Below are 55,777 nucleotides of genomic sequence, written 5' to 3' on the forward strand. Positions count from 1 at the left end.
TCATGATCGGCACCATCCAGTTGCCGAAGCCGCCGATAACCGCGGGCATCACCATGAAGAACACCATGATGAGGCCGTGAGCGGTCACGAACACGTTGAAGAGTTCCTTGCCCGCATCCACGGACATGTCGGCATCGTAGCCATAGACCATCTGGGCCAGGCCCTGGAAGATCTGGATGCCCGGCTCCTGCAGCTCCATGCGCATCAGGATGGAGAGAATGCCACCGATGATGCCGGCCACGATCGAGAAGATCAGATACAGCGTACCGATGTCTTTATGATTTGTTGAGTAGACCCAGCGCACCCACCCCTTTGGAGTGTGGTGGTCGTCATGGGCGTGTGTAGCAGCGCCTGCCATATCCTAACGCTCCATTCGATAATTCTATCCGGGTCGGGCCTTAGTTCAGGCCAGCGACCTTTTCCTCGCCCTTGGCGCTTTGGATAGCAGCCGCAAGAGCACGGTTTGCGTCTTCGAGGTTCTCCGCGGCGGCCGAATACCACTGATCGAACTGGTCCTGCGAAACGACGCGGACGGCAATCGGCATGAAGGCATGATCCTTGCCGCACAGTTCAGAGCACTGGCCGTAGTATAGACCTTCACGCTCGGCGCGGAACCACGTTTCGTTGAGGCGGCCCGGAACGGCGTCGACCTTCACGCCAAAGGCGGGCATCGCCCAGGAGTGGATCACGTCACCGGCCGTAACGAGAAGGCGAACCGTGGTATTGACCGGAACGACAACTTCGTTGTCGACGGCGAGAAGGCGCGGGTACTGGGAAAGGTCTTCCTTGCCCAGCTCGACGCGGTCAGCATCCTGGAGCAGAAGCGAGCTGAACGACACCGGGGAATCGGCATTCTCGTCCTGGTACTCATATTCCCAGTACCACTGCATGCCGGTCGCCTTGACCGTCATCGCCGGCTCTTCATCCGGCGTATACTGATAGGTCAGCAGCTGGAAGGAAGGAACCGCCAGCAGAAGCAGCACGATCACCGGACCGAGCGTCCAGATGATCTCGATAACCGTGTTGTGGCTGGTCTTAGAAGGAACAGGGTTGGCGCTTGCGCGGTAGCGCACGGCAACCCACGCCAGAAGCAGCGTCACGAGCAGCGTGATCGGCACGATGAACCACAGTGTATACTGCTCGAACCAGCGAATGCCCTCCATGATTGGAGTGGCGGCCGGTTGCATGCCCATCTGCCACGGCTGCGGTTGAGCCGCAAAGGCTCCACTGGCCCCCAATAGCGTGAGAAGCCCTAGGCTTGCTGCAATTTTCTTTTTCACCCTCGTCGTCTCCCGATCAATGCACCACCCGGTTTTCTGGGTTCTGGCGGGTGTGCACGAAAGCACCGCCCTGCATACAGGTCGGCGCCGGTAAAACATTAGCTCCAAGTTGAGTTCAAACACACTCTTCCATCAAACTCAAGAAAGGCGTCGAGCCTGCCCCATTTTTTGGCATGCGGCATTTTGCGCCAATCCCGGAATAATCCGTAACTGATTGGGAAACCTGGCGGTCTTCCTGTTCGGACCGGGGTGCGATTGCCTTCAGTTTGCCAACAGCTTGTGCAAATGCGGCCGGAATACGAATCAAAACAGGCAGAAGGCCTTGGCGCTCCGCGCTCTTTTGCCATAAAGCTCCGATTCTGGGATTATGCGGGCAGATCGGCCGTTCCGTTGTACATTTATATGGAAACGGAATAATTTCCCGATTCGGCTGTCGAAAGAGGTAGATGATGCGCTCTGTTTTCAGAACCATTGCTGCGGGTTTGCTCGCCCTGGCGGCGCAGGCGCCGGCGCTTGCGCAGCAACAGCCTGAAGGAAATGTCCGTTCCACGCACGGCGCCTGGTCGATCGTCTGCGACAAGCCCGGCGGCGCCCTGAAGGAACAGTGCATCATGATGCAGAGCGTGGTCGCCGAGGACCGTCCCGAAATGGGCCTCTTCGTCGCCATCCTGCGAACCGCCGACGGCAAGGCCGAGCTGATGCGCGTCATGGCGCCTCTTGGTGTCCTGCTCCCCAACGGTCTTGGACTATTCGTGGATGGCGAGGACAAGGGTCGCGCCTATTTCATGCGCTGCCTGCACGACGGCTGCTGGTCCGAGGTCATCCTCGACGAGACCCTCCGTAACACCCTGAGTTCCGGCAAGGAGGCCACCTTCGTCGTCTTCCAGACCCCGGAGGAAGGCATCGGCATTCCGGTGGACCTGACCGGTTTCCAGGAAGCTTTCGACGCCCTGCCCAAGAACTGAGGTCTTTCGCGCAAGGCGGCCGTCGTCTTTCATCCTTCCGCGCCGTTTGTACAGGACCGCCGCGAGCGGACACTGGCCGCGGGCCTCCGCCACGCGAACGCCATGTTTTCCGGCACGAGGCTCCCGCGCAAGTCCGGACGGTTGCGGTGATTCACGGCCTCTCGCCTTCGCCGTTTGCTCTCCGGCCCACAGGCTCTTATATGTGACGGTGGATCCTGCATTCATAAAGGCGCGACATGGACAGCCTCATCGAGCATTTCGACATCTCCGCTGACGAGGTCCGCCGCATCGTATCAGATACGATCTCCGGAGCCGACGATGGCGAGCTTTACCTGGAGCGCAGCCAGGCCGAATCACTCGTATTCGACAACGGCCGGCTGAAGACCGCCAGCTACAATACTGACCAGGGCTTTGGCCTGCGCGCCGTTGCCGGCGAGGCCACGGGCTATGCCCATGCCAATCAGTTTTCCGCATCCGCGCTGCGCCGCGCCGCCGATGCGGTGGCCGCAGTGAAGAAGGGCTACGCCGGCAAGCTCGACGCGGCTCCCGCCCGCACCAACCGGAAACTCTACGCCGACGACAATCCGCTGGTCGCGCCCGCCTTCGACGCGAAGGTCCGGCTGCTCCAGCAGATCGACGCCTGGCTGCGCGCACGGGATCCGCGCGTCCGTCAGGTCTCCGCCTCGCTCGCCGCTTCCTGGCAGCACGTTCAGATCGTCCGTCCCGATGGCTACACGGCCGAGGACATCCGTCCCATGGTGCGCATGAACATCTCCGTCGTCGTCGGCGAGGGCGACCGTCAGGAGACGGGCAGCTTCGGCTGCGGCGGCCGCAAGAATTTTGACGAGTTCGTCACCGAGGAAGCCTGGCAGCACGCAGCCTCGGAGGCGCTCCGCCAGGCGTTGGTCAATTTGGAAGCCTCCCCCTCCCCCGCCGGCACCTTCGATGTCGTGCTCGCGAGCGGCTGGCCGGGCGTCATGCTGCACGAGGCCGTCGGCCACGGTCTGGAGGGCGACTTCAACCGCAAGAAGACCTCCGCCTTCTCCGAGCTTCTCGGCTCCCAGGTCGCGGCCAGGGGCGTGACGGTGGTCGATGATGGCTCCATTGCCGAGCGCCGCGGCTCGATCACCATTGATGACGAAGGCACGCCGTCGAACCGCACCGTGCTGATCGACGACGGCAAGCTCGTCGGCTACATTCAGGACCGGCTCAATGCCCGCCTCATGGGCATGAAGCCCACAGGCAACGGCCGCCGCCAGTCCTATGCGCACGAGCCGATGCCGCGTATGACCAACACCTTCATGCTGGGTGGCGATTGCACGCCGGAGGAGATCATCGCTTCCGTGAAGAAGGGCATCTACGCCGTCTCCTTCGGCGGCGGCCAGGTGGACATCACCTCAGGCAAGTTCGTCTTCGACTGCACCGAGGCCTACCTGATCGAGGACGGCAAGGTGACCCGTCCCGTCAAGGGCGCGACGCTGATCGGCAACGGCCCCGATGCAATGCACCGCATCACCATGATTGGCAATGACACGAAGCTCGATTCGGGCATCGGCAATTGCGGCAAGGGCGGGCAGTGGGTGCCCGTGGGCGTCGGCCAGCCCCATCTCCGCATGGACCGCATGACCGTTGGCGGAACGCAGGCCTGATGTCTCTGATCGTCATTCTCACAGGTGCCGGGATCTCGGCCGAATCCGGCGTGGACACATTCCGGGATTCCGGAGGCATCTGGTCCCGCTACGATTTTCGCAAGGTGGCAACGCCGGAAGGCTTCGCCGCCAACCCCACGCTCGTGCACCAGTTCTACAACGATCGCCGCGAGCAGCTGAGCCTGGTGGAGCCGAACGCGGCCCATCATGCGCTCGCCCGGCTCGAACGCGAGTACCGGGGCAGCGTCGTCGTGATCACCCAGAACATCGACAACCTGCACGAACGCGCCGGCACGAAGAACCTCATCCACATGCACGGTGAGCTCTGCAAGGCTCTCTGCGTCCGCTGCAAGAAGCGCTTCGAGTGGGAAGGACCGCTCTCGGCCTTCGACAACTGCCCGAACTGCGGCCACAGCGGCTGCCTGCGCCCGGACGTCGTGTGGTTCGGCGAAATGCCCTACCACATGGACATTATCGAGGAGATGCTTATCCGCGCCGACATGTTCGTGTCCATCGGCACGAGCGGCAGCGTCTACCCGGCCGCCATGTTCGTTGAGGTGGCGTCCGGCAACGGCGCTCGCACGGTGGAACTGAACCTCGAATGCTCGGAAGTCTCCGAACTTTTCGACGAGCGTATCAAGGGCCGTGCCACGGAGATCGTGCCCCCGTTCGTTGACGCCCTGCTGGCGGGTGAGCTTAACGGCTGAGCCGAAACACCGGGCCGTTTAGTCCAGTAAACAACTCTGCCGTTCCAGCCATTTCCGGTTCCCTCACCGCTGTTTCCACCCTGCGACGCACACGCTTGGGCGCCTGCCCCAAAAAGACTTGCTTAGATATTTATAGATCTTTAGCAACAGCGGGGGAGGAGTTGAGCATGATCCCCCTACTCGTGAATCCATCGCTGCTGGTGATCATGGGCCTCACCGTCGGCCTCCTCTGGATCGCCATACGCCAGCATCGTCCGCATCTGGCACTGATCGCGGCGGGCTTCATGCTTTTCTCGGTTGGCGTCGCTGCCCAGATCCTGCGCTACCCCGCCGAACTGCGCCTGAACGCTGTCGTATCGGCGGTGTTCTATTCCACGGGCGCTTCCGCCTTTGCGCTCGGGGTGGTGCGGCGTTCCAGCGCGAAGGGTGGCGGCCCAGCCCTCCTCGGCCTGACCGCGCTCATCATCGCCGGCATCGCCTGGTACGCCTATGTCGATCGGAATCTGATCAGCCGCGTCTACGTCCTCAATTTTGGCCTTGCTCTGATTTTCCTCTACGCGGCATGGCGTATCCGTCACAACATGCGCGGCAGCTTCGCCGACAGGCTGCTGTTCTGGGCGGTCCTCTGCACGGGGCTGCACTTCTTTCCGCGCACGCTCTACACCTTGGGGTCCATCAGCCGCGAAATGACGCCGGACGAGTTCGGCAGCACGGCCTTCTGGCAGCTGTCGCTCTACGTAATGGGCGTCCTGTCGGCCATCATGGGCGTGGCGACCATCATCGTGACCGGCCTCGACGTGGTCGCCTCGATCCGTGACGAACGGGACACCGATCCGCTCACCGGCGTCTACAACCGCCGCGCCCTCGACCGCATCCTGAAGAAGGTTCGGTCGCTCGACATGCCGGTGAGCATCCTGGTCTGCGACATCGATCACTTCAAACGCGTCAACGACACCTACGGACACCACGGTGGCGACATCGTGCTCCAGCATTTCGTCCGTCAGCTGACCGCGCTTCTGCGGCCCCGCACTTTCCTCGCGCGTCTGGGCGGCGAGGAATTCGTGATCGTCATGCCGGGAATATCGCTCCCCGAAGCCGTACGCGAAGCGGAACGGATCCGGGCCTCGCACCTCGTGATGGGCGACGAAACGCCCGTCCCCGGCATCACCGTCCGGTGCAGCATCGGCGTGGCCCTGCTTCGCCCGGGAGAGGATCCGTGGCAGGCCGTTCGCCGCGCCGACGACATGCTCTATCAGGCGAAGCAAAACGGCCGGAACTGCGTTGTCAGCGAGCGGCCCGTCCGGAACAGCGGCAGCTCGCAGGTTTCCGAGCCCGCTTGAGAAACATTCTCAGCCGCGCCGGCGCGGCTTTTCCAGCAATGCGACGGCCTCCACGTGGGCGCTCCACAGAAACTGGTCGACGGGCACGACGCGCACGATCCGATACCCGCCCTTCGCAAGAATCGCGAGGTCCCGCGCCAGCGTTCCCGGATTGCACGACACTGCCGCCACCTTCCGCACCTCGGACTTTGCGATCTGCTCGCTCTGTGCCTCGGCTCCGGCGCGTGGCGGATCGAACACAAGCCCGTCAAACGCCGCGAGCTCCTTTGGCAGGAGCGGTCTGCGAAACAGATCGCGCTTCTCCACGCTGACAGGCTTCAGTCCCGGAGCATGCCGCGCCGCCTCATCAAGCGCCGTCAGCGCCCTCGCCTCGCTTTCTGCCGCATGAACACGTGACTGCCTTGCAAGACGAAGCGCGAACGTGCCGCTGCCCGCGAAGAGATCCGCAACGAACTTCGCACCGGCCAGGTGCTCGGTCACCAGCGCCGCCATCACCGCCTCCGCCTGCTCGGTCGCCTGCAGGAAGCCGCCCGGCGGTATTACCACCGGCACATCGCCGAACATCACCACCGGCTTTTTCCGCTCGATGATGATCTCGCCATCGACCGAAAGTCGCGCAAATCGCCTGCCGAGGCACAGCTCGACCAACCCGCGCCGCCGTCCTTCGTCGACACGGCCGACGCCATCCGCCGCGATATCGAGCCCGGTCCTCGTCGCCGTGACGGTCAGCCGGATGGGCTTGGGGCCGGTCGCGAGCACGCCCGCAAGCTCCCGCAGATCTCCGAGCGCTGCGACGATTTCAGGCACGGCGACCGCGCAGTCCCGGATCTCCACAATGTCGTGGGACATGGCCGCGTTGAAGCCGAGCAGCACCGTCCCGACCGCTTTCCGGGCGCTGAGCGCCACGCGCCGGCGCGTTGCCGGCGGGCAGGTGACGAGTTCGCCCACCTCTGCCTCGACCCCGGAAAGCTCCAGCGCCCGCACGACCTTCTCGCGTTTCCACGCCGCGTAGGCCTCTACGGCGAGGTGCTGAATCGAGCAGCCACCGCACTGTCCGAAATGCGCGCAGACGGGTTGCACGCGCAGCGGCGATGCCTCTTCCACCTGCACCATCTGCGCCCGCTGTCCCCTGATCTCCGCGGAAACAGTCTCTCCGGCCAGCGCGAAAGGCACGTAGACGGGCCCCTGCGCCGTTTCGGCGATGCCGTCACCCTGCGCCCCAAGCCTGTCGATCCGCAGGCGCTCGATCATGTCAGACATTCCCGTTGCTGAAGCGGTTCCGGGAAACGTGGAGACTGCCCCCGTCCCGAACCGCGAGAAAACAGACTTTTTAAGCACTCAGGAGCCTTCACGGACGCCCGGACCACGCGAGGCCGGCGGCCGTGGCCGCCCAAGATGCTCGCATTGATGCGGCGCGCCCGCCTTACGCGCGTGCTGCGCGTTCTGCCTGCCCCAGCGCCTCGAAAACGGCTCGCACGATGCCGGCCGCATCAAGCCCCGCCTTGGCATACATGCGCTCCGGTTTGGCCTGGTCCATGAAAACGTCGGGCATCACCAGCGGCCGCACCTTGAGCCCGTGATCGAGCACGCCCCTATGCGCCAGAAGATGCAGCACGTGCGAGCCGAAGCCGCCTATGGCGCCCTCCTCGACCGTGATCAGCACCTCGTGGTTGCGCGCCAGCGACAGGATGAGCTCCTCGTCCAGCGGCTTGGCGAAACGCGCGTCGGCCACCGTCGTCGAGAGCCCTGCAGCATCCAGTTCCTCCGCCGCCTTGAGGCAGTCGGAGAGCCGCGTACCCAGCGACAGGAGCGCAATCTTCGTACCTTCGCGGATGATGCGGCCCTTGCCGATTGGCAGGATTTCGCCCCGCTCAGGCATGTTGACGCCCACGCCCTCGCCGCGCGGATAACGGAAAGCGATGGGACCGAAGTCATAGGCCACAGCCGTGCGCACCATATGCTTGAGCTCGGCCTCGTCCGCCGCCGCCATGACCACCATGTTCGGAAGCATGGAGAGATAGCCGATGTCGAACGCGCCGCAGTGGGTCGCGCCGTCGGCCCCCACGAAGCCCGCCCGGTCGATAGGAAAGCGCACCGGTAGGTTCTGGATCGCCACGTCGTGGACCACCTGGTCGAAAGCGCGCTGCAGGAAGGTCGAATAGATCGCCGCGAACGGCTTGTAGCCTTCCGCCGCCAGCCCCGCCGCGAAGGTCACCGCGTGCTGCTCGGCGATGCCAACGTCGAAGGTGCGGTTCGGAAACTCCTTGGCGAAGATGTCGAGGCCCGTGCCATCCGGCATGGCCGCCGTGATGGCGATGATCTTGTCGTCTTCGCGCGCCTCCTGCACCAGCGCATTGGCGAACACCTTGGTGTAGGTGGGTGCGTTGCTGGGCGTCTTGTCCTGCGCGCCGGTGATGACGTCGAACCGGCCGACGCCGTGATACTTGTCGGCCGCCTGTTCTGCCGGCGGATAGCCCTTGCCCTTCTGCGTGACGACATGGATCAGCACCGGGCCGGTGCCGTGGTCGCGCACGTTCCGGAGCACGGGGATCAGGTGCTCGAGATTGTGCCCGTCGATCGGCCCCACGTGGAAGAAGCCGAGTTCCTCGAAGAGCGTCCCACCCGTCACGTAGCCGCGCGCGTGTTCGACCGCGCGTGTGATCGCCCGGTCCACGCTCTTGCCGAGATAGGTGGTGAGCTTCTTGCCGATTTCGCGGATGCCCTGATAGGTGCGGCCCGAGGCGAGCCGCGCAAGATACGCGCTCAGTGCCCCGGTCGGCGGTGCGATCGACATGTCGTTGTCGTTGAGAATGACGATCAGCCGCGCGTTGAGCGCGCCGGCATTGTTCATCGCCTCGAAGGCCATGCCCGCCGACATTGCCCCGTCGCCGATGACGGCGATCACATGCCGCTTTTCGCCGGCAAGGTCCCGCGCCACGGCCATGCCGAGCCCCGCGGATATGGAGGTCGAGGAATGCGCCGCGCCGAACGGATCGTAGATGCTCTCCTCACGCTTTGTGAATCCGGAGAGGCCCCCTTCCTGCCGCAGCGTGCGGATGCGGTCGCGCCGTCCCGTCAGGATCTTGTGCGGATAGGCCTGGTGGCCGACGTCCCATATGATCCTGTCTTCCGGCGTGTCGAACACGTAGTGCAGGGCAACGGTGAGCTCCACCACGCCCAGACCTGCTCCAAGATGCCCGCCCGTCTGTGACACGGCGTCAATCATCTCTGCCCGGAGTTCGGCGGCGAGCTGCGGCAGATCCTTTTCGTCGATTTGCTTCAGATCGACCGGAAACTTGACCTGATCCAGAAGCGGCGTTTTCGGGGGCGTAGTCACACGAGCCATGCCTGAGTTAATCTAAGCCCAAGATAGGGCGACAATTCCGTGATGCAATCCAAGCGTCTGGACGCGGCTATTGCGGATCGAGCGGTTCGACGCCGGCCGCCGTACCTTCGCGCGACAGGCGAATCTTTTCGACCTTGTCTTCTGCCGCGCGCAGCAGCCGGTCGCAATGGACCTTCAGCGCCTCTCCGCGTTCATAGATCCGGATCGACTCCTCGAGCGGCACATCGCCCCGCTCCAGGTCGTTGACGATGTTTTCCAGTGCCTCCAGCGCCTGCTCGAAGCTCATCGACTTGATGTCATCATTGGCCGAATTGCCATTGTTTCCAGCAGTCATGCTTCATCCTTTCATCAGGCGGCGGAGATGGGCGGACACGGACGATGCCAGGCCCTGCAGGTCGTATCCGCCTTCCAGCAGGCTGACAACCCGGTAGTCGCACCACCGCCCGGCAATGTCCATAAGTTTGCCGGTCGCCCAACTGAAGTCGTCTTCCTGCAGTCTCAGCTCGGCGAGCGGATCCCTGTAGTGAGCGTCAAAGCCTGCCGAAATGATGATCAGATCCGGGCGGAACTCTTCTACTCTCGGAAGCAGCGCATTGTCCATCGCTTCGCGAAAGACGCGACCATCCGCACCCGGCGAAAGCGGCGCGTTGACGATGTTGCCCTTCGCCCCCGTCTCGTTGACCGTTCCTGTTCCCGGATAGAGCGGCAGCTGGTGCGTGGAGCAGTAGAGCACGCTCGCATCATCCCAGAAGATCTCTTGCGTCCCGTTGCCGTGGTGCACGTCCCAATCGATGATCGCCACCCGTTCGACGCCATGCGCGCGCTGCGCGTGCCGCGCCGCGATCGCCGCGTTGTTGAACAGGCAGAAGCCCATCGCCTTGCGGCTTTCGGCGTGGTGCCCGGGCGGACGGCAGGCCACGAACGCGTTGTGTGCCTTGCCCGTGAAGACGGAATCAACCGCGTCGGCTGACGCGGCAACTCCCCGCAGCGCGGCTTCCCAGCTGCGCGGGCTCATCCATGTGTCCGGATCGACCTGCGCGAGCCCCTCTTCCGGAATGGCCCTTCTGATCGCGGCCACATGGGCTGGACTGTGCGCCAATTCAAGCATGGCCTCGTCGCCCTCGGGCGCCTTGACCCGCTCAAGGTCCCCAAATTCATCACCTTCCAGAGCCTCGGCGATGGCTTTTAGCCGGTCCGGGCGCTCGGGATGCCCCGGCGCCGTCATGTGTTCCAGGAAAACATCGTGATGATACAGCCGCGTAACCATCGTTTCCCTTCCACATTGGCAGAAGCGCTCCCGCCCGCGGGAGCGCACGTGATTGCACGGATCCTGCGCGCGTCGGGCAGGAGTCCGTCAGATGATCTCTGTATCGACGATCTCGATGCCGAAACCTTCCAGTCCCACGAAATGACGCTCGCGCTGGGCCAGCAGGCGGATTGAGGAGATGCCCAGATCCTTGAGGATCTGCGCGCCGAGCCCGATTTCACGCCACTCCTTCTCGCGCTCCAGCGCCTGCTCGTGGGACTCGTGGTCGGACGGCCGGTTGCGCTGGCTGGTATACGTGCCGCTGATGGGACCGCTGCGCAGGTACACGAGCACGCCTCGGCCCTCGCGGCCCATGCGTTCCGCCACCTGGCGCACCTGCTGCTGCACGCCGAACACGTCGTTGACGACGTTTTCGCGGTGCAGGCGCACCAGCACATCATGGCCGTCGCGAATGTCACCGTAGACGATCGCCACATGCTGCATGTTTTCCCATGGTAGCGAATAGGTATGGGCGATGGCCGGACCGCCGGGCGTCTCGATCGGGAACGAGCCGTGGGCTTCGATCAGCTTCTCCTGGCGCTGGCGGTAGGCGATCAGATCGGCCACCGACACCTGCTTCAGGCCATGCTTTTCCGCGAAAGCCTTCACCTGCGGCCCGCGCATCACGGTGCCGTCATCGTTCACCAGCTCGCAGATCACGCCGACCGGCGGCAGGCCGGCGAGCTTGCACAGGTCCACCGCTGCCTCGGTATGGCCCGAGCGCATCAGCACGCCGCCCTCGCGGGCGATCAGCGGGAAGATGTGACCGGGACGCACGAAATCGCGGGGTCCGACGTTCGGATTGGCCAGGTTGCGCACCGTCAGCGTGCGGTCTTCGGCGGAAATGCCGGTCGTCGTGCCGTGCTTGAAGTCCACCGAAACCGTGAACGCCGTGCTGTGCGGCGCGTCGTTCTCGGCCACCATCGGCGCGAGGTTGAGCCGGCGGGCCTCCTCGCGGGGCATCGGCGCGCACACGATGCCGGAGGTATGGCGCACGATGAACGCCATCTTCTCAGGCGTGCAGTGGACGGCCGCGACGATCAGATCGCCTTCGTTCTCGCGATCATCATCGTCCGTCACAACGACGATCTCGCCACGCTCGAAGGCGCGCAGAGCCTCCACCACCTTTTTCTGATCGTAAGCCATTGTACCTCACCTGGATGGCTGAATAACAAAGCTGCGGACTATTATCGCCTGCAGCATTCCTCCGCCATCGTAATATTGCGCAGCATCCGTTTGCGCCAGTGCCCCTGTTGCGAAGCGCACACCTGAAAGGCTTGCTGCATTCCGTCCACGGCAGAACGTCCTGGACCGCACCCGATGCAGTTCGCGGATTCAAGGAAACGCACTGCTTGAGGGCCTCAAATCCGTCCCGTCTGGCCCCTGTGGCGCAGATAATGGTCGGCGATGGCGCAGGCAACCATCGCCTCGCCGATCGGCACGGCGCGGATACCCACGCAGGGGTCGTGCCGCCCCTTGGTCACCACCTCCACCTCATTGCCCTGGCGGTCGATGGACTTGCGCGGCGTCAGGATCGATGAGGTTGGCTTGACCGCGAACCGCGCCACGATGGGCTGTCCCGTCGAGATGCCCCCCAGGATGCCGCCTGCATGGTTCGACAGGAACACCGGCTCTCCGTCCGGGCCGATCCGCATCTCGTCGGCGTTTTCCTCGCCGCGCAGCCGCGCCGCGTTGAACCCCTCGCCGATCTCCACGCCCTTCACCGCATTGATGGACATGAGGTTGCCGGCGATGTCCTGGTCCAGCTTGCCATAGAGCGGCGCGCCCAGCCCCGCCGGAACGCCCTCCGCGACGATCTCGATGACCGCCCCGACGGAAGACCCGGCCTTGCGGATCCAGTCGAGATATTCGGCGAACAGTTCCACGGACTCCCGGTCCGGCGTGAAGAACGGATTGTCCGGATCGTTGACGAAATCCCAATCCCAGTTGTCGCGATTGATTTCCTTCTCGCCGATGGCGACAAGCGCGCCGCGCACTACCAGACCGGGAACCACCTTGCGAGCCAGCGCCCCGGCGGCCACGCGGATCGCCGTTTCGCGCGCCGACGACCGTCCGCCGCCCCGGTAGTCGCGGATGCCGTACTTCCGGTCATACGCGAAGTCCGCATGGCCTGGACGGTAACGCTCGGCGATCTCACCGTAATCCTTGGACCGCTGATCGACGTTCTCGATGATGAGGGAGATCGGCGTGCCCGTGGTGATCAGCGTCTCGCCGTCCTCGTCGGTCATCACGCCCGACAGAACCTTCACCTGATCCGGCTCCCGCCGCTGCGTCACGAAGCGCGAAGTCCCCGGCCGCCTGCGGTCAAGCTCCGCCTGGATTTCGCTGAGCTTGAAGCGGATTCCGGGCGGGCAGCCGTCGACAACGCCGCCAATCGCGGGGCCATGGCTTTCCCCCCAGGTAGTGACGCGGAACAGATGACCAAACGTGTTGTGCGACATTGCCGGTTCCCCTTACGTTGGGAACCCGCTTGTATTGTGGTTTGGCCGTCCGGTCAAACCCGTGGCCTGGTGTGCTGCGGCCGTTGTACTTTTGACATAATCGCCGCCTAGATGAACATCTTCCATTCAATGATCCTTAAGAATGAGGCCTGACATGCGACTACCTGCATTGATCCTTGGTACGGCGTTGATCGGGTTTTCCTTTGCCGCGTCTGCAGCCGACACCGAAGGTCGAATCACGGCGGTCGATCCGGAAAACATGACCATCACCCTGAGCGATGGTTCGACGTACAAGCTTCCCCCGGAGATGGACATGTCCGGCCTGTCGCAGGGCGACCAGGTGGTCATCGCCTACCAGGTGGACAAGTCCGGCGTTCGGCAGATCACCGACCTTTTCATCCCTGAATAGGCGCGTCTTTTCGCGCTTTGATGAACTTACCCTGTTTTCCCTTCCAGGGGAGAACGCAAGATCGATATCCTGGCAACGCGGGATATCCGGTCTTGCAAGCCGGGTGACATGGACAGCGTCTCTCAGGCTTTTCCAGAACGCTCAACCGGCCTCAAAGCCACTCGAACCGGCTGCCCTGGACTCTGAGCACCCGGTCCTGCGGCACATGCATCATGACAGCCTCGCTGGTTGGCACGCCGCCGGTCAGATGCAGCAGCGTTCGTATCACCCCGCCATGCGTCGTGCAAATGGTGGGCCGCTCGACCTCCTTGAGCCATTCCGCCACCCTGTCGGCCAGCATCGCATAGCTTTCGGCATTCTCGCCCGGCGGCACGAATGTCCATTTCTGCTCATGCCGTTCACGTGTCGAGAGAGGGCGCAATTGCTCGAGTTCCGCGTAGGTGTGTCCCTGCCAGTCGCCGAAATGCAGCTCGATCAGCCGTCGGTCGATGCGGTAGCCCTCCCGCGGCAGGCCGAGCACCTCGCGGATGCGTTCCATCGTGTCCCGCGTGCGCCTGAGCGGACTTGAGACGAAATCGAAGGCCCGGGGGTTGGTGACCAGCGACGCGAGCAGGCGCGCGTTCCGCTCGACCTGCTTGAGACCGACCTCATTCAGATCGACCTCCGCCTGCCCTTGCAGGCGCTGTTCCACGTTCCAGTCCGTCTGGCCGTGCCTGACGATGTAAAGAAGCGGTGTCACGACTGCTTCCCGTTTACGCGCAATGCCAAGAAGCCGCTTCGCTGGCCCAATGCGGCAGGAGCAGGGCTTTCGCCCTGCTCCTGCCGGTCACGTCAGTCCTCAATAACCGAAATGTCGGGTGCGTCGACGGCCTTCATGCCGACCACATGGTAACCTGAATCCACATGCAGCACCTCGCCCGTCACGCCGCGCGACAGGTGCGAGAGCAGATAGAGCGCCGAGTCGCCCACCTCCTCGATGGTCACGGTGCGCCTCAGCGGAGCGTTGTACTCGTTCCACCGCAGGATATAGCGGAAGTCGCCGATGCCGGAAGCCGCCAGCGTCTTGATCGGTCCCGCGGAGATCGCGTTGACGCGGATATTCGCCGAACCGAGGTCCACAGCCAGATACCGGACGCTCGCTTCCAGTGCTGCCTTGGCAACGCCCATCACGTTGTAGTGTGGCATGACCTTTTCGGCGCCATAGTAGGTCAGCGTCAGGATCGATGATCCGGGATTGAGCAGGGGCTCCGCGCGCCTGGCGATAGCCGTCAGCGAGAAGACCGAGATGTCCATCGTGCGCAGGAAGTTCTCGCGTGTCGTATTGACATAGCGGCCCGTCAGTTCGTCCTTGTCGGAAAAGGCTATGGCGTGCACGACGAAATCGATCTTGCCCCAGAGCTTCTCGACTTCCCCGAACACATTGTCGATCGTCGCGAGATCGGTAACGTCGCAATGTCCGATGACGGTAGCACCGAGTTCGGCTGCAAGAGGTTCCACACGCTTCTTGAGAGCGTCCCCCTGATAGGTCAACGCAATTTCCGCGCCTTCAGCGACGAGCGCCTTTGCGATACCCCAGGCAATGGAGCGATTGTTGGCAACACCAAGGATCACTCCGCGCTTGCCGGCCATGAGGCCATTGCCACTTGCCATAGTCGATTCTCCGAAGATATTTGCGGCGATTGCCTATCGCACAGCAGCACGAATGCTTCAAGCTTGGCAAGCATACAGCCCCGTTGAAGCTGCCGAATTGCGAAAATGCGGCACCCGGGAACGGAAAGCGGGCAGCAGTGCCGCCCGCTTGAGAATCCCAACCGTGGTACGGTCTGGACCGTCGCGTGAAGATGGAGGCTCCTCTCCTCTTGTGCGCACATTCAATCGCCGGAGGGTTGCCCGCGATGGACTGGGCGCCCCCTCAGGCTGCAGTCTTCGAAAACAGGGCCTCGAGCGCCGGGTCGCCCCCCTCGGGCAGCATGATCCGGACGTGGGCATAGAGATCGCCGTGCCCCTCGTTCTTGAGCGGCAGCCCCTTGCCCTTCAGCCGAAGCGTCCGGTCGGAGCTGGACCACGCCGGAACGTTCACCGCCACCTTGCCCGTGGGCGTGTCGACGGCGACCTTGGCGCCCAGCACCGCGTCCCGCAGCGACACGGGCAGGTCCACGTGCAGATCGCGGCCCTCGACGCGGTAACGCGAGTGCGGCTTGATGTTGAGCTTCACCAGCACGTCGCCGGTGCCGAAGGGCGTGCGGTTACCCTGTCCCTTGAGCCGGATCGTCTGCCCGTCCTCGACGTAGCGCGGCAGCTTGATCGCGATCCTGCGCCCGTCCGGAAGGACGGCGGTCACCTTCGCTGCCGTTGCGACCTCCTCGATGGTCACACCGAGCGCAACATGCACGTCGCCCATTCCGTCGGCGTCCGCATGCTGGCTGCGCGCTCTTGCGCCCGCTGTTCCGCTGGCGCGCGCGAACATGTCGCCGAACAGGTCGCCGAAGATGTCGCCCGGATCGAAGCCGCTGGGGCGAAACTCGAAATGAGTGTTGCCGCCCCCTGCCCGGCCCTGCCGGAACGCGGAGAACGGATCGCCATGCGCGCCGCCGCTGAAGCCCTGGAAGCGCGGCCGCCCTGCCTCGTCGATCTCGCCATTGTCGTACTGCTTGCGCTTTGCGGGATCCCCGATGATCTCGTAAGCCTGGCTGATTTCGGCGAAACGTTCCTTGGCCTTCGGATCGTCGGGATTCTGGTCAGGGTGATATTTCTTCGCGAGCCGGCGGAACGCCGACTTGATCTCCTTCTCGGACGCGCTTCTCGGCACCCCCAGAACGTCATATGGGCTTTTCATATTGCTTCTATCCGCACAAGACTGACCGCCCCCGCAGGACTCGGATGGCACTGTTAAACAAACTCGTACCATATATGCGCACGGGCGGGCGCTAATTCCAGATGGCCGGACAAATCAATATCTTGGACGTTCGCGGCGCAATGCGCGGCATCAAAGCCGCGCCCAGGGGGGCATCAAAGCCGCGTCAGTGACCGGAGCGCCATCACGCCGCGCGGCGTCTGGCAGGCAGTTCCCTCGTAGAGATGCACACCGTCGAAGCTCTCCCGCGTCGAGCGGAAGGCCAGGCACGGAACGCCGTCTTCCTCCTTGCGGTCAACGGAGGAGATGATCCCGCGCGCCCCTTCCTCGGCATTTTCCCAGACCGCGCCAGGCTGCGGATTCTGCGTGAGCGCCATCAGGATGGCGGGAGCGTTCGGATCGTTCACGGCCGTATTGCCCGTGGAACCGGTCGTCAGCACCGAGTCGATCCCCTTGCCCAGAACACCTTGCATTCCCGACCCGCAGCCATATAGGCATGTCATGAGCACGGTCATGACGGCCATCTTGCCCAGGAGGCTCAGGCTCGAGCGTGAGTCGCGGCGGATATTCTGCGGCAAACGCTTCAAATGAAAGCTCCTCTCGAGATCAGAAACAGTGAGCAGGACAAATGTCTAACAACCCCTTAACGAACGACTTCACCGAAAGCACGGAGCCATTTGAACTATTCCGTCAATGGCTCGCCGATGCAAGCCAGTCCGAGCCCAATGATCCCAACGCATTCGCGCTTTCCACCGTTGATTCGGACGGCATGCCCAACGTGCGAATGGTACTGCTGAAGGGGTATGATACCAGCGGTTTTGTGTTCTACACGAATTTTGAAAGCACGAAAGGTCGCGAAATCCTGGGCTCCATGAAGGCCGCCATGTGCTTTCACTGGAAATCGCTACGCCGGCAGGTGCGCATCCGCGGCACCGTTGAAACGGCAAGTAACGAGGAGGCGGACGAATACTATGCTTCGCGCCCGCGCGGCAGCCGTATCGGCGCCTGGGCCTCGAAACAGTCCCGCCCCCTCGAAAGCCGTTTCGCGCTGGAAAAGGCCGTCGCCGAATATACCGCGAAATACGCGATAGGAGACATTCCGCGCCCGCCATACTGGTCCGGTTTCCGTATCGTTCCGGTAAGCATCGAGTTCTGGCACGACCGTCCGTTCCGGCTACATGACCGGGTGATCTTCACCCGTGCCGAAGGCGGCTGGAACAAGACCCGTCTCTATCCCTGACAATCCCGTCCACCGGGCCCGGACTGGCGGTCCTGCCCTGTCCGGGCCTGCGGGCTTTGCCACTCTCCGCCAGTGCCCGCGGCGCGCCCTGCGCTCACATCGCCGCAAGAAGCCCCGCCGCCCTGAGCAGGCTGTCGCCGCCCTCCAGCACGACGCGGCGCAGAGCCCCGGTGTCGCCCAGATGGTTCTCCGCGAAGTAGCGTGCAAGCTGTGCCCTGGCGGCATCACCCGACCTGGTCGCGCCGCGAACCAGCAGCGCCCCGCCCACCGCCAGGGCCATGAGCCGCAGGAACGGCGTCGCTCCGGCCAGAGCAACCTCCTGCCTGCCGTCGGTCAGCTGACCCAGCAGATACTCTCCGGCCTCCGCCGCGTCGTGCAGCGCCTCCCGGGCCCGGATGCCGGCGATCGCCAGATCGTCGTCTCCCGTGTTGCGCGCCTGCTCGGCATCCGCCTGCAGCTCCGCCAGGAACCGGCGCACGTGGTCCCCGCCCGACAGGCCGAGCTTCCGGATGACGAGATCAATCGCCTGGATGCCATTCGTCCCTTCGTAGATCGGCGCGATCCGCGCATCCCTGAGGAGCACCGCGGCTCCGGTCTCCTCGATGAAACCCATGCCGCCGTGCACCTGTATGCCGAGCGAGGCGACCTCCACCCCCATGTCCGTAGGGAAGGCCTTGGCAAGCGGCGTGAGCAGGTTGACCCGCTCCTGCCAGTGGTTGGAACGCTCGCGATCCCACCGCGCTAGGTCCGCCGCCTGCGCGCAGGCATAGGCGATGGCCCGCGAGGCCTGTGTCAGGACTGTCATGGAGAGCAGCATGCGCTGCACATCCGGATGCTCGATGATGGGCGACATGTCCCTTGTCGGAGCGCCCGGCGCCCGCCCCTGCCGCCGCTCCTTGGCATAGGCAATCGCCTTCTGCCGCGCAGCCTCCGCCACGCCCACGCCCTGAATGCCGACGGCAAGCCGCGCCGCGTTCATCATCGTGAACATGCAGTTGAGCCCGCGGTTCGGCTCCCCGACCAGCCAGCCGATCGCGCCCGGCTCGTCACCGAACTTGCCGTCCCCGTAGATCATCGTGCAGGTGGGTGAACCGTGAATGCCCATCTTCTTTTCGAGCGAGGCGCAGAACACGTCGTTGCGTGCGCCGAGCGATCCGTCGTCGTTCACCAGGAACTTCGGTACCAGGAACAGCGAGATACCCTTGGTTCCGGGCGGCGCATCGGGCAGCCGTGCCAGCACCAGATGGATGATGTTGTCCGTGAAATCGTGCTCGCCATAGGTGATGAAGATCTTCTGCCCGAAGATACGGTAAGTTCCGTCACCCCTCGGCTCCGCCCGCGTCCTGAGCGCCCCCAGGTCGGAACCCGCCTGCGGCTCGGTCAGGTTCATCGTGCCCATCCACTCGCCTGAGACCATCCGGGCAATGTACTTGCGCTTGAGCTCCTCGCTCGCGTGCCGCTCCAGCGCCTCGACCGCTCCGCTGGTAAGCGTCGGGCCGATGGCGAAGGCCATTGAGGCCGAGTTCCACATCTCCAGCACCGCCATGGCAAGCGAGGCCGGCAAGCCCTGGCCGCCGTATTTCTCGGGCGATGAGATGGAGTTCCAACCGCCCTCGCGCCACTTGGCGTAGAGTTCTTTCCAGCCCGGCGGCGTGGTGACGGCCCCGTTCTCGACCTTCGATCCGGTCTCGTCTCCGGCGCGTGCGAGCGGCGCGATCTCCTCGCCGGCGAACCGTCCCGCCTCGGCGAGGATCGCCTCCACCAGGTCGTCCGTCAGCATGCCTTCCGGCAGATGCGCCATCACCTCCCGGAGCCCTGCGATGTCGAAAAGCGCGTGTTTGATGTCGTCAATCGGAGCACGGTACATGGGCAACAGTCCTCGCAATGTCATGCCGAGGTTAGCCCCGGAAGAGGCCCGGGGCTAGTCGGACGGTGGTCGTCGTCCAACAACGATCAAACAAACCATTACCTGCATTGCTGATGTTGTTGTATATCAAGAGTTGTGTTGTCTCTGTAAGTTCGGGATGGGGTACCATGGGGGAGCTAATTCTCGGAGACGATGGTTTGCCCGCTCAGGAAGTGGGCGTTTGGGCGAAAGAAAAGCATCGCCTGCTTCGTCGTTATGTCGATATCTGTCGCGCAACCCGAAAGAAGTACATTGGTAAAAGCAAGGGAGGAGCTAGCTACATTGATCTTTTTTGATCTTTTTTGCGGACCCGGTCGTGCGAAGATTCGCGACACCGGCGAATGGATCGAGGGGAGTGCAGTTACCGCGTGGAATATGAGCGTTCAAGGTGGGGCGCCCTTCACAAAAGTTATTATTGGTGATGCGGACGAAGAATGCTTGGAAGCTGCCGCCGCGAGGTTAAGACAGGTCGGTGCCCCGGTCATAGCTCTTCATGGAACGCTAAGGAAACCGCCAGCCGCGCAATGAAAGAGTCGGAGCCGTACGGCTTGAATTTCGCGTTCCTTGATCCATTCAATCTCGGCGCGCTCGACTTTAAGACCTTTCGCACGCTCTCGCAGATAAGACGGATCGATATTTTGGTCCACGTCAGCAAGATGGATCTGCAACGAAACGCTGCAAACTACACACGCGAGGAGGAGGAGACTGCATTCGATGCGTTTACACCAGGCTGGCGCGATCATGTGGACACAAGACAGTCCCTGCAGAACATCCGCATGGGCGTTTTCCAGTTCTGGCGCGAACTAATTGCTTCTACCGGCGTATGGCCTTCCGATGACGTTCGATTGGTGTGCGGGTCAAGAAATCAACCATTGTACTGGCTTCTGCTTGCTGCAAAGCACGACCTCGCCCACAAGTTCTGGAAAGAAATATCAGACGACGGCCAGGGAAAACTCGATCTCTAGAGGGAAACAGCGGGCATCTCGTCGTAAGTCCGTCCGTTGAGCGTTCGGCCCGCGGCCTTCTTGTTCGTGCCGCCCCATTGTTTGAAGAAGAAGGCCGTGCCGGCTGCACGGCACATGCGCTGGATCTCTTCCACCCACGCAGGCTCCATCGGGCGCGATTTCGGCCCACTTTCGCCGCCGACGATCGCCCAGTGAATGTTCCGCAGGTCTGCACCGGCAACGGAGCCGATCAGCGGTTCGAATGAAATAAACCGCACAACCGCTGGCACCTGTCGCAGCTCATCGATCCGATGCAGCACCCTCCCGTCTTCCACGCTGGTTCCTAGCCAGACATTCGGCAGCTTCCGCAGTGCCGGTACAATCTCGGCCATGCGGTCTGGACGCTTGGTAAGGATCTGGTAGGTGTGCTGGGGCGTGTCCGCCATCACCTGCCAGACATCGTGGATGAACGCCGCCGGCACACTCTCATGAAACAGATCCGACATCGTGTTGACGAACACGCGGCGCGGCTTCTTCCACGTGTAGGGGATTTCGAGAGACTTTCGGTCCAGATGGATCCTACCGGTCCATTTGGCCCGCCCGCCCGACTTTCGGGTCAGACCGGCGTACTTCTCGACGCCCATCGCTTCCAGGCGCGCCGCCATCCGCATGGCGTAGCAGTTGGTGCAGCCCGCGGTGAGGATCGTGCACCCAGCCACGGGATTCCAGGTCGCGTCAGTCCACTCGATTGATGTCTGGGCCACGTTGAAGCCTCCTCCGACTCATGAGTGGTGCAGGAATTGGGTTGAATTATGCTTAATTCTGAGAGGCGGTCATAGTGAGGAGGACGAACTATGGCCCTGTGAAGCCCCCCTCTCCCGCTCCACTGCGCGCCAGCCGATGTCGCGGCGGCAGAAGCCGGTCGGGAAATCGATGAGGTCGACGGCGCGGTAGGCGGCATCGCGCGCTTCCGTCACCGAACTGCCGAGCGCCGTCACGTTGAGCACCCGCCCGCCATTGGCGACGAGCTTGCCATCCTTCACCGCCGTGCCCGCATGGAATACCTGCACGCCCGGCACCGCCGCCGCCTTCTCGAGGCCGCGGATTTCGCCGCCCTTCCTGGGCGCCTCGGGGTAGCCCTGCGCCGCCAGCACCACGGTGAGTGCGGCCTCGTCATGCCAGCGCACCGACATGTGCTCGAGCTGCCCGTCCACCGCGCTTTGCATCAGCGTCAGCAGGTCATCCTTGAGCCGCAGCATCAGCACCTGGCACTCGGGATCGCCGAGCCGCACGTTGTATTCGATGAGCTTCGGGCCATCCTTCGTTATCATCAGGCCGGCATAGAGAATGCCAACGAACGGCGCGCCCATCTCCTGCATGCCCGTGAGTGTCGGCGCGATGATCTCGCGCATCACCCGCCCGATCGCCTCCTCGGTCATCACCGGCGCGGGCGAATAGGCGCCCATGCCGCCCGTGTTCGGTCCCGTGTCGCCGTCACCCACGCGCTTGTGGTCCTGCGCCGTGCCGAAAGGAAGCGCCGTCCTGCCGTCGCAGAGGCAAAAGAAACTGGCTTCCTCGCCTTCGAGATATTCCTCGATCACTACCTCGGCACCGGCCGCGCCGAAAGCCCCGCCAAAACAGTCATCGATCGCGCGGAATGCCTCGTCCTCGGTCATCGCGATGGTCACGCCCTTGCCCGCAGCAAGACCGTCAGCCTTGATGACGATTGGTGCGCCCATCTGGCGGATGTAATCCTTCGCGGCCTGGGCGTCCGCGAAACGGCCATAGGCCGCCGTTGGAATGCCGTACTTCGCGCAAAGATCCTTGGTGAAGCCCTTGGAGCCTTCGAGCTGGGCCGCAATCCTGCCTGGGCCGAATGCGGCGATGCCAGCCGCCTTGAGGTCATCCACCAGGCCCGCCACCAGTGGCGCTTCCGGACCGACCACCACGAGGTCGACGCCGTTCGCCCTGCAGAACTCGATCACCTGCTGGTGGTTGGCAACGTCCACGCCCACACACTCCGCGAGCTCGGCGATGCCGGGATTGCCCGGAGCGGCATAAAGCTTTTCCAGCATGGGGGACGCTGCGATCTTCCAGGCCAGGGCGTGCTCACGTCCGCCAGATCCGATGAGAAAAACCTTCATGTTCGCGACCCACGCTGATTGAAGTTGCGGCAGGAGCTATGACCGATTGCCCTGCGCGTCAAGCTTCGACATGCAGCTTCATCACAGGAAGCGCCGCCGCTGCGGCCATTCCTGCTCGTTTTGCTTGACGAAGCTCCTGCGGCTTGCCACTCAACGTTCACGCATGCGGCATCAGATTCAGCTTATGGATCGCCGTCATGCCAGACAGGAACTGCCGGAGACACTCCATGGACGTTATCCAGTCGCGATATGAGCAGGGCCGCGTGGCGGATGCGCCGTCCGGCCACTGGGTCTACCGCCTGCTGCCCCGCGCCGCATGGCCCTATGCGCAGCTTGCCCGCTGGGACCGTCCGATCGGCTGGAAACTTCTGCTCTGGCCCTGCTGGTGGTCGCTCGCGATGGCGGCGACGGCAGCTGCGAAGCCCGGCGCATCCGTCTCCGAGGTCATGCCCTCGATCTGGCTGCTCTTCCTGTTCCTCGTCGGCGCAATCGCCATGCGCGGCGCCGGCTGCACCTACAACGACATCGTCGACCAGGACATTGACGAGAAGGTCGAACGCACGCGTTCCCGTCCTCTTCCCTCCGGCAAGGTCAGCCGCAAGCGGGCCTGGGCGTTCCTCATTCTCCAGTCGCTGGTAGGCCTTCTGGTCCTGCTCCAGTTCAACCTGTTCGCGATCATCCTCGGCTGCGCCTCGCTGCTGACGGTGGCGGTCTATCCCTTCGCCAAGCGCTTCACCAACTGGCCGCAGTTCTTCCTGGGGTTGGCCTTCTCCTGGGGCGCGCTGCAGGGCTGGGCAGCCCATCACGGCAACCTGACGCTGGCACCCGTGCTGCTCTATGCCGGATCGATCATGTGGGTAATCGGCTATGACACGATCTATGCCCATCAGGACAAGGAAGATGACGCCATCGTCGGCGTCCGCTCGACGGCGCTCCATTTTGGCGACAAGACCAAGCAATACCTGATCGGCCTTTATGGCGGCGCGCTCATCCTTTTCGCCGGCGCCTTCGCCGCAGCGGAAGTGCCCTTCCCCGCCCTTGCCGGGCTGGTCGCCGCGGGCGACCACATGTGGCGACAGATCCGCGTCCTCGACATCGACGACAACGATCAGTGCCTGGCGCTGTTCAAGTCGAACTCTGTGGTGGGCTGGCTGATCTTCATCGGGCTGCTCTGCGGCGGCCTGTGGGCGGTCGTCAGCCCCAGCGTCTGAACGGCGGCCGGCGGCGCGGCCACGCGCCTAACCAGAGCAAATGACTTGACTGGGGAGGGGCTTTCAGGACGAAAGCCCCTCTCAGTTTTTCGGCGTCAGTTCCTCGCCGTCGACCACGATGCGCACACCGAGAGCCTGGCGCCCCCGTTTCCGCGACAGGAACCGGATACGACGCGCGCCGTTGCGGCGGCGCGGCTCCTTGCGGACGGCAATGCCGTTGATGGCGTCCTCCAGCCTGCTCACCTCGCCGTTGGCCTCGACAAGCAGCATCGGCAGCCCATAGATCTCCGACCACACACGCCAGTCCGATGCCACGTCGCCGAGGTCGCTGGCGACCAGCAGCGGCACCGAGAGCTTGGGATCGGCGTGCATCAGCTCCAGCGTCACCAGAACCTCGCCATTTTCCTCGATGGCCCGCGCCGCCACGCCCATGAAGGCGTTGGGCGGCAGCACGAAGGTCACCGGCAACAGGCTCTTCTCCAGCAGCCGACGGACGCGGACACCGCGGCGACTTACCGTCAGTACCACCTCTCCGAGATCATCATGGGACCGGTAGCTTATGATCTGCGGAAGATTGGACGGGTCGAGCCGCATCATGCGACCGGCCCACACGGGCTTCGGATTGCTTGCCATTGTTCAACGTCCCTGTTGTGTTTTTTTTCGGGAGCCATTTTCGGCTTCTCCGCGCCGGTTTTTGCCCGGCTTCTTATGGCAGCAGAATAGGACGCAGGTTCTTACTCGGACCCTTAGAAGTTGGGTTAAATTTTATTGACCGAACAAATGGTTATCGGTTTCCAACCGGCGTTTGGAAATTGGCAGGATTCCTCGCCGATCGGTAAACGGGAGCCCGCTTGTTCTTATGGCGCGCGCAAGGTGATCAACTCAGATCACCTTGCCGGGGTTCATGATCCCCGCAGGGTCGAAGGCCGCCTTGATCCGTCGCATGAGCTCCGTGGCAACTGCCGGCTGGGTGGCAACGAGTTGCTCGCGCTTGAGGCTGCCGATGCCGTGCTCGGCGGAGAACGAACCGCCCAGCTCCTGCACGATCGCATAGACCGCCTCGTTCATGGCGGCATAGCGCCTCAGATACTCTGCCTTGTCCATCCCGACCGGCTGCGAGACGTTATAGTGGAGGTTGCCGTCGCCCATGTGCCCGAAACAGGCCACACGCGCGCCGGGCACCACCGCCTGCACGGCCCTTTCCGCCCGTTCCAGAAACTCCGGAATGGCCACCACCGGCACCGAGATGTCGTGCTTGATCGACCCGCCCTCGAACTTCTGCGCTTCCGACATGGATTCACGCAGGTGCAGGAGCTTGCCCCGCTGCCCCTCGTTCTGCGCGACGGTCGCATCCGAGATCAGCCCTTCCTCGTAAGCCTCCGAAAGCAGGATCGCCATCACCTCCCGCGCGTCGCCCGCCGAACGTGCGGAAGAGACCTCCATCAGCACATGCCAGGGGGATTCCTCGGTCAGCGGATAGGCAGTTTCCGGCATGTGCCGCAGCACGAAGTCGAGCGGCGTCTGCGCCATCAGCTCGAACATGGTGAGCGACGGCCCCGCGATCTCCGTTGCCTTCTGATAAAGTTCCAGCGCCTTCGCGGGTGAGGCCACCGAAGCCCAGGCGAGTTCCCTGCCCTTCGGCATCGGGAACAGCTTCACCACCGCTGCCGTGATCACGCCCAGCGTCCCTTCCGCCCCGATGAACAGGTCCTTGAGGTCGTAGCCGGTGTTGTCCTTCTTGAGCTTGCGCAGATCGTCCAGCACCTCGCCCGTGGGCAGCACCACCTCGATCCCCAGGCAGAGATCCCGCGCAGTGCCATAGGCCAGCGCCCCGATGCCCCCGGCATTGGTGGAAAGATTGCCGCCGATCTCGCACGAGCCCTGCGAGGCGAGCGCCAACGGAAACAGCCTGCCCTTCTCCTCCGCCGCCTCCTGCAGCGTCTGGAGCACCACGCCCGCTTCCACGGTGGCGGTGTTGGATGCCAGGTCGATCTCGCGGATCCGGTTGAGCCGCGACAGCGACACCACTACCTGCGTGCCGGAACCGTCCGGCATCTGCCCGCCCACAAGCCCTGTATTGCCGCCCTGCGGTACGATCGGCGTGCGCGTCTCCGTGGCAAGGCGCATGATCCGGCTCACCTCCTCGGTGTTGGCCGGCCGCAGCACCAGTGGCGTGACACCGCCATAGAGCCCGCGCGGCTCCGATACGTAGGGCGCGATGTCTTCGGGCGCGGTGAGCGCGTGTCTTTCACCGACGATTGCCGCAAAACGGCTGATGAGCTGAGGATCGAGTGTCATGGCAGGCCTGTCAGTTTCCGCGCGCGAGACTACGCACGAAGACGGCTTCTGTCACGCCCCCTCGCGCGGCGCGGCCGCCCGGCGCAGCCGGTCGTTGATCGCCTCGCCCAGCCCTGTTTCCGGGATCGGTTCCACGGCAATCGTCCGCGCACCGGAGGCGTCCAGTTGTTTCATATAGCTGAAGAGATTGGCTGCCGCCTCGCGCAGGTCTCCGCGTTCGGAGAGATTGAGCACCGCGACCGCATTCTCCACCCCCTTGGCCCGCACCGGCCCGAAGGCTAGCAGCGCCTCGCCAAGCTTGACCTCGGTCGTGTTGAGCCGCACGGCGGCGTCCGGCGCATAGTGGGAAGCCAGCATGCCCGGCGCTTCGATTGCCGCCCTCTGGTCGAGCCGGATGAGCTTCCGCCCAATCACCGCCTCGATCTCCTCCGCCGCGATTCCGCCCGGGCGGAGCAGATAGGCCTTGTCGCCGTCGATCTTCACAATGGTGGACTCGACCCCCACCGAGCACGGCCCGCCGTCGAGGATGAGGTCGACCCTGTCGCCAAGATCGTCCCGCACGGCTTCCGCCGTCGTCGCGCTGATTTTTCCGGAGGTGTTGGCGCTGGGTGCGGCGATCGGGTGCCCGAGCGCCCGGATGATCTTGCCCACATCTCCCCGCGGCATCCGCACGGCCAGCGTGGAAAGTCCCGCCGTCACAAGCGGATGGATGCCGGAATCCTCTCTCAGCGGCAGCACCAGCGTGAGCGGCCCCGGCCAGAAGGTCTCGGCAAGCTTGCGCGACAGCGGATCGAACGTAACGTACCGTTCCGCCATAGCGATGTCGCTCACATGGGCAATGAGCGGGTTGAAGCTCGGCCGTCCCTTGGCTGCATAGATGCCCGCCACGCCCTCGCCGTGGGTGGCGTCGGCCGCAAGCCCGTAGACTGTTTCCGTGGGGACGGCCACCAGCCCGCCGCACCGCAGGACGTCGGTCGCAGGCCCCACCGCCTCCCCGTCAAACCTCAGCACCCTGGGCACACCGTTCTCCATGTCATCCTGTTCCGGAGGAGAGACTGCAACATCCCGGTCCGGAATTGCGGCGGCTCCGGCATCACCGGAGCCTGTCCGGGTTCAGCCCGCCAGCTTCGAGAAGTCTGCCACTTCGCCGGTCGCCTCGCGGATCTTGGTCAGCAGCGCCAGGCGGTTGGCGCGGATCTTCTCGTTCTCGTCATTGACAAGCACCTTGTCGAAGAACGTGTCCACCGGCCCGCGCAGCGCCGCCAGCGCCCGCATCGCACCGGAGAAGTCTTCCCTCGCGATCGCGGCTTCTGCGTCAGCGCGGGAAATCTTGATGGCCTCGTAGAGCGCCCGCTCGGCGTCCTCGGAGAACAGCGCCGGATCGACTTCCGAGCCAATCACCGTGCCCTTCTTCTCCTCGGCGGCCAGGATGTTCGCCGCGCGCTTGGTGCCCGCAATCAGGTTCTGGCCGTCCTCGGTGTCGAGGAACACGATCAGCGCCTCAAGCCTGCGGGCCGCGAGCAGCAGATTGTCCGTGTTCGGGTTCAGCACCGCATCGATCGCATCATGGCGCGCGCCCTCGTCACGCAGATACACACGGAAGCGGTCGTGGATGAACGACAGCAGATCCTCCTGCGCTTCCCGCCGGTCGCCGCCGATGGAAACCGGATAGAAACCGGCTGCCGTCTCCAGCACCGGAATGAGCGCGAGGCGCAGGTCATTCTCAAGGATCAGCCGGATCACGCCCAGCGCCGCGCGGCGCAGCGCATAGGGATCCTTGGAACCGGTCGGCTTCTCGTTGATGAGCCAGAAGCCTACGAGCGTGTCGATCTTGTCGGCCAGCGCCGCGGCGACCGAAACCTTGTCCTTCGGTACGATGTCTGACGGGCCCTGCGGCTTGTAGTGCTCCTCGCAGGCCGCCGCCACGGACGGATGCTCACCCTGGAGAGCCGCATACTTGCGGCCCATCACGCCCTGCAGCTCGGGGAACTCGCCCACCACTTCCGTCTGAAGGTCGGCCTTGGCCAGCACCGCCGCACGGGCAGCCAGCGCCGCATCGGCGCCCATCAGCGGCGCGATGTGCTTCGCAAGCTCGCGGATGCGCATCACGCGTTCGCCCTGCGTGCCGAGCTTGGCGTGGAAGGTCACGTTCAGCGCGTCGAGCCGCGCCATGCGCTGGTCGAGCGGCTTGGAAAGATCCAGACCGAACTTTTCGGCAGAAGCGGTCAGCCGGTCGAGGTCGGGCACGTCGTGCTGGTCGGTGTTCCAGAAATAGAGCGCATCCGACAGGCGCGCCCGCACCACCTTGCCGTTGCCGAAGGCGATCTCCTTGCCGCCATCCTTCGCCGCGATGTTTGCGACGAGGATGAACTTGTTGGAAAGCTGCTGGCCATCGCCGCCCGCCGGCCGCGTGACGAAACACTTCTGGTTGGCGCGGATGGTGAGCCGGATCACCTCCGGCGGGATCGACAGGAATTCCTCCTCGAACTCGCCCATCAGCACCACCGGCCACTCGACCAGGCCTGCGACCTCCTCCAGCAGCCCCTCGTCCTCGACGAGCTCGAGGCCCGAGGCGAAAGCGAGGTTACGTGCGTCCGAGAGGATCATTTCCTTGCGGCGGTCCGCATCGAGGACAACGAAGGCGTTCTCCAGCTTCTGCACATAGTCGTCGAAGCGGCGGACGGTGATCGGTTCGCCGCCGCTCATGAAGCGGTGGCCGACGGTCGTGTTGCCCGAACGGATGCCGCCCACCTCGAAGTCGATGACTTCGGTCTCCTCCGTCTCCGGTCCGTAGAGGCAGAGGATGGACTGCAACGGGCGCACCCAGCGCACCGCACCCGGCTTCGCCGACTCCTTGCCCCAGCGCATGGACTTGGGCCAGGGGAAGTTGCGGATGACCTGCGGCACCAGTTCCGTAATGATCTCCTCGGCCGCGCGGCCAGGCTTCACCAGCTGCGCGACGTAGAAATCGCCCTTCTTTGGGTCCGACTGGATCTGCGCCTGCGAGATGTGGGCAAGGCCCGCCTTGCGCAGAAATCCCTGGATCGCTTGTTCCGGCGCCTTGGTGGACGGGCCCTTGATCTCCTCGCGCACGTCCTTCGAGCGCGGCGTGAGGCCACGAACGTCGAGCGTCAGGCGGCGCGGCGTCCAGTATTCGCGCGCGGCCTCATAGGTGAGCCCCGCCTCCACCAGGCCGTCGGTAATGAGCTTTCTGAGGTCAGCCGCAGCCTTGCGCTGCATTCGCGCGGGGATTTCTTCGCTGCGCAGTTCAAGAAGAAGATCGGGCATGGGACAGCTCTGGACCAGTTATCGTGTCAGGACGCGGTTACACCGCTCGGATTGTTCACTTCAGGCCGCTGGCGGCACGTAGTTCACGCCGCCGGCCTCCGTGAGCAGGAACGCTTCGCCACAGGCCTTGGCGAGTTCCCGGACGCGCAGGATGTAGCTCTGCCGCTCGGTGACCGAGATCACGCCGCGAGCATCCAGCAGGTTGAACAGGTGGCTGGCCTTGATGCACTGGTCATAGGCCGGGAACACCAGCTTGTGCACCTCGCCTTCCTTCTGCGGCTTTCCGGCCTCCAGCAGGTGCCGGCATTCCTTCTCGGCATCCACGAAATGCTGGAACAGCAGCGCCGTGTCGGCATGCTCGAAATTGTAGCGGGAATATTCCTGCTCGGCCTGCAGGAATACGTCGCCATAGGTGACCTTCTCCGGCCCTTCCAGACCGTTGAAGTTGAGATCGTAGACATTGTCCACGCCCTGCACGTACATGGCGAGGCGCTCGAGACCATAGGTCAGCTCGCCCGCGACCGGCGCGCATTCGATGCCGCAGACCTGTTGGAAATAAGTGAACTGGGAAACCTCCATGCCGTCGCACCAGCACTCCCAGCCGAGACCCCAGGCGCCGAGCGTCGGGCTCTCCCAGTCGTCCTCGACGAAGCGGATGTCGTGCAGCATCGGATCGATGCCGATCGCCGCCAGCGACCCGAGGTAGAGCTCCTGCAGGTTCGACGGATTCGGCTTCAGGATGACCTGGTACTGGTAATAGTGCTGCAGCCGGTTCGGGTTCTCGCCGTAGCGGCCATCCTTGGGACGGCGGGACGGCTGGACATAGGCCGCGTTCCACGGGCGCGGACCCAGCGCGCGCAGCGTCGTGGCCGGGTGGAACGTACCGGCGCCAACTTCCATGTCATAGGGCTGCAGGATCACGCAGCCCTTCTCGGCCCAATAGTTGTGCAAGGTAAGAATCAGACCCTGGAACGAGCGGGTCGGATGCAGATGGGATGGAACGTCCACGCTTCTTCTCCGGCATGCATGACAGCAGCGGGGACCGTCCTATTGCTACGCTTGGGATGCGTCAAGCGCGGATGCGGGAAAGCCGCAGCGAACGTGCCGTTTCCGCGCTTTTCAACCGGCCCCGCTGCCCGGTTGCCGCGCGCGCTCCCCGCCCGTTTCCCGGCCTCATGAATTCGTCGGGAAAGCCCTGCAGATCTTGAACTCGTCCGGTCAGGCCGCGGCCGCCGGCCGTCCTTCCTCACTGAAGACCCAGCCCAGGAACCGGTTCTCGCGCAGCCTGGCGAGCGGAATGTCCTCCTGCGCGACGAGGCCCTCGAGCGGCAATTCGGCCGTCCGCAACAGATCGAGCACCGCAGCCACGTGCGATGCAGCGGTCCTGCGCGTGGCGCTCACCAACGCGCCGCCGATCCGGGCCGGAACGATCCGCTTCCACCAGATGGCTTCCGTTCCCCGTGTCTGACGCTGCTCGCGGACGGAGATCAGCATCAGCACCTGATCGTCGTTGAGTTCCGGCAAAGCGTTGCGCAGAATGTTGCAGAGGATGTCCTGCCGCTCGCGCAGCCGCAGGTCGTCCAGCAGGAAGTGGATATAATCCAGATGGCCGGGATATCGGATCGTCTTGGACATGAGCGTGTCGATCCTGCCCTCGAGCCGCTGGCAGAGACTCTTTGGAACGCTGCCCGACACGAACGCCTCGTAGCGGCATCCGTCGATATGCAGCACTTCCCTGTCCGACAGCGGCCGCAGCTCCACCGGCCTGCCGTCGCGCAGCGCCATGGACGGACGCGTGTACTCTGCGATGAGCCCGTTGATGTCCCAGGTCAGCGCGTAGCCGAGGCGGTTGGTCGAATGCCGCGGCAGGATGCCGATCCGGATCTGGACTTCCCTGGCCCCGGGTGTCCGGTTGGCAAAGTCAAGCGTCAGTTGCGAGATGAGCCCCGGCGAGATGCCGCATTGGGGCACGAAGCTGCGGCTCGCGCTCCTGCCGATTTCGGCAATCTTCTCCGCGATGGCGGAATCCTCGTTGAGGTCGAGGTAATGCGTTCCGTGCCGCTTTGCTGCCTCGGCCACCGGCAGGCATGCGCTCGCGGGCATGGCGGCGACCACCGCATCCGCGTTGCGCAGCAGGCGGTCGAGGCCACCGTGGTCGGACGGATCGATGTCAAGCAGCGGCAGATCGAGTTCGCGGGCACGGTCCCGGGCCGGTTCCGTCGGATCCGCGAGCGTCACGGCAAACTCCGGCGCCTGCGAAAGGATGAGCGCAAGCGCGGTGCCAATCCGGCCGCCGCCCATGATCGTCACGCGAAACTTCTGGTCACCCTGAGACAATCTTACCCCCGACATCATCACATGGTCCGGTTTGCCGCTTCCCCGGTTCCATGCAGCGGGTTGCGGGCGGGCAGTCCTCTCCTGCTGGCCCGCATCTCCTGCGGTCCCCCCACCCTGCTCGCAGGAGACAGGACGCCAGCATCCCGCAAGCCGAGGTTTCCCGATCGGCGAAGCTGCGGCAATGCAAAATATGCGCATTCGCTTAACAGGCTTTTTGAAGCTCGCCGATCTCGCCGACCGTATTGCTGAACCGGCTCAGCACATCCACAAGGCGCCCGTGAGTGACCGTCGAGACGGGAACCAGCGGCAGCCGCATCTCCGGTCCAGCTAGTTTCAGGATGGATAGAGCCGCTTTCACCGGTCCGGGATTGCTCTCGATGAACATCGCCTCGGCGAGCTCGGACATCCGTTCGTGTATCGCCAGCGCCTCGGCCATGTTGACGGCAAACCAGGCGTCCACCATCGCCACCATCTCGCGCGGCGCGACGTTTGACACGACGCTCGTGACACCGACTGCGCCCAGTGCCAGGAACGGCAGCGTCAGTGCATCGTCGCCGGAATGTATGATGAGCTCGTCGCCGCACGCAGCTCGCAACTGCGTCACGCGCAGCGGATTGCCTCCCGCCTCCTTGATCGCGACGATGTTCGGACACTCTGCGACCAGCCTCGCGCAGGTCTCCGGCGCGATCTCCACACCGCAGCGGCCCGGCACGGAGTAGAGCATCACCGGCAGGCTGGTGGCCTCCGCCACCGCCCTGCAATGGGCGATCAGGCCAGCCTGCGTCGGCTTGTTGTAGTAGGGTGTCACGACCAGCAGCGCATCGGCCCCCGCCTTCTCGGCGCGGCGGGCCTTCTCCACCGCCTTCTTCGTGTCGTTCGCCCCGGCACCGGCGACGATGAGGGCGCGCCCCCTGGCAAGCTCCACCGTCCGGCGGATCAGCTCTTCCGCCTCGTCATCCGACAGCGTTGCCGCCTCGCCGGTGGTACCGACCGGCACGAGCCCGGCTACTCCCGCCTCGAGCTGGCGGTTAACCAGCGCACCATATGCATCGTGGTCGATCGTTCCATCGCGAAACGGCGTGATGAGCGCCGTGAAAACACCTTTGAACCGATCCCGCAGATCACCCATGACGTGCAATCCTCTGTTTATCTCCCGCGGGTCCGGGATGACCTCCCCTCCCCCGCATCCATCAGTTAGAATTCTTGGGGGCGTCAGCCCCTGCGCGCGCCGCCCGTCCGGGCGAGCGTGTCCGCCACGCTGTAGCGTCCGGACCCGGGCGCCTCGCTCACGAGCCAGCGAGCGGCGGCAATGGCCCCTGCCGCATAAGCCTCCGTGGTCTGCACCGCAAAGGTGCAGACAAGCTCCGCCGAGCCGAGGTCGAAGCGCACCTCTGTCGTGCCGACGCAGTCACCCTCGCGGAAAACGTGGATCGTCGTCGGCCCCGCATCGAACCCCATCGCCTGCGACCGCGCCGCGTGGAGTTCCGTGGCGAGCATCCGGGAAGTGCCGGATGGCTCCCGCTTCTTCCGGATGTGATAGGTCTCGAAGATCTGCGGCACCGCCCCCGGCACGTGCCGCGCGAAATCGAGCAGCGCCTGCTTGAATGCCTCGAAGCCGTAGGCGAAGTTCGCGTCGACCAGCAGCGGCCGGTAGGCCGCAAACCGTGACAGCGCCTCGAACTCTGCGGCGCTGAACCCCGTCGTTCCGATGACCATAGGCAACGTAGATGTTCCGAGCAGCTCCTGGAACGCGAGGGATGCTGCAGGGGACGAGAAGTCGATCACCACGTCGCAATGGGCCTTCATGTTCGGGTCGGGCGTCCTGTACTCGAGCGCGCTGCTGGCAACCTTCCGGCCGAGATGGCGCGAGTTGGCGGACACATACGCCGCCGCCAGCTCGAGGCCCGGAGTGGCCAGGACGAGCTCGACCAGCCGCGTCCCGATGCGGCCGGATGCTCCCAGGATTCCGATGCGCATTTTCCTCTCCCGAGCGGTTCCAGGAAAAGTGGACGGGTTTTCCGTTCGGAACCACGAAAACTAGTCGATGACGACCTTCGGCTCCGACATCTCGCGCAGCGCGATGCGCACGCCCTCGCGGCCGAGCCCGCTTTTCTTGATGCCGCCGAACGGCACATGCTCCGCGCGGAAATCCGGGCCCTCGTTGACCATGACGCCGCCCACGCGAAGCTCGCGCGAGAACTGCCGGATCAGTGCGTGGTCGTTGGTGAAGATGCCCGCCTGCAGCCCGTAGTCCCCGGCGTTAACTTCCGCGATGGCCTGCGAGGCATCCCGGAAAACGCGGATGGCGATCACCGGTCCGAATGTCTCTTCTGCGATCACCGCCGCATCCGCGGGCACATTCGCGATGACGGTGGGCGCCATCAGCGTGCCGGTACGCGTACCGCCGGCAAGCAGCTCGACGCCGGGTAACTTGAGCGTGGCCTGGATCCGGCTCTCCACGACCTCGGCCGCGGCGCTGTCGATCACCGGGCCCATGTCTGTTTCCTCGAGGGAGGGATCGCCGTGGCGGATGCCCGCTACCGCCGGCAGCAGCTTCTCGATGAACTGCTCTGCGATGTCCTCGTGCAGGTACAGTTTCTTGATGGCCGCGCAGCTCTGGCCAGCGATCTCGAAGCGGTGGCCGATGGTCGTCATCACGGCCCGTTCCAGATCGGCATCCGGGAACACGAACAACGGATCATTGCCGCCGAGTTCCATCAGGCAGCGCACGAGGCCCGAAGCGTTCTTGAGCGCGAGACCGGCCGCAGGTCCGCCCGTGAAGGACAGGAGGTCGATCGGTCCGCGCGCCAGCGCAAGCGCTGCCTCCGCGCCGCCGTGGACGACCTGGAAGAGGTTGTCGGGCCACCCGGCCTTGCGCGCTAGCTCCGCCAGACGGGTAGCCGTCAGTGGCGCCTTCGGCGAGGGTTTGGCGACTACGGCGTTTCCCGCGGCAATCGCGGGCCCAAGCTTGTGGCACAGCAGGTTCAGCGGATAGTTGAACGGCGTGATCGCGGCTACTACGCCCGCCGGCTCATAGGTAATGGTCGCCTGCCGGTCGACACCCCCCTCCACGATACCGCAATGCAGAACCTCGCCATCGAGGAACGTGGCCGCATCGCCCGACAGCTTCAGCGTGTTCTGGGCGCGGCGTACCTCATTGCGCGCCTCGCGGATGGTCTTGCCCATCTCGTCGGAAATCAGTCGCGCAAGGTTCTCCGCGTCGCGGGCGATTTCCTCGGCAAGCGCCACCAGCATGGCGCGTCGCTCGGACGGAAGCGAGCGCCGGAAGATTTCTTGGGCGGACTTGGCACGGGAAATGGCGGCGAGGATTTCGCCGGTGGAAGATTCGCCCACCTCGCCGACCAGTCGGCCATCGTAGGGACTGCGGACTTCGATCGCGCGCGCCGCGACCTTCAGTGCGTTATAGATGCTCATGAAAGCTCCTCTTTGTCTTCGGCTGGGTCCAGCGGGCCGGCGTTCACGAATGCGGCGATCGGTGTCGGCCGCACGGGCCACCGCTGGCCTGTCAGGTCCTGTTGCTCCGGCCGCCTGCCCCCGGCTTGCAGCTCGGCCATCAGCGCCGTCGTATTGGCGGCACAGAAACGGCCCTGGCAGCTGCCCATGGCAAAGCGGCCAACGTGTTTGACTTCCCGTCCGGAGATGCCGGGCTGCTGAAGCAGCGCCTTAAGATCCCCGACCGTGCGGCCCTCGCAGCGGCACAGCACCGTGTCGTCCGGCAACTCCCCGGCGCCAGGCAGCGTAACGACAGGCCCGAACAGGCGGGCAATCGCCCGCTGTACCGCGCGGGCGCGTTCCAGCTGCTTGTCAAGCGATGCCATCGAAACCGTCTCGTTCTTAACGAGCGCCGCGGCCCTGCGGCCCGCGCGCTGCCCGTCGAGGATCGCCCCCAGCGCGCCGAGCGCCTCGCGGCAATCCCCGGCGTGGATCACGATTGGGGATGCGGATTCCGCCTGATCCGGCAGGCCGATGTCATTCTCGGCAATGCCGTCATGCAGTCCGATCCGGTCCGCTTCGATGACCTCTCGGCTGCCGTCGCGGAGGGCGACCGTAGCCTGCAGAACCTCGCCGCGCCGCTCGATCCGCTCCACATGTGCCCCGCGCAGCCACCGCACACGGGATCTCAACAGCGTCATGGTATATGAGACCGCTTCCGACAGGATCGCCGGATGGCCGACGAGTGGCGGGCCGGCCAGCGGCTTCGACAGCGGATCTCCGGCTTCGACGACTGCCAGAGGCGGGTTGCCCGCCCTGATCATCTGTGCCGCCAGCGCCACCAGCAGAGGTCCGCTGCCCGCGAGCAGTACACGTCCGCGAGGGGCAGCGCCGGTTTCCTTCATCATCACCTGCAACCCGCCCGCGGTCGCCACGCCCGGCAGGTCCCAGCCCGGTCGCAGCCGCACCCGCTCCACCGCGCCGCACGCGATGATGACCGCCTTCGGCCGCAGGCGCTCGACCGTCTGGGCTGCGCGATCATGGATGAGCACATGCCCGTCGCCATCCACCCCCAGGAAGGAAGTGGAGAACCGCACCTTCACCTTCGGCTGCGCAATGCCCGCAAGCAGCGAGCGCCAAAGCCGTTCGGCAGCACGGCTGCGAGGCAACGCAACCACCTCTCCGCTCGATGGCTGCCGGAAAATGGCGCCGCCGAGCGCTGCGCGCTGCTCAATGAGCGTGACGGTGAGACCGGCCCGCGCAGCTTCGCCTGCAGCGGCAAGACCGGCCGGTCCGCCCCCGATGATGACCATGTCAGGCGCCGGCATCGTTCTCTCCCGCAGCGGTGACGCGCAGCCCTTCCCGCGCCGGCGTCAGGCACGCTTCGACGATATTGCCGTCCACGCGCACGAGGCAGCACTGGCAGGCGCCGATCCCGCAGAAATAGCGCGTTGCCCGCCCGCTCGAATCCTGCCCGAAACAGACGATCTCCGCCGCGGTGAGCGCCGCGGCTATTGTTTCCCCTTCCCGGAAGGGGATGGCGCGTCCCTGGAAATGAAAGACACCGGCAGTGCTCATGCGGCGATCTCTTTCGGAGCGAAGCGGGCCGGATTGAATGCGGACAGGTCGAGCGGAGCAGGCTCGCCAAGGATGAGCGAGGCTACAGCCTTGCCGACCATCGGACCGAGACAGATTCCATCCCCCTCGAAACCGGTGGCGACGAACACGTTCTCGATCGCAGGCGCCCGCCCGATGAGCGGAAGTCCGTCGGCGACAGCGGTCCGGATGCCCGCAAACGCCCGCAGCAGCCGCACCTGCGCAAGCCGCGGCACCAGCGCGACGGCATCCCGCAGGATGCGCGCAACGGCCTCCAGATCGTTGGACTTTCCGGCATTGTTGTTTTCCCGCGTGCCGCCAATCAGGAACTGTCCGGTCGTAAGCGGGTCGATTACAAGACCGTAGCCCCGCTCCGACGGCGCGCCCCCCTTCTGCGTGCCCTTGGAAAGCAGATAGCGCCCTGACATGATCGAGCCGGGCATGCTGGCATTCAGCTCCGGCGCCCGCTCGGTGACGAGCAGCTGCCCCTTGCGCGGCATCAGCACGCCGTCGAGCCCCAGCAGCCGGTCGCTGCCGCTGCCCGCGGTGATGACGACCGCAGAGGCTTCGATCCTTCCCTCTGCCGTTTCGACACCGGTCACATGACCGGGACGGCTAACGATCAGGGATCTCGCCTCCACCCGGCGCCTGACCTTGACGCCCGAGGCGGTCAGCAGGCGATGGACGACTGCATATCCGATGGCATGGCCGTCATCCTTGACCTCGGCCCCCAGCCGCACCTCGGGCGAAAGTGCCGGGAAACGCCCGTGAATATCCTTCCTGTCGAGCAGGTTGACCGCAACACCCGCCGACCTGAGTGCTCCGACATGCGCCTCGACCACCGGCACCTCCTCGTCGGAAGAGGCAAGCACATAGGTGGGACGCGGTTTGAACACAGTCTCAAGGATGCCCTGCGCGAGAAGATCGCGGTAAACGGATATGCCTGCGAGGGCGGCGGTCATCATCGGCCCGGGCTTCTTGCTCGCGACGGAAACCGCCCCGTCGGCGGCGCCCGTGGCCGCTGCGGCAGGCCCCTCCCTCTCGATGATTGTCACGTCCACGCCGCGGCCGGCGAGAAAGAACGCCGTCGCCGCGCCGACAATGCCGCAACCGATTATGATAACTGATTTGGGAAATGGGGTTTTGAGCACGGCAGAACCACTGTCGGAATTCGTGCCGCGATTGTGGCCTCGCCCCTGAAGGCAGTCGATACAAGATCATTGCGAGTAGTACGCAAGTTTTTTGGAACGGCTGCGATGCGTAAGATTGTCCAATAGTTGCAAGCTTGTTCGGCAAATAAGCTTGTGTTAGCAGCCCCGTGTCGGTGTTGCGCGGAGGTCTCCACATGCCCAAGATCAGCCTGACGCTAATCCAGACCTTCTATCATGTGGCACGTCACGGTTCCTTTTCGGGGGCCGCGCGCGACCTCGAGCTGAGCTACCAGTCTGCGGCCAACCACGTCCGCCGGCTGGAACAGATTCTCAAGGGCAAGCTGATAGAGTCCGAACAGGGTGCCAAGCGCATTTCCCTCACCCCGCGGGGCCGGGCGCTATACAATCTCCTTCACCCCGAGCTCGATATCATGCTCGAGCGCCTCGACAAGATCATCGAGAACCACCGCTCCTGCCTGCGCGTTGGCATGCCACAGGCTATATTCTACTACCTCTTTCCGGGTATCCTGAAACGCTTCCAGGAGCGCTTCCCCGATACCGAGATCTCCGTTTACGAGCGCGACACCGTGCTTGCCGAAATGGTCAAGAACGGCTCGCTCGACGTCTGCATATCCGAGCGCTACTTCGGCGATCCCGTGGTTCCCCAGCGGCTTCTGGGCGGCTATCGCCTGAGCCTCGTTTATCCCCGCGAATGGGGCCCTCCGCCCGCACAGAAGGACATTCCCGCCTGGGCGAGCGGCAAGCCCTTCATCACCTATGAGCCGGGCCAGACGCTGCGCAACATCGGAATCGACTTCCTCCATCGCGGCGGCGCGACCATCCAGCCCGCCATCTCCACCTCCGGCAGTTCCAGCGTCCTGCGCTGCGTGGAGGCAGGGCTGGGCTTCTCGATCATCCCGTCCTGGTGCATCAGCCCGGACGACGATCGGGTCTGCAGCGTCCAGCTGACAGCGCTTCCTGAAGTGCGCGTCTACTTTGGCACCGCCAGCTTCCTCCAGAACCATCCCGGCGTGCGCCAGCTTTTTGATGACTGCAGCACCGAACTCTGCGGCACTGTGCTCGACCCGCTGTCGGACGAAGAGCGGGCACGCCTACCGGCAACTTGACGGAGACGCCTGCGCTCGCGCTCCGGACTGCATCTCGCCGCAGCAGGCTCTCGGGATCCCGCCGTGCCCGAGAAGGCACTTCACGATGAATACCTCTCTATGGGCGTTGGCGCATTGCGGAACTCCCGTTTTCCTGCCTGCGGAAGCCCGCGGGACCTCCGCTGAACATACAAAAAACCGTCAGGGCAGCGCGGTACTTTAGTATTGTTGGTGCAGGCCCGTCGATTATCCTCAAACCAACCATCCATGCCTGCGCAATATCCAGAGCAGACATGCTTTCAATATTGAACAGCAGAAATAATGGGGGAGGTTCTTTGTTCCTGTGACAGGCGACGGTTTACGCAAGTCCATGGCGGATGCGCCCTCATGGGAATGAAAGAATACGCTGCAAGCAATGCTTTCAACAAATTCTTCAATCATGGCCACTTCTTGTTGAGAGGGGAACAATGAACAGAAGAGAATTCAACAGGCTCATGGGCCTCGGTGCGGCTACAGCGGCAACGACGTCACTTTTCACCGACAAGGCTTCGGCCGCCTCGTCGCTTGAGCGCATCAAGTCGTCCGGCGTCCTGCGCGTGGGTGCGATTGCCGACGGTGCTCCGAACTACCAGAAGTCGATCGCGGACGGCAGCTGGCGCGGGTTCTACGTCGATCTCTACCGCAAGCTCGCCGAGGATCTCGGTGTCGAGCTGCAGATCCTCGAAACGACCTGGGGCAATGCGGTTCTCGACCTGCAGGCTGACAAGACCGACGTCTTTTTCGGCCTGAACCGGACGCCTGAACGCGAGAAGGTCATCGATTTCTCGGTGCCGGTGTTCCGCAGCGCCTTTACCATGACGGTCAAGGGGATCAACGCCACCACCTGGGAAGAGTTCAACAACCCCAACGTCCGCATCGCGATCGACGCCGGCTCCGCGCACGACTCGCTGGTCTCGCGTCTCACGCCGAACGCGCAGATCATCCGCCTCAAGACCGTCAGCGATGCAACAGCCGCCGTCCAGGCGGGCCGTGCGGACGCCCAGTGCCTGACACTGATCATTGCCCTGTCGCTGCGCGCAAAGAACCCCAGCACGGGCGATGTCGTCATTCCTGAGCCGATCGAGTTCACCACCTCCCATGCCGGCTTCCGCCGCGAGGAGGACAAGAGCTGGCAGGAGTTCGTCAACAACTGGATCAACGAGCAGCGCGAAAACGGCTTCGTGAAGGAGGACATCATTCGCAACATGACCCTCGTCGGGATCAAGGAAAGCGATCTCCCGCCGAACTTCCAGTTCTAGTATTGATTACGGCCGGCATGGAGGGACCCTGCCTCTCCATGCCCACTCTGGATGCGGGACCAGTCAGCATGTACGAATGGGATTTTTCTATACTTTGGAATTACCGATGGCTGTTTCTTGAAGGTTTAGGGATAACCATAGCGTTTACGGCAGCCACCGTTCTCGGCGGCCTCGCCGTCGGCATGACCGCAGCATTCTGCCTGCTCTCTCCTTTCAGGATCCTTCGGGCCACTGCCCTCGCCTTCATCGAAGTCTTCCGCTGCACGCCCGTCCTGGTCCAGCTGATCTGGTGCTACTACGCGCTGCCGATGATCTCTGGCATCGAGATGACGCCGGTGACCGCGTCGGTCCTCGCGCTCTCCTGCTACGGCGGCTCGTTCTATGCGGAAATCATCCGCGGCGGCATCGTCTCCATCGACCGCGGACAGTCGGAAGCCGCTGCAGCGCTTGGCATGACGCCGGCTCTGGCGATGCGGCGCATCATCCTGCCCCAGGCCCTGCGCCGGATGCTGCCCGCGCTCATGAACCAGTCGATCCTGCAGTTCAAGAACACCTCGCTCGTCTCCGTACTTGCCGTTCCGGATCTGGTTTATCAGGGGCAGATTGCTGCGCATGACAGCTTCCGTCCGCTTGAAACCTACACGGCCGTTGCCGTCTCCTATTTCATGATTCTCTTCCCGCTGACCCTGTTGGTCCGCCACCTCGAACGCCGGCTGGGGAAATCCGAATGAGCGCAAGAACGCCAAAGATCGAGATCAAGGGCCTCCGGAAAAGCTTCGGCAGCCTGGAGGTTCTGAAGGACATCAACCTGCATGTTGATCCCGGCAGCGTGGTGGCGTTGCTCGGCCCTTCGGGTTCCGGCAAGTCGACCCTGCTTCGCTGCATCAACCTGCTGGTCGTCCCCGATGGAGGTTCCATCCGTGTCGGCGAGAGAACCTTCGAGTTCAGGGAGTCCGAAAAGCTCCCCCGAGCAAGGGTGCTGGCCGAGTTCCGCTCCCGCACCGGCATGGTCTTCCAGAACTTCAACCTGTTTCCGCACATGACGGTGCTGGACAACGTCATCGAGGCGCCGATCCACGTGAAGGGCCTCGACAGGAAGACGGCCATCGAGAAGGGCATGGAGCAGCTTGAACGGGTCGGCCTTGCCGACCGCGCCTCGCAGATGCCAGACACCCTTTCCGGCGGCCAGAAGCAGCGTGTCGCCATCGCTCGTGCCCTGGCCATGGAGCCGGAAGTGATGCTCTTCGACGAGGCGACCTCCGCGCTCGATCCGGAACTCGTAGGTGAGGTCCTGCAGGCGATGCAGAAGCTCGCCGCCGAAGGCATGACGATGGTCGTCGTGACCCATGAGATCGCCTTCGCACGGGATGTCGCCGACCGGGTGGTCTTCATGCGCGACGGCTATGTGGTCGAGGAGGGACCTGCGCGGGAAGTCATCGACACGCCGAAGATGGAAGCCACCCAGGCTTTCCTGAGCCACTTCCACAAGGGCGCTCAGCAGCGGACCGCCTGAGCCCCCACTTTCGACATTTTGTGCGTCGGGCTTCGCCCAACGCCTCAGGCTCAAGTCAGCCGCTTCCCTGCAAACGCGCGATCAGAAGCAGGGCCTGGCTCCTGTTCCGGAGTCCGGCCTTCTTCATGACCACCCGACGCTCCCGCCAGATCCGCATCAAGTCGCTGTCGAACCATGTGGCCTGTCGTCAGCATAGAGGCCGTTATCCCCGTCCCGGATGAGCATCGGTCAACGCAATTGAGGAGATGCTTCCCGGCCTGAACCTGAGCCATTGCGGGTGAACGAAACGCCCCTGCCCGGCGACCCGCCGGGGGATCCATGCTGCCGGATGAGGCTGAGTGGAAAGGCGCCGTTTCGCACCTTTCCACGCGTTGTCGTTATTCCGGCATCCTCAGCCGCAGGCCGGGATAAATGGCGTTCGGGTTCCTGAGTTGCGGGTTAAGCCGCAGGATTTCGCGGAAGCGTTCGCCATCGCCCAACTGTTCCACGGCAATCGACCACAGCGTCTGCCCGGCCTTGACCGTATAGAAATTGGCATCGCCTTCCGCGCCATCCCGGTCCTTTGCCGGCTCCACCTTGTCACCCTTGCCGTCCGGGCCCGGCTGATCGGGCTGGCTGCTGGACCGTTCGCTGTCGCCGGAGTTCCCGGTCCCGCTGGCGTTCGGCCTGGTCGCGGTCTCGGACACATCATTCATTACGCTCGCCGCCGTGCCGGCCGCGTTGGCCATCTTCTTCGGTTCTTCCTCGGGCAGGCCCTTCTCGAGCTTTTCCTCTACCTTCTTCTTCAGGTCCTCGTCCGGCTCCAGGCTCAGCGCGTGCGACCACTGGTAGAGGGCCTCGAGCTTGCGGCCGGTGCGCCAGTAGGCGTCACCGAGATGGTCGTTGAGGACGGGGTCTTCCGGCTGCAGCGACACGGCCCGCTCCAGGTTCTCGACCGCCTTGTCGTAGTCGCCAAGCTTGTAATAGGCCCAGCCGAGGGAATCGACGATGTAACCGTCGCTTGGCCGCAGCTCCACCGCGCGCTTGATGAGCCTCATCCCCTCCTCGAGGTTCATGTTCATGTCGATCCAGGAGTAGCCCAGATAGTTCAGAACCTGCGGGTGGTCGGGATAAAGCTTCAGCGCTTCCTTGAAGTTCGGCTCCGCCTTGGGCCACTGCTTCAGCCGCTCATAGGCAATGCCGCGCTGGTAATAGATGTTCCAGTGTTGCGGCTGCGGCGGACCCAGCACCTCTACGGCCTCGTCATAGAGTTCGGCCGCCGACTTGAAATCCTCCTGAGCCGTGTAGACCCGGCCCAGCGAAAGGTAGGCGCGGATGTCCGACGGGTCCTCCTCCAGCACCGACTTGAGGTGCGAGACCGCCTCGTCGTACCGCTTCATGTCGGCGAGGTTGAGGCCTATCTGGAACTCCGCGAAGCGCGCCCAAGGCGAGCTCGACGGGATCTTCTGATAGTAGTCGATCGCCTTCTGCGGCTGCTGCAGCCGCTCGGCAACCCGCGCCAGCTGCACCAGGATCGGATCGCTGTTGGGCTTCAGGGCGAGCCCGTAATGCAGGTAAAGGTGCAGGTAAAGCTGCACGAACGTATCGCCGCCCCCGCTGGCGAGTTCCGTCGCCACCGCCAGCAGAACCTCAGAAGCGCCGGCCGAAGGTGAGTCGATGATGAATTCGAGCTTCTCGCCGCCCGCCACGCGGTCGCGCAGCACCGGCAGCGGCGAAATGCCGAGCCCCGCCTCGATCGTGTCGGTCAGGATCGCCAGCGCCTTGTCGTTCTCGCCGATGCTCGAAAGGAAGGTCGCATAGGCCTCGACAACGCGTGCGAAGGTCTCGGCCGACATGGCGGCCTGCGCGCCGCCGATCAGCCTTTCGAAAGCCTCGGTGGCCTTCTTGTTCTGCCCCTCATAGGCGTAGGCGATTGCGAGCTGGTAGTCCCGGAATGGCGTGAACCACTCGGGCCGGTTGAGCCCGTCTAGGATTTTCTGCCCGTTCTCGAAATCCTTTTCCCCGATCTTGGCCCAGGCCCTCATCGTCTCGATGATCAGCCGGTCGAGATCCGAGTCGGCATCGACCGCAAGCCAGTTCTCCGCGCCGGGATAATCATTGTGCCGGAAAGCGTCGATGGCCAGCACGAGCCGCGCCAGCCGCGAGGCTTCCTCGTCATCGGTGAGAGCCTTGGCGTAAGGCAGGGATTCAGTCAGCTCGCCATTGGCGATCAACGCCCTCAGCAGCCGCCGCTGCAGCATTGCATTGTCGGCATCGAAGCTCAGCGCGCGCTTGTAATAGGCAATGGCCGAGTCGAGATCGTTGTCCGTTTCCGCCACACGCGCCGCGAGATAGGCGCCGGAGAACGAGTGCACGGGAACGATCTCCGTCGTCTGGGTGTCCCCAGTCGCCGCGAAACTGCCGGCGGTCAGAGCCAGAACTGCTGCAACTGAAGCTGTAATCCGAAACCCTGCCTTCATTCGCCGCATCATTTTCCTTTCATCGGCTGGAAGACCCACAGACCACCCGTACCCAGCTTCAGCTCCGGTACGGTTGAAGCATGGCCATTTTGCGAACATGCCAGATCTTTATGCCATACCGGAAGTAAAGGAGATATGGTTATCGGTGATTATGTCACGCGACTGATACAGAAATCTATCACTTCTATGAGAGCCGATTTCTGCGGACTGTTCTTGAGCGGCGCCAGCGCATCCCGGGCAATTTCGCCGAAGTGACGCGCCCGCGCAATCGTGTCCGCCACGGCGTTGTACTTGGTCATGAGACTCTGCGCCTTCGCCAGCGCCTCGTCGTCGTTCTGGCCCTCCTCGATCGCGCTCTTCCAGAATCGCCGCTCCTCTTCCGATCCCCTGCGATAGCTGAGAATCACCGGCAGGGTGATCTTGCCCTCGCGGAAGTCGTCGCCGACATTCTTGCCGAGATCCTTCGAGCTTCCGCCGTAGTCGAGCGCGTCATCCACCAGCTGGAACGCGAGGCCCAGGTTCGTGCCGTAGGACTTGAGAGCAGCGCGATCGTTTTTGGACGCGCCCGCGATGATCGGACCGACTTCCGCCGCCGCCGAGAACAGCGCCGCAGTCTTGGCCTTGATCACCTGCAGATACTCGTCCTCGGTGGTCTCCAGGTTCTTGGCGACGTCGAGCTGCATCACCTCGCCCTCGGCGATGATGGCCGCGGCGGTCGACAGCACGTCGAGCGCATCCAGCGACCCGACATCCACCATCATGCGGAAGGCCTGGCCCAGCAGGTAGTCGCCCACGAGCACGCTTGCCTGGTTGCCCCAGATCATGCGGGCCGTCTTCTTGCCGCGGCGCATGTCGCTCTCGTCCACCACGTCATCGTGGAGCAGCGTGGCCGTGTGCATGAACTCGACGCTGGTGGCGAGCTTGACGTGGCCGTCGCCCGAGTAGCCGAACATCTGCGCGGCAGCGAGTGTGATCATTGGACGCAGCCGCTTGCCTCCGGACGAAATCAGATGATGGGCAAGCTTGGGGATGAGTTCGACATCCGACCCGGCCTTGGAGAGGATGAGCTCGTTGACCCTGCCCATCTCTTCTTGCGTGAGGGCGATCAGAGGCTCAACCGAGGCCATGCTTCTCTTGCCATCCAGATTCACTACAACGCCCACCGCAAGCTCCTTCGCCTTGATCGCGTAACTTCGCCAGAAAGTTCACGTGGAAAATTAATATCCGGCAATTGCCAAATAGCGCGCTCAGCCGTCCGGTACAACTGGCACGGATTTACATCGCTTTCAATTACTGCCAACTTCCAGGCATGATAGAGCTTTTGCGCACGAATGACCCGGTCGTCCTCTCCTTCGTTGAGAGCCTGCTGCGGGATGCCGGCATTGAATTTCTCGTCGCCGACCGGAACATGAGCGTCCTCGAGGGCTCGCTTGGTGTGCTGCCGCGACGGGTTCTCGTGGCAGAGGACTCGGCTGGACAGGCGAAGGAGCTGCTGCGCGGCGCTGGCATCGTGGGAGACTCCGGGACTCCCTGACCCATGCTCGAAGACGGTAACTTCACGATAGACGCCTTCCACCGGGGCCGGTTCCATCTGCTCCAGCCTGCCGGCAAGGGTCACCGCGCCGGCCTTGACGCCATGCTGCTGGCCGCTGCCGTCCCCGATGGCTTTTCCGGCCTCGTGGCCGATCTCGGTGCCGGCGCGGGCGCGGCCGGCATGGCCGTTGCATCCCGCTGTGCGGAGGCTTGCATCCTGCTGGTTGAGCGGTCACAGGAAATGGTCGAATGCGCCCGCAGGAGCGTTGCCCTGCCCGATAACGCGGCCTACGCCGGCCGGATCGAGGTTCTCCAGGCAGACGTGGAGGTCTCCGGGCGCCAGCGCGTCCAGGCTGGTCTGGCGGACAACCGCTTTGGCTTCGTGATCATGAACCCGCCCTTCAACGATCCGAACGACCGCGCCTCGCCCGACAGCCTGCGGCGCGACGCCCATGTGATGACGGAAGGGCTGCTGGAACGCTGGATCCGCTGTGCCGCCGCCATTGCCGCGGCCAATGGCGGCTTGGCCATCATCGCCCGGCCGGAATCGCTGGAGGAAATCCTGGGCGCCTGCTCGGGCCGCTTCGGCTCGATCGAGATCCGCCCGATCCACTCCCGCCCGCGCGCGGCCGCGATCCGCATCGTGCTACGCGCCCGCAAGGGAGCCCGCGGCCTTCTCAAAATCCTCCCCCCGGTCATGCTGCACGGTGAGGAAGGCCGCGAGTTCACGCCGGAAGCCAATGCCCTGATCAATGGCGAGAGGTGTCTTTTTTCGGTCTGAAAGGCAGGGCATTGTGCGCAATGATCGGATGCTTACATATGCCCTAAAACCATTGCTCGGGGTCTGCCTTGAAGTACCAATTGTCCCGCCTGTTTCCAAACCTCATCAACCCAGGCTTTGACGTGATTCCCGTGGTCCGTCTCCACGGGACGGTCATGGCGTCGACAACCCCCATGCGTCCGGCCCTGTCGCTCGCCACCGTCGCCGGTATCCTTGAAAAGGCCTTTGCCTTGCCCGCCCCCGCCGTCGCCATTTCCGTTAATTCGCCTGGCGGCTCGCCGGTCCAGTCGCGCCTGATCTACAAGCGCATCCGCGACCTGGCTGAGGAGAAGCAGCGGAAGGTCCTGGTCTACGTGGAGGACGTGGCCGCCTCCGGCGGCTATATGATCGCCTGCGCGGGCGACGAGATCATCGTCGATCCCTCCTCCATCGTCGGATCCATCGGTGTGATCTCGGCGGGCTTCGGTTTCCACGAGATAATTCGCAAGATCGGCGTCGAGCGCCGCGTCTACACAGCCGGTCGCAACAAGGCGATCCTGGATGCCTTCCAGCCCGAGAAGGAGGAGGACATCGCCCATCTGAAGGAACTGCAGCAGCAGATCCATCAGGTCTTCATCGACCTCGTGAAAAGCCGTCGCGGCACGAAGCTGGCGGACAGCGAAGACCTGTTCAGCGGTCTCTTCTGGGTGGGCCAGAAGGCCTGCGACCTCGGCCTGGCCGACGGCGTCGGCGACATGCGATCGGACCTGAAACGCCGTTTCGGCCCCAAGACGCAATTGCGGCTCATCAGCCCCGTGCGCGGCTTCCTGACCCGAAAGATACCGCTTTTCGGTGCGAAGCTTCCTTCGGCGCCGGATATTGCCGCCGAACTCGCGTCCGGACTGCTGGACGCGGCGGAGGAAAAGGCTGCATGGCAGCGTTTCGGGCTGTAGAATTGGCAACCCCGCAGCCGGAGAGGTGAACGGCTGCATGTTTTGAGGAGGCGCGGATGCCCCAGCTAATCCTGCTCATCATTCTCGCCGTGGTGGCCTACTACGGCTACCGCTCCTTCGTCCGTGAGGCCGAGCGCGTCACCGCCCGCGCCGAGCGGCGCAGGAAGGAGATGGCGAACGGCAGCTCCGGCACGCTGGTGAAGGATCCGGTCACAGGCGAATACTATGTCGAAAAGGACTGAGATGGCTTGCAAGTCATCCGTCCTGACTGAGCTCGCGCCGGCCAAGATCAACCTTGCGCTGCACGTCACCGGCCTGCGGGAAGATGGCTACCATCTTCTCGAGTCCCTCGTCGTCTTTACCCGTTTCGGTGACATTCTTTCACTCGAGCCGGCCGAAGCGACCACCCTCTCGGCCACCGGCCATTTCGCGGAGGGCGTACCGCTCGACGGCTCCAACCTGATCCTGCGCGCCCGCAATCTGCTGGCGGAGGCTTTCCCGCACCAGGCCAAAGGTCATGTGCGTTTCACGCTGGAAAAGAATCTTCCAGTCGCCTCAGGGATCGGTGGAGGCTCGAGCGACGCCGCCGCGGCGGCCCGCCTGCTCGCCTGTCATTGGCAGCTTCCGCTGTCCGGCCGCGACCTTGCTTCCCTTCTCCAGCCCTTGGGCGCGGACGTTCCCATGTGCGCGCTGGCCAGGCCTCTGATTGCCCGGGGCGTCGGCGAGAAACTCGAGCCCGTGCGCCTTCCCGCGCTTCCAATCGTCCTCGTCAATCCGGGCATACCGCTCTCCACGCCGCCGGTGTTCCGCGCGCTTGCCCACAAGACCAATCCGGCGCTGCCGCCCCTGCGCTCCCTGTCTTCGGTGTCGGACGTCATCGACTGGCTGCAATCCACCCGCAACGATCTGGAACCCCCGGCTGCGTCCATCGTCCCGGAAATCGCCGGCGTCATAGCCATGCTCTCCGCCGAAGGCGCGAGCCTCGCCCGCATGTCCGGCTCCGGCGCCACCTGCTTCGGCCTGTTCCCGACCGAAGCCGGGGCCCGCCGCGCCGCGGAAAGCCTCGCCGCTCGCCACCCCGACTGGTTCATTGCGGCCACGACCACCTTTGCTTCGGAGGATCCTGTCTGATGAGCGAAACCGTCCGCAGCTTCATTCCCGTGGGCTTCGCCGTTCTCACCGTTTCGGACACCCGCACACTGGATGACGACAAGTCCGGCGCCACCCTTGCCGATCGCATTACCTCCGCCGGCCACCATCTGATCGACCGCCAGATCGTGCCGGACGACATCGAGCGGATCCGCGCCCAGGTCCGCGCCTGGACAGCCGACCCGCGCATCGACGCGATCATCACCACCGGCGGCACCGGCTTCACCGGCCGCGACGTGACGCCCGAAGCCCTGGAACCGATGTTCGACAAGCGCATGGACGGCTTCTCCGCCATCTTTCACCGCATTTCTTTCGAGAAGATTGGCACCGCCACAATTCAGTCCCGCGCCACCGCCGGCCTGATCGACCAGACCTTCATCTTCGTCCTGCCGGGCTCTCCCGGCGCCTGCAAGGACGCCTGGGACGGCATCCTGCGCGAACAATTCGACTACCGCCAGATGCCCTGCAACTTCGTGGAAATCCTTCCCCGCCTCGACGAGCACCTCCGCCGCCATTCCGGCTAGAGCGGTTGCGGGAAGGTCGGAACCGGCTTTCGACCCGACACGGCGAAAAACAACCCGTTGGAGCAATTCAGAATTTCCCAGAAAAGCTGAATTGCTCTGGCCGGATGTTCCTGCCAGCCGCTGATCCGTAGATTTGTTCTTGCTTTGTTCTCATTTCGACGCTACAAATGCCAGCGATGGAATAAGCGCGGAGGCGCGGTTGATGGAACAGATAGCAAAGGCTGATCAGATCGCTTCGCTCGGCGGCGGGCGCGCCGGCATTGCGAATGCTTTTGTCGAACACAGCGGCATCCGTATCGACTTTGACCGCCGCCGCGGCCGTGGTGCCGGCATCAACCCGTCCGGCCGTTTCGAGCCGCTGTCGCGCGAAGTCTTCGACGACGGCTGGGAGTCGCTGGAGGAGCTTCCCCCCTTCAGGACCGAGGTACAGGTCGAAAAGCCCAGGACCATCATCACCCGCAACAGCTCGCCGGACATTTCCTTCGACCGCTCGATCAATCCCTATCGCGGCTGCGAGCACGGTTGCGTCTACTGTTTCGCCCGTCCGACCCATGCCTATATGGGGCTCTCGCCGGGGCTGGACTTCGAGTCGAAGCTCTTCGCCAAGCCCGACGCGCCGCGGCTTCTGGAGCGCGAGCTTTCCAAGCCCGGCTACGAGCCCCGCACGATCGCCATCGGCACCAACACCGATCCCTATCAGCCCATCGAGAAGAAGTGGCGCATCATGCGCGAGATCCTCGAGGTGCTGGAGGCCTTCAATCATCCGGTTGGCATCGTCACCAAGTCGGCGCTGGTGATGCGCGACATCGACCTCCTCGGCCGCATGGCGGAGAAGAACCTCGTCAAGGTCGCACTGTCGGTGACCACTCTGGACCGCAAGCTCGCCCGCGCCATGGAGCCGCGCGCGGCCACGCCGACGCGGCGTCTCGAGGCGATGCGTGCCCTGATCGAGAACGGCATTCCGGTCGCCGCGATGATCGGTCCCGTGATCCCGGGCCTCAATGACAGCGAGATCGAGCGCATCCTGGAGTCCGCCCGGGCCGCGGGGGCGAAGGAAGCCGGCTACATCATGCTGCGCCTGCCGCTGGAGGTGAGCCCGATCTTCAAGGACTGGCTGTTGCGCCACTACCCCGACCGCTTCCGTCACGTCATGTCGCTCATCCGCTCCATGCGCGACGGCAAGGATTACGACGCGGAGTGGGGCAAGCGCATGCGTGGCACCGGCCCCTATGCCTGGCAGATCGGCCGCCGCTTCGAGATCGCCGCCCGCCGCCTCGGGCTCAACAGGGAGCGCGTGAGACTGACGACGGAGCTGTTCCGTCCGCTTTCCCGTGGTCCGGAGCAGCTGGTGTTGCTCTGAACGGTTCCGGGGAAGTGGGAACCGGTTTTCCGTCAGGAACCGCGCTCCAAGAAGTGAAGTTCCGGGAAAAGCGGGAACCGGTTTTTCCGTCCGGAGCCACGCTCAAAGAAGTGAGGCGCCAGGAAAAGCGGGCCGGTTTTCCGTCAAGGACCGCGTGAATGACGGTGCGTCTGCAGGCCGGCTCTCGGCTTCCGGTGCGGAACCCGCGGCTGTGCGAGAAGCGCGGCGCTACCTGTTGGAGGCTCAAGCGGTCAGGCGCTTCACGCCGTGGATCGCGTCCGGCGGTCGGTGCGTGGTTCGGGGCGGTGCCGGGCCCTGGGTTTGCCTGGGGCGCCCGGTAGCCGGAGGTAGGCGGTTTGGGAATATCGGTGCCCTACCGCTGTCCCACGCCGCCGGAGGAACGGACGCCGGGTCGTCCGGCGTTGCGGACGTCCTGACTTGCCTGGGCGGGCCTCTTTTTTGAGATCGCGGCGGTTTCCGCCTTTCGCCGCACGGCGGTCCGTCGCGAAATTGCCCTAACCCCTTTCCGCCGCACCCCGGGGTTAAGGCTTGCGGAGAATCGGATGCGGGTGCAACCATGCGTCCCATGGCTGGCTCGCAATCCGATTCTCTGCTTCTTTTTGAGGAAATCCCGCTCCGTCCCGATTTCACCATCGAGACGGGGCTGATGCGTGACGGCCACGCGCCCGTGGTCGGTCTGGACGAAGTCGGGCGCGGTCCGCTGGCTGGACCCGTCGTGGCCGCTGCGGTCATCCTGGACCCCGAGCGCATCCCCGATGGGCTCCATGACTCGAAGCAGCTGCCAGAAGCCGGCCGTGAGGCGCTTTACGAAGACATCCTTGCCACCGCGCAAGCGGTGTCCGTAGCGTCTCTCTGTGCCCTGTCCATCGACCGGTCCAACATCCTGCGTGCAAGCCTTGAGGCCATGCGCCGCGCCGTCGCCAGCCTTTGCGTGACGCCGGCCTACGCGCTTGTCGACGGCCGCGATGTACCACCGGGGCTCCCCTGCCCCTGCAAGGCGATCATCAAGGGCGACCAGCGCTCACAATCCATTGCCGCAGCATCCATCGTGGCCAAGGTCACGCGCGACCGCATGATGGTCCGGGCGGGTCTGCACGCCCCCGCCTACGGCTTTGACAGCCACGTCGGCTACGCAACGAAGAAGCACCGCGACGCCATCTCGGTCTACGGTCCCCTCGCACGCCTGCACCGCATGTCCTTCGCGCCCTTGAAGGCCAGCCCTGCCGAAACACCGATCGCGACGGACCCGGGTCGGGAGCTAGTCTGAAGCATTGAAGATTTTTGGCGTCACGCCGCGGACATAATACGGGTTCCGTCACCCGCGCCCTCGCTCTGAGTCTGTCGAGGGCTGCAGGTCTCAAACCCGCGTCGGCCGACGAAAGACCTATGCGGAAAGCCTGAAATGCTTCGGCAGCAACACTGCTATCCGATCGGCGATACACCGAACAGGAATTCGTGCAACCAGAGGACGAGGACCGCATAAATCACCAGCCCGGCCACCACGGCGGAAATGTCCTTCCGCAGCACCGGCTCGCCCCTGAGCGTCACCGGCCCGCGGCTGAAGGAGGAAATCAGGTCCACAATGGCCCAGACCAGCACGCCACCGAACAACACCACGTCGGCCAGCGTGCCGTTTGCGACCAGATGCGCCACGCCCCAGAGGATCGTGCCGATCAGCATCGGATGCTGCAGCTTCGCCTTGATGAAACCGTTGTTGTGCGAGGCGGCAAACAGCGGGAATACCGGCAGCATCAGCAGCAGCGCCAGATGGCGCATGCCGACCGGCGGATCGTAGACGATCACCGCATCATAGCGGGCACGCGCATAACCCCACACGATCAGCACCAACCCCGCCAGCGCCACGACCGTGTAGGTTACCTTCCAGAACTTCTCGCCCTTTTCCGCGATCACCCGGTCACGGAAACCGGATGCGACGATACGCGTGGAATGTATTCCCAGAAACAGCACAAGGCCAAGTATCAGCAGGGTCATGTGAACCTCTCTGCGACATTGTCCGGCGGCACACCCCTGCCCTGACGACCCTGTCGGCTATGCCGCCGCCTCTCCCGCCTACACTATCTCAAATTAGCACCAAAAGGGAATCACCCGTCTAAACGTACCGTCGCGCTCTCAGTTAGCGGGACAATCCAACCACCCCGTATTCCGGCCGGGTGCCGATGGGGCCGGCAACAGCGCGCCGGGAAAGAAAATCGTTCCCAGGCCAGGAGGCGACAGGGAACGATTGGACGACTGGTCGCGGAGCCTCGATGAAACACCGCGCCGCTCCGGGTGCTGAAGCCGGAAGCCCAAAAAGAAAATGCCGCCAGAGCGGCGGCATTTTCAGCAATCGGAAATGATGCTGCGCGACTCAGTTGAGCTTCGACTTGATCTGAGCGAGCGACTGCTCGAACAGGGTCTTGCCCACCTTGCCGTCGACCGTATCGCTGAGGATCTTTCCAGCAGCGGCAACGGCCACGTCAACTGCGCGGGCGCGGACCTCGGCGATGGCGTCCCGCTCAGCCTGGGCGATCTTCTGCTCGGCCAGCTTGGTGCGGCGTGCCACGTATTCCTCGGTCTTCGCCTTGGCGTCGGCGACGATGTGCTCGGCCTCCCGCTGCGCGGCGGCGACCAGATCGGCGGCTTCCTTCTCGGCCTCGTGCCGCTTGCGCTGGTACTCGGCCAGAAGCTGCTGTGCCTCCTCGCGCAGGGCGCGGGCGTCCTCAAGTTCCTTGCGGATGCGGTCGGCGCGCGCGTCGAGCGCCTTCGCGACGATCGAAGGAACCTTCACGTAGACCAGTACGGCCAGGAAGAGAATCAGGGAGACAAACGCCCAGAATGTTGCATCCATAGCGATTCTCCTACTGGCTCACTGCCTTTACGGCAGCCGTGACGGTTTCCTTGCTCACCTGATTGCCGGTGAGCTGCTGGACGATCTCCGCGGCGGTCTCCTCGGCGATGCTGTCCACATCGGCGAGAGCCTTGCGCTTGATCTCCTCGATGTGCGTCTCGGCCTCGGCAAGCTTTGCCTCAAGCGCCTTGGTGATGGACGCGCGCTCGGCTTCAGCCTCCGCCTTGGCCTTGTCGCGAGCCTCCTGGGCGATTGCGGCCGACTTGCGCCGGGCCTCGGCCAGCTCCTGCTCGTAAGCGGCAACGGCAGCGTCCGCCTCTTCCTTGAGACGGGAGGCCTGATCAAGATCGCTGGCGATGCGATCGTGACGGACTTCCAGCGTGCTTCCGATGCGTGGCAGCACCACGCGCTTCAGAAACAGGTAGAAAAGCCCGAAGGTGATCGCAAGCCAAAGGATCTGCGACGGGTAGGTCGAGCTGTCGAACGGAGGGAAGGTACCGCCGTGGGCGCCCTCTTCCGCGACGCCGGTCTCTGTATGGATTTCGCCGGTTGCGTTTTCAGCCGCTTCCTGGGCGAATGCCGGTGCCACAAACATGGCTATCCCCTTGCTCTATAGAGCCGGACGCCGCCTTGCGGGGCGCCCGGCAAGCCAAAAGAATGTGCGGCTTAGACGAACAGGAGGAGAAGGGCGACCAGCAGCGAGAAGATGCCCAGAGCTTCGGTCACGGCGAAGCCCAGGATCAGACGGCCGAACTGGCCATCAGCTGCGGACGGATTGCGCAGGGCGCCCGCCAGGTAGTTGGCAAAAATATTGCCGAGACCGATAGCTGCGCCACCCATGCCGAGGCATGCGATACCTGCGCCAATCGCCTTTGCTGCTTCTGCTTCCATCTTGCAACTCCTTGTGAAGCGTTTGAACTCTGGAACCGTGGCGGAAAACCGCCGTTAATCTCTTCTAGTGGCCGGGGTGCACCGCATCGTTGAGGTACATGCAGGTCAGGACGGCAAAGACGTAGGCCTGCAGGAAGGCAACCAGAAACTCAAGACCCGTGATCGCGACAGTCATGATCAGCGGGAGGATCGAGCCGGCAACACCGAGTGCACCGAGCGCGCTGAGCGAAGTCACGAAGCCGGCGAACACCTTCAGCGTGATGTGACCGGCAAGCATGTTCGCGAAAAGACGGACGGAAAGGCTGATCGGACGCGAGAGGAAGGAAACGACCTCGATCGCAACCACCAGCGGCACGACGACGGCGGGAACGCCGCTGGGCACGAACAGCTTGAGGAAGCCAAGCCCGTGCTTCATGAAACCATACACGATGACAGTACCGATCACCAGCATGGCCAGCGCGAAGGTGACGATGATCTGGCTGGTCACCGTGAAGAAGTAGGGCACCAGTCCGAGCAGGTTCGCCACGAAGACGAACATGAAGAGCGAGAACACCAGCGGGAAGAACTTCATGCCGTGCGTTCCGGCGCTGTCCCGCAGCATGTTCGCGATGAACTCGTAGGCCATCTCTGCGACGGACTGCGCGCGGGTCGGGATCAGGCCGCGGTTCGAGGTGCTCAGGAACAGGAAGGCGCCGGCAGCGGCGACAGTGGCGACCATGAATGCCGAGGCATTCGTGAACGACAGGTCCAGCCCACCAACCTCGATCGGAATCCACTTGGAAATCTGAAACTGATGAATTGGATCCGTGGCCACTGAAGTACCCTCACTTCGTTGCGGTGTCTTCCGCTTTATTTCCTTTGCGGATCATCGCCGCCATTGCCTGGCTTCGCTGACCCAAACTCAGCAACCCGCCCTGTCGCACGCAGGACGTTCAGAACACCTGCCGCGAAACCGAGCAGCAGGAAGACGATCAGACCCCAAGGCGTGGTGCCGAGAAGCTGGTCGAAAAACCATCCCAGTCCTATACCCACCACGACACCGCCGATGAATTCCCCGGATAGCTTGAACGCGTTTCCGAATCCCCCGCCTTTGGTGTTTTGCGCGCCGCCCTCACCGTTCGATGCGGACTGGCGCGCTGCCAGGGCATCTTCGAGTTTCCGCCGCCGCTGTTCCAGGTCGTCAGGCCCGTTCTGTTCTGCCATCGGAACCTCCAGCAGCCGGCAAAACCTCGAAGAATGACCGTCTCGAAGTCGCGGGCAACATAGTGAGAGGCATTCTTGCAGTCAAGCCGCGTAAATATCCTCTTGCTGGACGATTAACAGCAATGAAAACAGGACTTTAATTCACTGCGACAATGCGCCTGCCTCAGGCGGACCCAAAATCCGGGGAGAATCTGCGCATTTGTGCGTCCGATAAAGGTCTCTTTTCGAGGGTTCCGCGGCCTAGTTCCAGCCGCCACCGTAGGTGCGATAGAA

At 63.8% G+C, this 55,777-nt stretch carries 57 protein-coding genes (2 of these 57 only partly in view); 21 read left to right on the plus strand and 36 right to left on the minus strand.

Annotation, left to right across the window (positions count from 1 at the left end; translation table 11 throughout):
- Together ctaD and coxB are read right to left on the minus strand one after the other, a co-directional pair.
- Window positions 1-358, minus strand: partial view of a cytochrome c oxidase subunit I gene (ctaD, locus tag ABD906_RS02035; protein WP_345097948.1) — the start only. It extends 1,295 nt beyond the left edge of the window; the window shows 358 of its 1,653 coding nt (coding positions 1-358); its start codon is at window positions 356-358; its stop codon lies off the left edge, out of view.
- A gap of 40 nt (window positions 359-398) precedes the next feature.
- Window positions 399-1,280: a cytochrome c oxidase subunit II gene (coxB, locus tag ABD906_RS02040; protein WP_345097949.1), complete on the minus strand. Its 882-nt coding sequence runs from the start codon at window positions 1,278-1,280 to the stop codon at window positions 399-401.
- Between the two features lie 449 nt (window positions 1,281-1,729).
- Between coxB and ABD906_RS02045 the strand changes: the two genes are divergently transcribed.
- The 4 genes from ABD906_RS02045 (at window position 1,730) to ABD906_RS02060 (ending at window position 5,941) form a co-directional block, all read left to right on the plus strand.
- Complete coding sequence (locus tag ABD906_RS02045) at window positions 1,730-2,245, plus strand: invasion associated locus B family protein (RefSeq protein ID WP_378188192.1); 516 nt, start codon at window positions 1,730-1,732, stop codon at window positions 2,243-2,245.
- A gap of 236 nt (window positions 2,246-2,481) precedes the next feature.
- Complete coding sequence (tldD, locus tag ABD906_RS02050; protein ID WP_345097952.1) at window positions 2,482-3,894, plus strand: metalloprotease TldD; 1,413 nt, start codon at window positions 2,482-2,484, stop codon at window positions 3,892-3,894.
- On the plus strand, window positions 3,894-4,601 hold the full coding sequence (locus ABD906_RS02055; RefSeq protein ID WP_345097953.1) for an NAD-dependent deacylase: 708 nt from the start codon (window positions 3,894-3,896) through the stop codon (window positions 4,599-4,601). Before tldD ends, ABD906_RS02055 begins: the two co-directional genes overlap by 1 nt.
- 167 nt (window positions 4,602-4,768) lie before the next feature.
- Window positions 4,769-5,941: a GGDEF domain-containing protein gene (locus ABD906_RS02060; protein ID WP_345097954.1), complete on the plus strand. Its 1,173-nt coding sequence runs from the start codon at window positions 4,769-4,771 to the stop codon at window positions 5,939-5,941.
- 9 nt (window positions 5,942-5,950) lie between these two features.
- On the opposite strand, the gene ABD906_RS02065 is transcribed toward ABD906_RS02060, so the two are convergent.
- The 6 genes from ABD906_RS02065 to aroC all read right to left on the minus strand — a co-directional run bounded on the left by ABD906_RS02065 (window position 5,951) and on the right by aroC (window position 13,055).
- Window positions 5,951-7,192, minus strand: a complete 1,242-nt coding sequence (locus tag ABD906_RS02065) for a class I SAM-dependent RNA methyltransferase (RefSeq protein WP_345097955.1) — start codon at window positions 7,190-7,192, stop codon at window positions 5,951-5,953.
- Between the two features lie 172 nt (window positions 7,193-7,364).
- Window positions 7,365-9,287, minus strand: coding sequence for a 1-deoxy-D-xylulose-5-phosphate synthase (gene dxs, locus ABD906_RS02070; RefSeq protein WP_345097956.1), 1,923 nt, complete (start codon window positions 9,285-9,287; stop codon window positions 7,365-7,367).
- A gap of 67 nt (window positions 9,288-9,354) precedes the next feature.
- A complete protein-coding gene (locus ABD906_RS02075; RefSeq protein ID WP_345097958.1) occupies window positions 9,355-9,621 on the minus strand; it encodes an exodeoxyribonuclease VII small subunit in 267 nt (88 codons plus the stop codon).
- 3 nt (window positions 9,622-9,624) lie between these two features.
- Entirely contained in the window at window positions 9,625-10,554 is a 930-nt protein-coding gene (locus ABD906_RS02080; protein ID WP_345097959.1) for a histone deacetylase family protein, read from the minus strand.
- 87 nt (window positions 10,555-10,641) lie between these two features.
- The gene (gene ribB, locus ABD906_RS02085) at window positions 10,642-11,739 is read right to left on the minus strand and encodes a 3,4-dihydroxy-2-butanone-4-phosphate synthase (RefSeq protein ID WP_345097960.1); all 1,098 of its coding nucleotides are present in this window, start codon (window positions 11,737-11,739) and stop codon (window positions 10,642-10,644) included.
- Window positions 11,740-11,954: 215 nt separating this feature from the next.
- Window positions 11,955-13,055, minus strand: a complete 1,101-nt coding sequence (gene aroC / locus ABD906_RS02090) for a chorismate synthase (protein WP_345097961.1) — start codon at window positions 13,053-13,055, stop codon at window positions 11,955-11,957.
- Window positions 13,056-13,209: 154 nt separating this feature from the next.
- Between aroC and ABD906_RS02095 the strand changes: the two genes are divergently transcribed.
- Window positions 13,210-13,464, plus strand: a complete 255-nt coding sequence (locus tag ABD906_RS02095; RefSeq protein ID WP_345097962.1) for a DUF1344 domain-containing protein — start codon at window positions 13,210-13,212, stop codon at window positions 13,462-13,464.
- Window positions 13,465-13,615: 151 nt separating this feature from the next.
- Here the strand turns inward: ABD906_RS02095 and ABD906_RS02100 are convergent, their stop codons facing one another.
- The 4 genes from ABD906_RS02100 to ABD906_RS02115 all read right to left on the minus strand — a co-directional run bounded on the left by ABD906_RS02100 (window position 13,616) and on the right by ABD906_RS02115 (window position 16,905).
- On the minus strand, window positions 13,616-14,203 hold the full coding sequence (locus ABD906_RS02100; protein ID WP_345097963.1) for a histidine phosphatase family protein: 588 nt from the start codon (window positions 14,201-14,203) through the stop codon (window positions 13,616-13,618).
- Between the two features lie 92 nt (window positions 14,204-14,295).
- Window positions 14,296-15,114 (minus strand): enoyl-ACP reductase FabI, encoded by an 819-nt coding sequence (fabI, locus tag ABD906_RS02105; RefSeq protein WP_345097964.1) that lies wholly within the window; start codon window positions 15,112-15,114, stop codon window positions 14,296-14,298.
- Between the two features lie 262 nt (window positions 15,115-15,376).
- Window positions 15,377-16,300 (minus strand): DnaJ C-terminal domain-containing protein, encoded by a 924-nt coding sequence (locus ABD906_RS02110; RefSeq protein WP_345097965.1) that lies wholly within the window; start codon window positions 16,298-16,300, stop codon window positions 15,377-15,379.
- 173 nt (window positions 16,301-16,473) lie between these two features.
- Entirely contained in the window at window positions 16,474-16,905 is a 432-nt protein-coding gene (locus ABD906_RS02115; RefSeq protein WP_345097966.1) for an RT0821/Lpp0805 family surface protein, read from the minus strand.
- A 41-nt stretch (window positions 16,906-16,946) separates the two neighbouring features.
- Here ABD906_RS02115 and pdxH point away from each other — a divergent pair, with 41 nt between their 5' ends.
- Window positions 16,947-17,558, plus strand: a complete 612-nt coding sequence (gene pdxH / locus ABD906_RS02120; protein ID WP_345097967.1) for a pyridoxamine 5'-phosphate oxidase — start codon at window positions 16,947-16,949, stop codon at window positions 17,556-17,558.
- 94 nt (window positions 17,559-17,652) lie between these two features.
- Here pdxH and ABD906_RS02125 read toward each other — a convergent pair whose 3' ends face one another.
- Window positions 17,653-19,425 carry an acyl-CoA dehydrogenase family protein gene (locus ABD906_RS02125; RefSeq protein ID WP_345097968.1) on the minus strand — a complete coding sequence of 591 codons (1,773 nt, stop codon included), beginning with the start codon at window positions 19,423-19,425 and terminating at the stop codon, window positions 17,653-17,655.
- A gap of 167 nt (window positions 19,426-19,592) precedes the next feature.
- Between ABD906_RS02125 and ABD906_RS02130 the strand changes: the two genes are divergently transcribed.
- Together ABD906_RS02130 and tcmP are read left to right on the plus strand one after the other, a co-directional pair.
- Complete coding sequence (locus tag ABD906_RS02130) at window positions 19,593-19,760, plus strand: hypothetical protein (protein WP_345097969.1); 168 nt, start codon at window positions 19,593-19,595, stop codon at window positions 19,758-19,760.
- 138 nt (window positions 19,761-19,898) lie between these two features.
- Window positions 19,899-20,429, plus strand: coding sequence for a three-Cys-motif partner protein TcmP (tcmP, locus tag ABD906_RS02135; RefSeq protein ID WP_345097970.1), 531 nt, complete (start codon window positions 19,899-19,901; stop codon window positions 20,427-20,429).
- On the opposite strand, the gene ABD906_RS02140 is transcribed toward tcmP, so the two are convergent.
- A complete protein-coding gene (locus tag ABD906_RS02140) occupies window positions 20,426-21,172 on the minus strand; it encodes a DUF5131 family protein (protein WP_345097971.1) in 747 nt (248 codons plus the stop codon). The genes tcmP and ABD906_RS02140 overlap by 4 nt on opposite strands.
- 69 nt (window positions 21,173-21,241) lie before the next feature.
- Window positions 21,242-22,552, minus strand: coding sequence for a phosphoribosylamine--glycine ligase (gene purD, locus ABD906_RS02145; RefSeq protein WP_345097972.1), 1,311 nt, complete (start codon window positions 22,550-22,552; stop codon window positions 21,242-21,244).
- Between the two features lie 227 nt (window positions 22,553-22,779).
- Between purD and ubiA the strand changes: the two genes are divergently transcribed.
- A complete protein-coding gene (ubiA, locus tag ABD906_RS02150; protein ID WP_345097973.1) occupies window positions 22,780-23,763 on the plus strand; it encodes a 4-hydroxybenzoate octaprenyltransferase in 984 nt (327 codons plus the stop codon).
- 81 nt (window positions 23,764-23,844) lie between these two features.
- Here ubiA and ABD906_RS02155 read toward each other — a convergent pair whose 3' ends face one another.
- From ABD906_RS02155 to ABD906_RS02210, 12 genes are all read right to left on the minus strand, one after another.
- Entirely contained in the window at window positions 23,845-24,396 is a 552-nt protein-coding gene (locus tag ABD906_RS02155) for a DUF6101 family protein (protein WP_345097974.1), read from the minus strand.
- Window positions 24,397-24,645: 249 nt separating this feature from the next.
- Window positions 24,646-26,061, minus strand: coding sequence for an FAD-binding oxidoreductase (locus ABD906_RS02160; RefSeq protein ID WP_345097976.1), 1,416 nt, complete (start codon window positions 26,059-26,061; stop codon window positions 24,646-24,648).
- Between the two features lie 51 nt (window positions 26,062-26,112).
- Window positions 26,113-27,093, minus strand: coding sequence for an L-threonylcarbamoyladenylate synthase (locus ABD906_RS02165; RefSeq protein WP_378188154.1), 981 nt, complete (start codon window positions 27,091-27,093; stop codon window positions 26,113-26,115).
- 81 nt (window positions 27,094-27,174) lie between these two features.
- Entirely contained in the window at window positions 27,175-29,349 is a 2,175-nt protein-coding gene (gene glyS, locus ABD906_RS02170) for a glycine--tRNA ligase subunit beta (protein ID WP_345097977.1), read from the minus strand.
- A gap of 60 nt (window positions 29,350-29,409) precedes the next feature.
- Complete coding sequence (locus ABD906_RS02175; protein ID WP_345097978.1) at window positions 29,410-30,357, minus strand: glycine--tRNA ligase subunit alpha; 948 nt, start codon at window positions 30,355-30,357, stop codon at window positions 29,410-29,412.
- Between the two features lie 210 nt (window positions 30,358-30,567).
- Complete coding sequence (locus ABD906_RS02180; RefSeq protein ID WP_345097979.1) at window positions 30,568-31,686, minus strand: saccharopine dehydrogenase family protein; 1,119 nt, start codon at window positions 31,684-31,686, stop codon at window positions 30,568-30,570.
- 202 nt (window positions 31,687-31,888) lie between these two features.
- The gene (gene dapA / locus ABD906_RS02185) at window positions 31,889-32,815 is read right to left on the minus strand and encodes a 4-hydroxy-tetrahydrodipicolinate synthase (protein WP_345097980.1); all 927 of its coding nucleotides are present in this window, start codon (window positions 32,813-32,815) and stop codon (window positions 31,889-31,891) included.
- Window positions 32,816-32,898: 83 nt separating this feature from the next.
- On the minus strand, window positions 32,899-33,663 hold the full coding sequence (locus ABD906_RS02190) for a dihydrodipicolinate reductase C-terminal domain-containing protein (protein ID WP_345097981.1): 765 nt from the start codon (window positions 33,661-33,663) through the stop codon (window positions 32,899-32,901).
- Window positions 33,664-33,723: 60 nt separating this feature from the next.
- A complete protein-coding gene (locus ABD906_RS02195) occupies window positions 33,724-35,121 on the minus strand; it encodes an aldehyde dehydrogenase family protein (RefSeq protein WP_345097982.1) in 1,398 nt (465 codons plus the stop codon).
- On the minus strand, window positions 35,118-36,467 hold the full coding sequence (locus tag ABD906_RS02200; RefSeq protein ID WP_345097983.1) for an FAD-dependent oxidoreductase: 1,350 nt from the start codon (window positions 36,465-36,467) through the stop codon (window positions 35,118-35,120). The genes ABD906_RS02195 and ABD906_RS02200 overlap by 4 nt, the downstream gene beginning before the upstream one ends.
- On the minus strand, window positions 36,454-36,717 hold the full coding sequence (locus tag ABD906_RS02205) for a 2Fe-2S iron-sulfur cluster-binding protein (RefSeq protein WP_345097984.1): 264 nt from the start codon (window positions 36,715-36,717) through the stop codon (window positions 36,454-36,456). Before ABD906_RS02205 ends, ABD906_RS02200 begins: the two co-directional genes overlap by 14 nt.
- Window positions 36,714-37,886: an NAD(P)/FAD-dependent oxidoreductase gene (locus tag ABD906_RS02210; protein WP_345097985.1), complete on the minus strand. Its 1,173-nt coding sequence runs from the start codon at window positions 37,884-37,886 to the stop codon at window positions 36,714-36,716. Before ABD906_RS02210 ends, ABD906_RS02205 begins: the two co-directional genes overlap by 4 nt.
- A gap of 194 nt (window positions 37,887-38,080) precedes the next feature.
- Here ABD906_RS02210 and ABD906_RS02215 point away from each other — a divergent pair, with 194 nt between their 5' ends.
- The 4 genes from ABD906_RS02215 (at window position 38,081) to ABD906_RS02230 (ending at window position 41,803) form a co-directional block, all read left to right on the plus strand.
- Window positions 38,081-39,013, plus strand: a complete 933-nt coding sequence (locus ABD906_RS02215) for a LysR family transcriptional regulator (protein ID WP_345097987.1) — start codon at window positions 38,081-38,083, stop codon at window positions 39,011-39,013.
- A gap of 446 nt (window positions 39,014-39,459) precedes the next feature.
- Window positions 39,460-40,290 carry a transporter substrate-binding domain-containing protein gene (locus ABD906_RS02220; RefSeq protein ID WP_345097988.1) on the plus strand — a complete coding sequence of 277 codons (831 nt, stop codon included), beginning with the start codon at window positions 39,460-39,462 and terminating at the stop codon, window positions 40,288-40,290.
- 68 nt (window positions 40,291-40,358) lie between these two features.
- The gene (locus ABD906_RS02225; RefSeq protein WP_345098027.1) at window positions 40,359-41,021 is read left to right on the plus strand and encodes an amino acid ABC transporter permease; all 663 of its coding nucleotides are present in this window, start codon (window positions 40,359-40,361) and stop codon (window positions 41,019-41,021) included.
- Window positions 41,018-41,803 carry an amino acid ABC transporter ATP-binding protein gene (locus ABD906_RS02230; RefSeq protein ID WP_345097989.1) on the plus strand — a complete coding sequence of 262 codons (786 nt, stop codon included), beginning with the start codon at window positions 41,018-41,020 and terminating at the stop codon, window positions 41,801-41,803. Before ABD906_RS02225 ends, ABD906_RS02230 begins: the two co-directional genes overlap by 4 nt.
- Before the next feature lie 377 nt (window positions 41,804-42,180).
- Here ABD906_RS02230 and ABD906_RS02235 read toward each other — a convergent pair whose 3' ends face one another.
- Together ABD906_RS02235 and ABD906_RS02240 are read right to left on the minus strand one after the other, a co-directional pair.
- A complete protein-coding gene (locus ABD906_RS02235) occupies window positions 42,181-44,271 on the minus strand; it encodes a tetratricopeptide repeat protein (RefSeq protein WP_417282016.1) in 2,091 nt (696 codons plus the stop codon).
- Between the two features lie 140 nt (window positions 44,272-44,411).
- Window positions 44,412-45,425 carry a polyprenyl synthetase family protein gene (locus ABD906_RS02240; protein WP_345097991.1) on the minus strand — a complete coding sequence of 338 codons (1,014 nt, stop codon included), beginning with the start codon at window positions 45,423-45,425 and terminating at the stop codon, window positions 44,412-44,414.
- Window positions 45,426-45,571: 146 nt separating this feature from the next.
- Between ABD906_RS02240 and ABD906_RS02245 the strand changes: the two genes are divergently transcribed.
- The 8 genes from ABD906_RS02245 to ABD906_RS02280 all read left to right on the plus strand — a co-directional run bounded on the left by ABD906_RS02245 (window position 45,572) and on the right by ABD906_RS02280 (window position 51,829).
- Window positions 45,572-45,796, plus strand: coding sequence for a putative signal transducing protein (locus ABD906_RS02245; protein WP_345097992.1), 225 nt, complete (start codon window positions 45,572-45,574; stop codon window positions 45,794-45,796).
- Between the two features lie 3 nt (window positions 45,797-45,799).
- Window positions 45,800-46,576: a tRNA1(Val) (adenine(37)-N6)-methyltransferase gene (locus tag ABD906_RS02250; RefSeq protein WP_345097993.1), complete on the plus strand. Its 777-nt coding sequence runs from the start codon at window positions 45,800-45,802 to the stop codon at window positions 46,574-46,576.
- A gap of 68 nt (window positions 46,577-46,644) precedes the next feature.
- Window positions 46,645-47,508, plus strand: coding sequence for a S49 family peptidase (locus tag ABD906_RS02255; protein WP_345097994.1), 864 nt, complete (start codon window positions 46,645-46,647; stop codon window positions 47,506-47,508).
- Window positions 47,509-47,564: 56 nt separating this feature from the next.
- Window positions 47,565-47,750: a hypothetical protein gene (locus ABD906_RS02260; RefSeq protein WP_345097995.1), complete on the plus strand. Its 186-nt coding sequence runs from the start codon at window positions 47,565-47,567 to the stop codon at window positions 47,748-47,750.
- A gap of 1 nt (window position 47,751) precedes the next feature.
- On the plus strand, window positions 47,752-48,639 hold the full coding sequence (locus tag ABD906_RS02265; protein WP_345097996.1) for a 4-(cytidine 5'-diphospho)-2-C-methyl-D-erythritol kinase: 888 nt from the start codon (window positions 47,752-47,754) through the stop codon (window positions 48,637-48,639).
- Window positions 48,639-49,181 (plus strand): molybdenum cofactor biosynthesis protein B, encoded by a 543-nt coding sequence (gene moaB, locus ABD906_RS02270; RefSeq protein WP_345097997.1) that lies wholly within the window; start codon window positions 48,639-48,641, stop codon window positions 49,179-49,181. Before ABD906_RS02265 ends, moaB begins: the two co-directional genes overlap by 1 nt.
- Window positions 49,182-49,383: 202 nt before the next feature.
- Complete coding sequence (locus tag ABD906_RS02275) at window positions 49,384-50,541, plus strand: PA0069 family radical SAM protein (RefSeq protein WP_345097998.1); 1,158 nt, start codon at window positions 49,384-49,386, stop codon at window positions 50,539-50,541.
- Between the two features lie 586 nt (window positions 50,542-51,127).
- On the plus strand, window positions 51,128-51,829 hold the full coding sequence (locus ABD906_RS02280; RefSeq protein WP_345098028.1) for a ribonuclease HII: 702 nt from the start codon (window positions 51,128-51,130) through the stop codon (window positions 51,827-51,829).
- Between the two features lie 155 nt (window positions 51,830-51,984).
- Here ABD906_RS02280 and ABD906_RS02285 read toward each other — a convergent pair whose 3' ends face one another.
- From ABD906_RS02285 to ABD906_RS02315, 7 genes are all read right to left on the minus strand, one after another.
- A complete protein-coding gene (locus ABD906_RS02285; protein WP_345097999.1) occupies window positions 51,985-52,554 on the minus strand; it encodes an NnrU family protein in 570 nt (189 codons plus the stop codon).
- A 376-nt stretch (window positions 52,555-52,930) separates the two neighbouring features.
- A complete protein-coding gene (locus tag ABD906_RS02290; protein ID WP_345098000.1) occupies window positions 52,931-53,410 on the minus strand; it encodes a F0F1 ATP synthase subunit B in 480 nt (159 codons plus the stop codon).
- A 10-nt stretch (window positions 53,411-53,420) separates the two neighbouring features.
- Complete coding sequence (locus tag ABD906_RS02295) at window positions 53,421-54,005, minus strand: F0F1 ATP synthase subunit B (RefSeq protein WP_345098001.1); 585 nt, start codon at window positions 54,003-54,005, stop codon at window positions 53,421-53,423.
- A 71-nt stretch (window positions 54,006-54,076) separates the two neighbouring features.
- Window positions 54,077-54,301, minus strand: coding sequence for a F0F1 ATP synthase subunit C (locus tag ABD906_RS02300; protein ID WP_188721673.1), 225 nt, complete (start codon window positions 54,299-54,301; stop codon window positions 54,077-54,079).
- 64 nt (window positions 54,302-54,365) lie between these two features.
- The gene (locus ABD906_RS02305; RefSeq protein WP_345098002.1) at window positions 54,366-55,115 is read right to left on the minus strand and encodes a F0F1 ATP synthase subunit A; all 750 of its coding nucleotides are present in this window, start codon (window positions 55,113-55,115) and stop codon (window positions 54,366-54,368) included.
- Window positions 55,116-55,150: 35 nt separating this feature from the next.
- A complete protein-coding gene (locus tag ABD906_RS02310; RefSeq protein WP_345098003.1) occupies window positions 55,151-55,504 on the minus strand; it encodes an AtpZ/AtpI family protein in 354 nt (117 codons plus the stop codon).
- A 240-nt stretch (window positions 55,505-55,744) separates the two neighbouring features.
- A protein-coding gene (locus ABD906_RS02315) for a cell wall hydrolase (protein WP_345098004.1) crosses the window boundary here: on the minus strand, window positions 55,745-55,777 show its final stretch. Its footprint extends 1,140 nt past the window's final position; 33 of the gene's 1,173 nt are visible here — the last part of the coding sequence; its start codon lies off the right edge, out of view; its stop codon occupies window positions 55,745-55,747.

The organism is Chelativorans composti (genome assembly GCF_039541695.1).
GTDB classification, from domain to species: domain Bacteria; phylum Pseudomonadota; class Alphaproteobacteria; order Rhizobiales; family Rhizobiaceae; genus Chelativorans; species Chelativorans composti.

Coding starts and splice junctions, on each gene's coding strand:
- ABD906_RS02045 (WP_378188192.1), top strand. CDS start 1,730: ATGCGCTCTGTTTTCAGAACCATTGCTGCGGGTTTGCTCGCCCTGGCG.
- tldD (WP_345097952.1), top strand. CDS start 2,482: ATGGACAGCCTCATCGAGCATTTCGACATCTCCGCTGACGAGGTCCGC.
- ABD906_RS02055 (WP_345097953.1), top strand. CDS start 3,894: ATGTCTCTGATCGTCATTCTCACAGGTGCCGGGATCTCGGCCGAATCC.
- ABD906_RS02060 (WP_345097954.1), top strand. CDS start 4,769: ATGATCCCCCTACTCGTGAATCCATCGCTGCTGGTGATCATGGGCCTC.
- ABD906_RS02065 (WP_345097955.1), bottom strand. CDS start 7,192: ATGATCGAGCGCCTGCGGATCGACAGGCTTGGGGCGCAGGGTGACGGC.
- dxs (WP_345097956.1), bottom strand. CDS start 9,287: ATGGCTCGTGTGACTACGCCCCCGAAAACGCCGCTTCTGGATCAGGTC.
- ABD906_RS02075 (WP_345097958.1), bottom strand. CDS start 9,621: ATGACTGCTGGAAACAATGGCAATTCGGCCAATGATGACATCAAGTCG.
- ABD906_RS02080 (WP_345097959.1), bottom strand. CDS start 10,554: ATGGTTACGCGGCTGTATCATCACGATGTTTTCCTGGAACACATGACG.
- ribB (WP_345097960.1), bottom strand. CDS start 11,739: ATGGCTTACGATCAGAAAAAGGTGGTGGAGGCTCTGCGCGCCTTCGAG.
- aroC (WP_345097961.1), bottom strand. CDS start 13,055: ATGTCGCACAACACGTTTGGTCATCTGTTCCGCGTCACTACCTGGGGG.
- ABD906_RS02095 (WP_345097962.1), top strand. CDS start 13,210: ATGCGACTACCTGCATTGATCCTTGGTACGGCGTTGATCGGGTTTTCC.
- fabI (WP_345097964.1), bottom strand. CDS start 15,114: ATGGCAAGTGGCAATGGCCTCATGGCCGGCAAGCGCGGAGTGATCCTT.
- ABD906_RS02110 (WP_345097965.1), bottom strand. CDS start 16,300: ATGAAAAGCCCATATGACGTTCTGGGGGTGCCGAGAAGCGCGTCCGAG.
- pdxH (WP_345097967.1), top strand. CDS start 16,947: ATGTCTAACAACCCCTTAACGAACGACTTCACCGAAAGCACGGAGCCA.
- ABD906_RS02125 (WP_345097968.1), bottom strand. CDS start 19,425: ATGTACCGTGCTCCGATTGACGACATCAAACACGCGCTTTTCGACATC.
- ABD906_RS02130 (WP_345097969.1), top strand. CDS start 19,593: ATGGGGGAGCTAATTCTCGGAGACGATGGTTTGCCCGCTCAGGAAGTG.
- tcmP (WP_345097970.1), top strand. CDS start 19,899: ATGCTTGGAAGCTGCCGCCGCGAGGTTAAGACAGGTCGGTGCCCCGGT.
- purD (WP_345097972.1), bottom strand. CDS start 22,552: ATGAAGGTTTTTCTCATCGGATCTGGCGGACGTGAGCACGCCCTGGCC.
- ubiA (WP_345097973.1), top strand. CDS start 22,780: ATGGACGTTATCCAGTCGCGATATGAGCAGGGCCGCGTGGCGGATGCG.
- ABD906_RS02155 (WP_345097974.1), bottom strand. CDS start 24,396: ATGGCAAGCAATCCGAAGCCCGTGTGGGCCGGTCGCATGATGCGGCTC.
- ABD906_RS02160 (WP_345097976.1), bottom strand. CDS start 26,061: ATGACACTCGATCCTCAGCTCATCAGCCGTTTTGCGGCAATCGTCGGT.
- ABD906_RS02165 (WP_378188154.1), bottom strand. CDS start 27,093: ATGGAGAACGGTGTGCCCAGGGTGCTGAGGTTTGACGGGGAGGCGGTG.
- glyS (WP_345097977.1), bottom strand. CDS start 29,349: ATGCCCGATCTTCTTCTTGAACTGCGCAGCGAAGAAATCCCCGCGCGA.
- dapA (WP_345097980.1), bottom strand. CDS start 32,815: ATGGGTGATCTGCGGGATCGGTTCAAAGGTGTTTTCACGGCGCTCATC.
- ABD906_RS02190 (WP_345097981.1), bottom strand. CDS start 33,663: ATGCGCATCGGAATCCTGGGAGCATCCGGCCGCATCGGGACGCGGCTG.
- ABD906_RS02195 (WP_345097982.1), bottom strand. CDS start 35,121: ATGAGCATCTATAACGCACTGAAGGTCGCGGCGCGCGCGATCGAAGTC.
- ABD906_RS02200 (WP_345097983.1), bottom strand. CDS start 36,467: ATGCCGGCGCCTGACATGGTCATCATCGGGGGCGGACCGGCCGGTCTT.
- ABD906_RS02205 (WP_345097984.1), bottom strand. CDS start 36,717: ATGAGCACTGCCGGTGTCTTTCATTTCCAGGGACGCGCCATCCCCTTC.
- ABD906_RS02215 (WP_345097987.1), top strand. CDS start 38,081: ATGCCCAAGATCAGCCTGACGCTAATCCAGACCTTCTATCATGTGGCA.
- ABD906_RS02220 (WP_345097988.1), top strand. CDS start 39,460: ATGAACAGAAGAGAATTCAACAGGCTCATGGGCCTCGGTGCGGCTACA.
- ABD906_RS02225 (WP_345098027.1), top strand. CDS start 40,359: ATGTACGAATGGGATTTTTCTATACTTTGGAATTACCGATGGCTGTTT.
- ABD906_RS02230 (WP_345097989.1), top strand. CDS start 41,018: ATGAGCGCAAGAACGCCAAAGATCGAGATCAAGGGCCTCCGGAAAAGC.
- ABD906_RS02235 (WP_417282016.1), bottom strand. CDS start 44,271: ATGCGGCGAATGAAGGCAGGGTTTCGGATTACAGCTTCAGTTGCAGCA.
- ABD906_RS02245 (WP_345097992.1), top strand. CDS start 45,572: ATGATAGAGCTTTTGCGCACGAATGACCCGGTCGTCCTCTCCTTCGTT.
- ABD906_RS02250 (WP_345097993.1), top strand. CDS start 45,800: ATGCTCGAAGACGGTAACTTCACGATAGACGCCTTCCACCGGGGCCGG.
- ABD906_RS02260 (WP_345097995.1), top strand. CDS start 47,565: ATGCCCCAGCTAATCCTGCTCATCATTCTCGCCGTGGTGGCCTACTAC.
- ABD906_RS02265 (WP_345097996.1), top strand. CDS start 47,752: ATGGCTTGCAAGTCATCCGTCCTGACTGAGCTCGCGCCGGCCAAGATC.
- moaB (WP_345097997.1), top strand. CDS start 48,639: ATGAGCGAAACCGTCCGCAGCTTCATTCCCGTGGGCTTCGCCGTTCTC.
- ABD906_RS02275 (WP_345097998.1), top strand. CDS start 49,384: ATGGAACAGATAGCAAAGGCTGATCAGATCGCTTCGCTCGGCGGCGGG.
- ABD906_RS02280 (WP_345098028.1), top strand. CDS start 51,128: ATGGCTGGCTCGCAATCCGATTCTCTGCTTCTTTTTGAGGAAATCCCG.
- ABD906_RS02285 (WP_345097999.1), bottom strand. CDS start 52,554: ATGACCCTGCTGATACTTGGCCTTGTGCTGTTTCTGGGAATACATTCC.
- ABD906_RS02290 (WP_345098000.1), bottom strand. CDS start 53,410: ATGGATGCAACATTCTGGGCGTTTGTCTCCCTGATTCTCTTCCTGGCC.
- ABD906_RS02295 (WP_345098001.1), bottom strand. CDS start 54,005: ATGTTTGTGGCACCGGCATTCGCCCAGGAAGCGGCTGAAAACGCAACC.
- ABD906_RS02300 (WP_188721673.1), bottom strand. CDS start 54,301: ATGGAAGCAGAAGCAGCAAAGGCGATTGGCGCAGGTATCGCATGCCTC.
- ABD906_RS02310 (WP_345098003.1), bottom strand. CDS start 55,504: ATGGCAGAACAGAACGGGCCTGACGACCTGGAACAGCGGCGGCGGAAA.